This is a genomic window from Variovorax sp. P1_G12 (genome assembly GCF_056405555.1).
In genome coordinates this window covers 55,349-107,615 of sequence record NZ_JBFUBW010000029.1, presented here as the reverse complement: position 1 = coordinate 107,615, position 52,267 = coordinate 55,349, and the positions used below count along the sequence as shown (strand labels likewise).

Genomic DNA, 52,267 nt, shown 5'->3' with positions numbered 1-52,267 from the left:
CGGGCAACCTGGGGGCGAGCAACTCATGCAGTGCGGGCGGCGGCCTGCGCGATGCAGAAGTCGATCAGGCCGTCGATCTCGTTCGACTTGTCGAACACCGCATCGACGCCGAACTGGGCGCAGCGTTTGCGGATGTCGGGGGTGGCGTAGTTGCTGAGCACCACAACCTTCTGATTCGGCCGGCGCGCCAGACAGGTCTGCAGCACGCCAAGTCCGCTTCCCTGCTTCAGGAACAGATCGACGATGGCCAGTTCCCACTCGTCGGCATGATCGACGAGCCATTGGCTGGCCTCCGCCTCGGTCTCGGCATAACCGATGGCCGCGATGCACGTGAGCTCCTCCAAGGTACCGACGAGATTCTCTCGGATCGTGACGTTGTCTTCGACGATGTAGGTTTTCAATCTTGGGTCCATGAGAACCGCTGCCCCTGGTGCGCCCTTCGGAGCCAGGCTTACCCCTAGGGAAGCAGGCCTTCGCGATGCTAGTGAAGATCTGCCTGCATCATGAAGGCTTGCGCGATCGGACGCTGTAGGCTGGTTCTTACGACCGAGTACGAGACCCCCGTAGGCCGCGCCCCACAGCGATATCGGCCGGTGGCCGACTCCGTCGGGCGGACGGTTGTTCTAAGCTGTGGCACGGCTGCGGGGCACTCGCCCGCGCAGTTCTTTTTTCGGTGATTTGTCCGTCCATCCGCAAGGTGCAGCATGAACATCGTCTGGAGCTATGTCGCCGCATCGATCCTTGCCCTCGTCGCCGGATTCGTGATCGCGGGCGGCGAGCCGGCTGTGGCTGAACTGCGGCTGGCCGAGGCTGCCACGACCGCGGCTGCCGCCGGCGTGTCCGTCGTCTGCCTGCTCGCCAAGCCGGCCGGGAACGGGGTGTCGGCGCGCGCAGCCGCTCCGATCGAGTGAAGGGCGCGGGTGCAGACTGCGACCGCCGCAATCTCGTCGCGCCGCCGGATGGGGATCAAGCTCGGCGCCGTCGTGCTGAGCTTGCTCGCGGCGCTGTGGCTGGCGCTCAGCTTTTTCCCGTGGGACCAGTTGCGCGAGCCTCTCAATCGCTATGTCAGCGAGCGCACCGGGCGCAAGTTCGAGATCGTTCGGCGGCTCGACGTCGACCTGGGCTGGCGGGTTGCCACGGTCAGGCTCGACGGCATCGAGTTCGCCAATCCCCGCTGGGCGCGCGACCCCTACCTGGTCCGTGCCGAGCGGGCTGAATTCGACATCCGCTTCTGGCAGCTCCTGGCAGGCCGTATCGTGCTGCCGCGGCTGGCGTTGAGCTCGCCATCGCTCGGACTGCAGGTGGAGGAGGACGGCCGCCGCACCTGGGCCCTGGGCAAGGACGGTTCGGACGCCGGCACGGTGCCGAGCATCGGACGGATCGAGGTCGATGGCGGCACGATCGATTTCCGCGCGACCTCGCTCGACCTGGATCTGCATGCCGCGTTCAGCTTCGACAGCCGCCGCGGCGAGATGCCGTTGAGCTATGAGCTCGAGGGTCGCTACCGGAGCGAGCCGCTCACCGCCTCGGGTCGCACCGGCAACGTCTTGCAGCTCGATGCCGTGGGGCGGCCGCCATTTCCGATCGAGATCGATCTGAAGACCGGCCAGACCCGGCTCCAGGCGCGTGGCACGGTGGTCGCGCTGGCCGACCTCGACGGTCTCGACGCCGAGGTCGAGATGAGAGGCCAGAACCTGGGCCGCCTCTACCCGGTCCTGGGCATCGCACTGCCCCAGACCCCGCCCTACGTGTTGAGCGGCAACTTGCGCAAGAAGGCCTCTCTTTGGGAGGTGCGCGGCCTGAAGGGCCGACTGGGTCTCTCGGACATCCACGGGGACATGCAGTTCGACAAGTCACAGAAACGTCCTCACCTGAGCGGCACCCTGCGCTCGCGCGTGCTGGACATGGACGACCTCGGCCCGTTCATCGGTCTGCCGCCCACCGCGCGGTCGGCCAACGCGGTCGAAGGCGTGGCACCGCCGCCCGCGATCCTGCACGCCGGCAAGGGCAAGCCGGTCGACCCCGGACGCAAGGTGCTGCCGGACGCGACGCTGGACTTCGAGCGCCTTCAAGCCATGAATGCCGACGTCTCGTACACCGCGGATCGGATCCAGAACGTGCGCGAGCTGCCGATGGACAAGGGCAGCGTGCAGGTGGCACTCAAGGACGGCGTGCTGACGCTCGACCCGCTCGACCTCGGCGTGGCCAGCGGCAGGATCGCCGGGTCGATCCGCATCGACGCGACCCAGAACCCGGCCGACATCAGGGCGTCACTGGACATCCGCGCGATGCAGCTCAACCGGCTGATCCCCAAGATCGAGACCCTGAAGACGAGCTTCGGCAGGCTCGATGGGCGGATCAATTTGTCCGGCCGCGGCAACTCGATGGCGCATTGGCTGGCCGGCGCCTCGGGCGATGTCGCGGCCATCACGGGGCGCGGCCAGTTCAGCAACCTGCTGCTGGAATTCCTCGGGCTCGACGGCGGCGAGATCATCAAGTTCATGCTCGAGGGCGATCGCGCCGTCGAACTCCGCTGTGGCGCCATGGCCTTCGATGTCGACAAGGGCGTGATGAACGGTCGCAGCCTGGTCCTCGACACGTCCGACACGGTGTTCCACGGCAGCGGCTACATCAACCTGGCCAGCGAAAGCATCGATCTCGTGGTGAAGCCGCAGCCCAAGGACAAGAGCATCCTGGCCGCGCGCTCGCCGCTGCGGATGCATGGCAGCTTCGCGGCGCCGAAGGCGGGTGTCCAGGTCGGTCCGCTGGCGGCGCGCGGTGCCGCGGCGATCGCACTGGCCGCGATCAATCCCCTGCTGGCGTTGGCCGCGACCGTGGAAACGGGGCCGGGAAAGGACGCGGACTGCACGCAGGTGCTGGCCGAGGCGAAGAAGCCGTCCTCGCGCGCTGCAGCGGCCGGCGCGGCCAGAGCCAGGCAGCGTCCGTCCGGCGGAGGCTAGGGCGGGCGGTGCCCGCACACGCCGCAGGCCGGATCGCGCGCGACACCGAGCGTGTCAAACGCGCTGCGGCGGCCATCGAACATCAGCAGGCGGCCGGCCAGCGAGGGCTCGATCCCGGCGAGCAGCTTCAGGGCTTCACTGGCCTGCAGGGTGCCGATGGTGCCGACCACCGGTGCGAAGACGCCGAGCACGGCGCAGCGCGTTTCCTCGAATTCGGCCTCCGGCGGAAAGAGGCAGGCGTAGCAGGGCGAGGCCGCATCGCGTGTGTCGTAGACGCTCAGCTGGCCGTCGAAGCGGATCGCCGCACCCGCCACCAGGGGCCTGGCATGGGCGACGCAGGCGCGGTTCACCGAATGGCGCGTCGCGAAGTTGTCGCTGCAGTCGAGCACCACGTCGGCGGTCGACACCAGCCTGTCGAGCAATTCGTCGTCGGCCCGCAGGCGGTGAGTCTCGATGGTGATGTCCGGGTTGATCGCCTGCATCGCGGCGGCCGCGGACTCGACCTTGGGCATGCCGACGCGCGCCGTGGTGTGGGCGATCTGGCGTTGGAGATTGGTGAGGTCGAGGTCGTCGTCATCGACCAGCGTGATGCGGCCGACGCCGGCCGCGGCCAGGTAGAGCAGGGCGGGCGAGCCGAGCCCGCCGGCGCCGATCACGAGCGCGTGCGCGGCACTCACGCGCGCCTGTCCGTCGATGCCGAATTCCTCCAGCAGGATGTGGCGCGAGTAGCGCAGCAGGTCCTGGTCTTCCATGCGCCGCGCCTGTCGCCGGGGCGTGGCTCCCGCGGGAGCCGCCCGGGGATCAGTTGTCCTTTTTCTCTTCCTTGTTGTCGATGATGACCTGCGTCTTGCTCACGAGCACCGGCTGGCCCTTCAGGCTCTTGACGGCCTGCGCCAGAGCGAAGTCGTCGGTCGCGCCGAATTCGGGCACCTTGCGGTCCTGCGGCGGCTTCTTGGCTTCTTCCTCGAGGCGCTTGCGGGCTTCGTCGCGGGCCTTCTCGCGCTCGGGGTCCTTGCTTTCGGGGCCCTGGCCGCTGGCCAGGTGCTTCTCGAGGTCGGCCTCGCGCATGCGCAGCGCGGCGAAGGGGCTGCCCTCGGCGCTTTCGTCGACCAGCACGTTGGGCACGATGCCCTTGGCCTGGATCGACGTGCCGCTGGGCGTGTAGTAGCGCGCGGTCGTGATCTTGAGGCCGGTGTCGGGGCCGAGCGGGCGCACGGTCTGCACCGAGCCCTTGCCGAAGGTCTGGCTGCCCATGATGGTGGCGCGCTTGTGATCCTGCAGGGCGCCGGCGACGATTTCGCTGGCCGAGGCCGAGCCTTCGTTGACGAGCACCACCAGCGGCACGGTCTTGAGCCCCGCCGGGAGGTTGCGCAGCGGATCGCTGCCGGCACGGCGCTGGTAGAACTCGGGCGCGGCCTTGTAGATCGACTTGCTCTCGGCCAGCTGGCCGTCGGTCGACACCACCGTGACGTTCTCGGGCAGGAAGGCCGCCGAGATCGCCACCGCGGCGTCGAGCAGGCCGCCCGGATCGTTGCGCAGGTCGAGCACCAGGCCCTTGAGGTTGGGGTCCTGCTTGTAGATCTCTTCGACCTTCTTGACGAAGTCGTCGACGGTGCGCTCCTGGAACTGCGACAGGCGGATCCAGGCGTAGCCGGGCTCCATGACCTTGCCGCGGACCGACTGCGTGCGGATTTCCTCGCGCGTGATCGTGACCGGGAAGGTGCGGTTCTCGTCCTTGCGGAAGATCGTCAACAGCACCTTGGTGTTGGCCTCGCCGCGCATGCGCTTGACGGCCTCGTTGAGCGACAGGCCGCGCACGGCCGTGTCGTCGATCTTGGTGATCAGGTCGTTCGGCTTGAGGCCGGCGCGAAACGCCGGCGAACCCTCGATCGGCGACACCACCTTGATCAGCCCGTCTTCCTGGGAGATCTCGATGCCGACGCCGACGAAGCGGCCGGTGGTGCCTTCGCGGAATTCCTTGAAGGACTTCTTGTCGAAGTACTGCGAGTGCGGATCGAGCCCGGCAACCATGCCCGAGATCGCATCGGAAATCAGCTTCTTTTCGTCGACCGGCTCGACGTAATCGCTCTTGACCATGCCGAAAACCGCAGCCAGCTGCTGCAGTTCCTCGAGGGGCAGGGGGGCCAAGGAGCCTCGTGCGACGGTCTGCAACGAGACGGTGGTCAGTACGCCGGCGAAGGCGCCTGCGGCGACCCAGCCGGTGATCTTCATTTTCTGGCCCATGTAATAGTGTCCTTGTCGCCTGTCAAACCAATATACACAGCTTGGAAGCAAGTTGTCTGCCGGGGTTCCGCGACCCTTTGAACAAATTAAGAATTTTTGTTACGCCTTGCCTTGCGCGGCGACTGCGGCTAGGGCCTTCTCGGCCGCGTCGGCGTCACCGAGATAGTAGTGGCGCAGCGGCTTGAGCTCGTCGTCGAGTTCGTAGACCAGCGGGATTCCATTGGGAATGTTCAGGCTCACGATGGCGTCGTCGGAAATGCCGTCGAGGTACTTCACCAGCGCGCGGATCGAATTGCCGTGCGCCGCCACTACCAGCCGGCGGCCGGCGCGGATCGCGGGTGCCATCGATTCGTTCCAGAACGGCAGCACGCGGGCCACGGTGTCCTTCAGGCATTCGGTCAAAGGCACCTGCTCGGGCGCCAGCTTGGCGTAGCGGACGTCGCCGCGCTCGCTGCGCGGGTCGTTCGGCTCCAGCGGCGGCGGCGGCGTGCCGTAGCTGCGGCGCCAGACCAGTACCTGCTCGTCGCCGTATTTCCTGGCGGTTTCGGCCTTGTTCAGGCCCTGCAGGCCCCCATAGTGGCGTTCGTTGAGGCGCCAGGAGTGGACCACCGGCAGCCAGGTGCGGTCGAGTTCGTCGAGCGTGTGCCAGAGCGTGCGGGTGGCGCGCTTGAGCACGCTGGTGTAGGCGACGTCGAAGTCGTAGCCTTCGGCCTTCAGCAGCCGGCCGGCCAGCTTGGCTTGCTCGACGCCGGTCGGCGTCAGGTCGACATCGGTCCAGCCGGTGAAGCGGTTTTCGAGATTCCAGGTCGATTCGCCGTGGCGGATCAGTACCAGTTTGTGCATGGGAGAGGCCTTTGGGAACGCGTGCGGAAAGCCGACATTCTAAAATCCGGGGTTTGCCACTCAAGGAACACCGTGAAATTCATTGTCGACAACTGGATGCTGATCCTGATTGCGCTCAGCTCGGGCGGCATGCTGGCCTGGCCGATGGTGCGCGGCGCGAACACCGGCTCGCTCACGGCCCAGGGCGCGGTGCAGTTGATCAACCGCGAGCGCGCGGTGGTGGTCGATGTGCGCGAGCCGGAAGAATTCGCGACCGGCCATGTCACGGGTGCCAAGAACGTGCCGCTCAACCAGCTCGAGCAGAAACTGCCGACCGCGGTCAAGAACAAGTCGTTGCCATTGTTGCTGGTCTGTGCGAGCGGGTCGCGCGCTCAGCGTGCCGTGGCCACGGCCAAGAAGCTCGGGTATGAGCAAGCCCAAGCGGTTGCGGGCGGACTCAAGTCGTGGAAAGACGCTAATCTGCCGCTTGAAAAGGCCTGAAACTCCACGAAATAGTCCCGATGCAAGCCGTCAAGATGTACACCACCGCCGTCTGCCCCTACTGCATTCGCGCGAAGCAAATCCTCAAGTCCAAGGGTGTCGAGCAGATCGAGGAGATCCGCATCGACAGCGATCCCCAGGCACGAGCCACGATGATGGACCTCACGCGCCGGCGCACCGTGCCGCAGATCTTCATCGGCGAGACCCATGTCGGCGGCTGCGACGACCTGGTCGCGCTCGATGGGCGCGGCGGCCTGATGCCGTTGCTGCAGGGCGCCTGAGCCCCCGTCCGGCGGGCGATAATCACCGGTTACTTCCAGCAGCCCGCTCCGGGAGACCCCGGGCGGGCATCGTTTTGATTCTCGAAAGTTAGAGCCATGGCCGACCAGCAAGCACAAGATCCCGTTTTCCAGATCCAGCGCGTCTACCTGAAAGACCTGTCGCTGGAGCAACCCAATTCGCCGGCCATCCTGCTCGAGCAGGAACAGCCCACCGTGGACATCCAGCTCGGCGTCGACGCCCAGCCCGTGACCGACGGCATCTTCGAGATCACCGTGTCGGCCACCGTGCAGACCAAGATCAACGACAAGACCGTGTTCCTGGTCGAGGCCAAGCAGGCCGGCATCTTCGAGATCCGCAACCTGCCCGAAGACCAGATGGGCCCGATCCTCGGCATCGCCTGCCCGCAGATCGTCTACCCCTACCTGCGCGGCAACGTGGCCGACGTGATCCAGCGCGGCGGCTTCCCGCCGGTGCACCTGGCCGAGATCAACTTCCAGGCGATGTTCGAGCAGCAGCAGGCCCAGGCCGCCGGCCAGGCTTCGCCGATCGTCACGCAGTAATCGCCGCCCAGCGCCTGCCGCCGATGAAGATCTGCGTGCTCGGCGCCGGCGCCTGGGGCACGGCGCTGGCGATCAATGCCTCCGGCCGGCACGCGGTCACGCTCTGGGCGCGCGACGCCGAGCAGGTCCGCGCGATGTCGCAGGCGCGCGAGAACGCGCGCTACCTGCCTGGCTTTGCCTTCCCTCCCTCGCTGACCCTCCAGGCCGGCGCGGCGCTGTCGGCATTGGCAGGCGCCGACCTGGCGATCGTGGCGACGCCGATGGCGGCGCTGCGCGGCCAGCTCGGCCAGCTGCGCGATGCGACCTGCCCGGTGGCCTGGCTCTCGAAGGGCGTCGAGCCGGCCGAGGCCGGCTCCGGCGAGCTCGGCCTGCTGGCCCACGAGATCCAGGCCCGGGTGGCGCCCGGGCTGCTGGCCGGCGTGCTCAGCGGCCCGAGCTTCGCGCAGGAGGTGGCGCAGGCCCGGCCCACCGCGCTGGTGGCCGCCAGTCCGCATGCCCGCGTGCGCGAGGCGCTGGTCGAGGCCTTCCACGGCCCGGCGCTGCGGGTCTATGCCAATGACGACATCGTCGGCGTCGAGGTCGGAGGTGCGGTCAAGAACGTGCTCGCGATCGCCACCGGACTGGCCGACGGCCTCGACCTCGGGCTCAATGCTCGGGCCGCACTGATCACGCGCGGCCTGGCCGAAATGACCCGCTTCGGCGTCGCTCTCGGCGCCCGGGCCGACACCTTCATGGGGCTGTCCGGCCTCGGCGACCTGGTGCTCACGGCCACCGGCGACCTGTCGCGCAACCGCAAGGTCGGATTGCTGCTGGCGCAAGGCCGGTCGCTGTCGCAGGCGGTGGATTCGCTCGGGCACGTGGCAGAGGGCGTCTACTGCGCGAGGGCGGTGGTGCAGCGTGCGCGCCATATGGGCGTCGAGATGCCGATTTCCGACAGCGTGGTGGCCGTGCTGGACGGCCGCGTACAGGCTGCGCAGGCCGTTTCGGATTTGATGGGGCGGGAGCCGGGCGTCGAGTCGGCCTGAACCGCCGGCTTCGTCGAGCCGGCCTTGGCGCTCAAGCGCGCGGCGCCAGCTCCAGCACGCATTCGTCGCCCAGTGCCTCGCGCCAGACCCGCACGCGCGAGGGCGCCGGCTGCATGTCGGCGAGGGCGTCGGCGATGAACACGCAGAGGTTTTCCAGCGTCGGCGCTCCCAGTCCGGGCACTTCGTCGAGCAGGTGGTGGTCGAGCCGTTCGCGCAGTGCGTCCAGTCGCCGGCGCAGTAGGCCGAGGTCGACGACCATGCCGGTCCGGGCATCGCGCGGGCCGCTGACCGCGACTTCCGCGCGGTAGGTGTGGCCGTGGATGCGGCGGCTGGCTTCGGTCTCGATGGCGCGCTCGAGCGTGTGGGCGGCGTCGAAGAAGAAGCGCTGGCTGACGGTGAATCGTCGAGGGTTCATCGCGAGGGTCGTCATGTTCAGAGATCAGCGGATGCCGGTCAGCTTGTGAGTCTGCAGGCTCAGGCGCCAGCCGGGGCGGCGCATGCAGGTGTCGATACACAGCGCGATGTGGTCGGCCTGCGCCGGGCCGTCCATCGGCTGCAGGAAGCGGTGTGCGAAGTGGCCGCCGGCCTGCAGCGCGTCGAGGTCCAGGCCGGGCTGCGGCCATACCACCTTGAGCTCCTGGCCCGAGCGCTGCAGCCAGGGCGCGCCCGCCTTCGGGCTGATGCAAAGCCAGTCGATGCCCTCGGGTGCCGCCACGGTGCCGTTGCTTTCCACCGCGATGCGGAAGCTGCGCGCATGCAGTGCGGCGATCAGTGCGGCATCGACCTGCAGCAGCGGCTCGCCGCCGGTCAGCACGACCAGCCGATGCGCGGTGTCATCGGCCGGCCATTGCGCGGCGATGGTGTCGGCCAGCGACTCGGCGCTCGCGAACTTGCCGCCCAGCGTGCCGTCGGTGCCGACGAAATCGGTGTCGCAGAAGCGGCAGACGGCGCCGGCGCGATCGCTCTCGCGGCCGCTCCACAGGTTGCAGCCGGCAAAGCGGCAGAACACGGCCGGCATGCCGGCCTGGCCGCCTTCGCCTTGCAGGGTGTAGAAGATTTCCTTGACGCTGTAGCTCATCGGGTTCAGGTGTCGATTTCGAGGTTGTCGATCAGCCGTGCTGCCGAGCCGGGAACTTCATCGGCGTCCGGTTGCTCCGCGCGACGGCGGGACGCGTGGGGCTCAGGCCGGCGTGTACGCCAGCCGCACGTAGATAGGTGCGAAGGCTTCGGCCTGCGTGATGTCGATCAGGGTTTCCTTGGCCAGCTCGAGCATCGCGATGAAGGTGACGATCAGCACCGGCGTGCCGCGCGTGACGTCGAACAGCTTCTCGAACTCAACGAACTGCCGCCCCTGCAGGTGCCGCAGCACGATGCTCATGTGCTCGCGCACGCTGAGCTCCTCGCGCGAGATCTTGTGGTGCTGCACGAGCTTGGCGCGCTTCAGGATGTCGGCCCAGGCGTCGCGCAGGTCGACGACGTTCATGTCCGGGAAGCGCGGCTTGAGAGACTGCTCGATGTAGACCTGCGCCTTCCAGAAGTCGCGTCCGGCGTGCGGCATGGCGCTCAGCGAGGCGGCCTGCAGCTTGGTCTGTTCGTACTCGAGCAGGCGGCGGACCAGCTCGGCGCGCGGGTCCTCGGCTTCCTCGCCCTCGGCCGACTTTTTGGGCGGCAGCAGCATGCGCGACTTGATCTCGATCAGCATCGCCGCCATCAGCAGGTACTCGGCGGCGAGCTCGAGGTTGGTCTGGCGGATCTCGTCGACGTAGCTCAGGTACTGCCGCGTCAGCCCGGCCATCGGGATGTCGAGGATGTTGAAGTTCTGCTTGCGGATCAGGTAGAGCAGCAGGTCGAGCGGGCCCTCGAAGGCCTCGAGGAAGACCTGCAGCGCCTCGGGCGGGATGTAGAGGTCATTCGGCAGCGCGAACAGCGGCTCGCCATAGAGCCGCGCCAGCGCGACCTGGTCGATGACGTCGGGCATCGCGGCGACCACGACGGCGCCGTCGTCCGCGATGACCTCGTCCGGCGCCGAACGGACGCCTTTGCCCGACGCGCCGCCCTCGCCCTGGCGGCGGGCGCCGGAACCCGGAACGGCGCGGATGGTCACTTACTTGACGCGGGTCTGGTAGACGTAGGGCTGCTGCGGCACATTGGCCTCGCTGTACTCCTCGAGCAGGCCGCGGTCGAGGTGCTTGTCCCACAGCAGGGCACGGCCGGCGCGCTGTTCGGCCTCCAGCGTCGGCTTCCGCTCCTTCATCTGTTCGATGAAGTTGGTGATTTCGGACGTGTAGTGGGGGCGGGCGAAGATGGACATTGCATTGGGACCTTTGGCGCGGATTTTACCGGGTGGAATCCGCCTTGAAGCCGTTGTCGGCATGCGCTAGCGTGGCGGCTCCGATCCCAAACCCAGGAGAAACGCTTATGAAGCGCCGATATTCGATGGTTCTCGCCGCGACCGCAGCCGCCGCCTTGCTGGTGGGGGCCTGCAGCAGCAGCGGGCCCGCCACGCCGCAGAGCAAGATGAGCTTCTTCGTCACCAGCGTGAATCCGGGCAAGGGTGCCGACTTCGGCGGCCTGGCGGGTGCCGACCGCTACTGCCAGAGCCTGGCAGCCAGTGTCGGCGCCGGCGGGCGCACCTGGCGCGCCTACCTCAGCAGCACCGCGACGGGGACCAGCCCGGCCGTGAATGCGCGCGACCGGATCGGCAGCGGGCCCTGGTACAACGTCAAGGGCGAACCGATCGCCAGCAACATCGAAGAACTGCATGGCGACAACAAGATCAACAAGCAGACGGCGCTGACCGAAAAAGGCGAAGTCGTCAGTGCGAGCGGAGACCCCGTCAACCAGCATGACATCCTGACCGGCTCGTCGCCCGACGGCCGCGCGGCGAGCGATGGCAAGGACACGACCTGCGGCAACTGGACCCAGAGCGGCGACGGCTCGGCCATCGTCGGCCATCACAACCGCATGGGCACGAACGCCCCTCCGGCGTCGACGTCGTGGAACTCCTCGCATGCGACCCGGGGCTGCAGCCTGGATGCGCTCAAGAGCACCGGCGGCGCAGGCCTGCTCTACTGCTTCGCGCAGAACTGAGCGGTGCGGCGACGAAACCGGGCGCGGATCGCAGTGGGCTGGCTGGCCGCGGTGCTGTCCCTCGTGGGCTGCGACCCGCAGCGCATCGCGGAGCTGGAGGAGGGCGTGGCGACCGAGGCCGACGTGCGCGCACGCTTCGGCCAGCCCGAGAACATCTGGGATGCGCCCGAGGGCCGGGTGTTCGAGTACAACCGCCAGCCGCAGGGTCAGAAGAACTACATGATCACGATCGGGCCCGAAGGCCGGATGACGGCCTTGCGCCAGGTGCTCACGCCCGCGAACTTCGCCAAGGTGAAGCCGGGCATGGCGATGGAAGACCTGCGCCGGTTGCTGGGCAAGCCGGCCAGGCGCACACCCTATCCGCTCAAGAACGAGACCGCCTGGGAATGGCGCTGGATGCAGCCGCCGAATTCGCCGATGGTGTTCACCGCCACGCTGGATGACGACCAGCGTGTGAGCAGCGCGGGCTCTTCGCCGGACCGCGACACCGAAGTGCCTTGAGCGTTCAGTTGCCGGGCTGGGCCGCAAGGTCCGCCGCAAATCCCGAGCGCTCGAACGCCTCGAGCGGCTGCGCCTGCAGCGATTCGACCCGCAGCACACCGCCGCGCTCCCGCACCGCCTTGTGCAGTTGCCGCAACGCGTCGAGCCCGGTGGCGTCGATCAAGAACAGTTGCATCGCATCGAGCACCACCGTCATGCCGCGCGGTGCACGCTCGACCGCGGTCACGGCGGGATCGAGCTTGGCGGCGGCGCCGAAGAACAGCGCGCCCTGCAGCTTGAAGGTCAGCACGGGCGGCTCGAGCGCCACCAGTTCGACGCTGAAAAGCTGGCTCATGCGCGTCACGAACAGTGCGCACGCCAGCACGATGCCCGCCTGCACCGCGACCGTGAGGTCGAACACCACCGTGAGGAAGAAGGTGCCCAGCATCAGCAGCCGGTAGTGGCGGCTGAAGAGGCGCAGCCTGTGCGGGGAGAACTCGCGCCACTCGCCCATGTTCCAGGCCACGAAGACCAGGATGCCCGCCAGCACCGCCAGCGGTACGTGCCGGGCCAGCGGCGCCCCCAGCAGCACCACGACCAGCAGCGTCAACGCATGCACGATGCCGGCGATCGGCGAGTTGGCGCCGGCGCGCAGGTTGGTCACGGTGCGGGCAATGGTGCCGGTGGCCGGCATGCCGCCGAAGAAGGGGGCGACGGCATTGGCGATGCCCTGCGCCATCAGCTCCTGGTTGGGATCGTGGCGCGGCAGCCCGCCGATCTGGTCGGCCACGCGGGCGCACAGCAGCGATTCGATGGCGCCCAGCGCGGCGATGGTGAGGGTCGGGGTCACGAGCTGTTTGACCGTCTCCCACGAGAACGTGGGCAGCGCGAAGGCGGGCAGGCCGCCGGGGATGCCGCCGAAGCGCGTGCCGATGGTCTCCACCGGCAGGCTGAAGCCCCAGGACACCAGCGTCAGCGTGACCAGCGCGACGATCGGCCCCGGCATGCGCGAGCCGGCCTGCGCGGCGCGCGACCGCGCCGCGCGGCCCAGCACCCGATGCACCGCCCGGCCGACCCAGGTGCCGGCGAGCAGCAGCTGCGGCCAGGCGGCCAGGCCGAGCAGGCAGGCCAGGCCGAGTGCGAAGGCATGCGGATTGAAGCTGCCGAGGTGGGTGGCCAGCGTGTGGATCTGCGAGAACATGTCGGCCGGCATCTTGGCGATCGAGAGTCCCAGCCAGTCCTTCAGCTGCGAGACCAGGATCAGCGCCGCGATGCCGTTGGTGAAGCCCACCACGATCGACAGCGGCACGTAGCGCACCAGCGTGCCGAGGCGGAACAGTCCCATCAGGAACAGCAGCACGCCGGCGCAGGCGGTGGCGATCAGCAGGTTCGCCACGCCGTAGCGGTCGACGATGCCGTAGACGATCACGATGTAGGCGCCGGCCGGCCCGCCGATCTGCACCGCCGAGCCGCCGAGGGCCGAGATCAGGAAGCCGGCGATGATCGCGGTCCAGATGCCGGCCTCGGGCTTGAGGCCGGAGGCGATCGCGAAGGCCATCGCCAGCGGCAGCGCGACGATGCCCACCGTGACGCCGGCGCCGACGTCCTTGAGGAAGCGGTCCTTGTCGTAGCCCGCCAGCGCGTCGATCAGTCGGGGCCGGAAGGCCGCGAGCTTCAGGTGCGAAGTCATGGCGTCATTGTGGACGCCGGATCGGTCGGTCAGTCGGAGTCGCCGGGCAGCACCGCGTCGGCGGCGGCGCCGACTGCCTTGCCCGTGATGCGCACCGTGCCGATGGCGGCGTCGGCCGCGAGGCCCACGGCACCGGCGCCGACGCTCACGGCGGTGCTCGCGACGCTCACCACCGCGCAGCCCGGGAGCAAGGGGACGGCGGCCAGGACCAGGGCCGCGAGCCGGCGGCGAGAAAGGAAGGCGATCTGCATGCGCGCATTGTCCACTTGCGCGCAAGCAGGGTGACCGGGTCTCAGCGCGGCAACGCCGAGAGAATGGCGTCGCGGTCCTGATCCAGCCGCGGCGGCTGCCGGGTCAGCGGCGTGCGGTGCGCCCCGACGTGCACCGGATTGCCCGCCACGGTGACCGATCGTCCGCCTTGCGTGCGCAGCTTTACCAGCATCTCGCGCGCCAGGATCTGCGGATCGTTCACCACCGCCGCGACGTCGTTGTAGGCGCCGGTGGGAATGCTGTGGCGCATCAGCAGGTCCTGCCAGTGGGCGCAGGGGGCCGAGGCCAGCCTTTCCTCGAGCATCGTCTTGAGGCACTCGTGGTTCAGGCACCGATCGGGATTGGTGGCGAAGCGCGGGTCATCGCGCAGCGCGGGCAGGTCCAGGACCACGCAGAGCCGCTGGAAGAGCGTGTCGTTGCCGGCGGCGATCACGAACCAGCCATCGGACGCGCGGAAGACATCGAAAGGCGTGATGGAGGGATGGCGCGAACCGATCGGCCCCGGGGCTCGGCCATCGGCGTCCAGGCGGGAGATCGCGTTTTCGAGCAGCGCCACCTGGCAGTCCAGCATCGCCACGTCCACGCGCTCGCCGCGGCCGGTGCGGGCGCGCTGCAGCAGGGCCGCCTGCGTGCCGATGGCCGCATAGAGCCCGGCGCCGAGGTCTCCGATCGAGACGCCCACGCGCGTGGGCGGCGAACCCGGATGGCCGGTGAGACTCATGATGCCGCCCATGGCCTGCACCACCATGTCGTAGGCCGGACGTTTGCTGTACGGCCCTGTCTGGCCGAAGCCCGAGATCGATGTGAACACCAGTTTAGGAAAGCGCGCGTGAAGAGCCTCCCAGCCATAGCCCAGCTTTTCCATCGTGCCGGGCCTGAAGTTCTCGACCAGCACGTCGGCGCTCGCGAGCAGCGACTCGAAAACCGCGCGGTCGGCGCTCGCCTTCAGGTCCAGCGCGATCGATTCCTTGTTCCGGTTGACCGACATGAAGTAGGCGGATTCGCCTTCCACGAAAGGCCCGATCTGGCGCGCGTCGTCGCCGCTGCCGGGCTGCTCGACCTTGATCACGCGCGCGCCGAGGTCGGCGAGCAGCAGCGTGCAGTAGGGCCCCGCGAGCACGCGGGTCAGGTCGATCACGGTGAAGCCCTGGAGCGGGCCGCCGCTGGCGGGGGTGTCGTGCGTCATTCGTTGGTCGCGCCCGAGCGCTCCGTCAGTTCTTTCGATTTCGCGCCTTCGGCCAGGGCCCATTCACGGAACTCGGCGAGCGATCTGGAGGGCGCCGCTTCGTTGCCGGACTTTTCCATCCGCGCCTTGACCTCCGGGTCGCTCAGCACGGCCGTGCTGGCGTCGAACAGCCTCTTCGCCACTTCGGGCGGCAGGCCGGCCGGTCCGAACAGGCCGAACCAGAACGTGAAGTCGTAGTCCTTGACGCCGGCCTCGGACATGCTCGGGATCTCCGGGAAGAGCGGCGAGCGCTGCGCCGAAGTGACCGCGAGCACGCGCAGCTTCCCACCCTGGGCCATCGGCAGAACCGAGGGCGGGGTGCCGAAGGTCAACTGCACGTCGCCGCTGGCCACCGCCTGCAGCGAGGGCGCGCCGCCCTTGAACGGCACGTGCAGCATGTTCACCCCGGCCGCCTTCTCGAAGGACAGCGCGGCCAGGTGCGTGACGACGCCGCTGCCCGATGACGAATAGGCGAACTTGCCGGGATTCTGCCGCGCCTCGGCGATCAGTTCCTGCACGGTCCTGGCGCTCACGTCCTTGTGGACCGCCAGCAGCATCGGCGCCGAACTCCAGCGGGAGATCGGCGTGAAGCTTCGGCCACCGTCGTACTTCACGCCCTTGTAGAGCAGCTTGTCGCTGCCATAGAGATTGCTGCTGCCGAGCAGCAGCGTGTAGCCGTCCGATGCCGCGCGCGCCACGAAGTCCGAGGCGATCGTCGTGCCCGCACCGGGCTTGTTGTCGATGATGACGGCCTGGCCGAGGACCTTGCCCAGCTTGTCGGACACGATGCGCGCCACCGTGTCGGCGCCGCCCCCGGCGGGAAAGCCCACCACCAAGGTGATCGGTCTGGCGGGATAGTCCGCGGCATGGGCGGCGGACAGGGGGGCCGCCAGCCATGCGGCGGCGGCCATCGAGATCAGACGGCGTCGGTTCATGGGATGTCTCCAGTCTTTTTGTGAGTTGTCGGGTCAGCGGCCGTTGAAGGCCGGCTGGCGCTTCTCTTTCCAGGCGCGGCCGCCTTCGGCGAGGTCTTCCGACGCGACCGAACGCTGCACCTCGTCGCGGATCGAGGCCGCATCGGCCCGGCCCTGGGCAATCCGGTTCAGGTGCTTCTTCATGCCGAGCAGCGGAATCGGTGCCATCGCGGTCAGCGTGGCGCGCAGACGGTCGACCTCCGCGGCGATGGATTCGCCCTCGGCCCAGTGCGTCAGGAAGCCGCAGTCGCGCATCGCCTCGCCGTCCAGCTTCTCTGCGGTCAGGAAGAGCCGCTTGGCGGTGTCCAGTCCCAGCCGCGAGACGTAGCGCTCGAGGCCGCTCTGGTAGTAGTGAAGGCCCAGGCGCGCCGCCGGCATGAACATTTCCGATCGCTTGCCGCCGACGCGGAAGTCGCAGGCCAGGGCCAGGTCGGTGGCGCCCCCGAACACGCCGCCGTGGATGGCGGCGAGGGTGACGGCGCGGCAGTTTTCCAGTGCGTCCACCATCGCACCGAAACTGCGGCCCTCGGTCTGGCTGCTGGCGGCCACCTCTGATATATCGTAGCCACTGCAAAAATGCTTTCCTTCGGCGCGAAGAATCAGCACCAACACCTGTTCGCTGCGGTTGACGATGTCGAAGTGACGCAGAAGTTCAGGCAAATCGGGTGGAGTGAGCTTGTTTGCGACCTCCGGACGGCGCAGCGTCAGAGTGGCGACCTGGCCGTCGATGTCGAGGGAGGGCAGCATTGATGTATGAAATAGACTTGTTGATATATCTGTTAGGTTAACTAATATTGTGATTGCCATGCAACCCTCGAAAACCCTCGAAAGCGGCAGCCTCCAGGACCAGATCCGGAGTCGACTCGAGCGGGATATCCATGAAGGAACGCTCTCGCCGGGCATGCCCATCGATGAAAAGGCGCTCGCCCTGAGCTTCAACACCTCGCGCACGCCGGTTCGCGAGGCCTTGCTGTTGCTGAGTGCCCGCGGCCTGGTCGACATCGTTCCGCGGTCCGGCATCTACGTGCATCAACTGCGAGCGAGCGAGCTGGTCGCGATGATGGAAGCGCTCGGCGAACTGGAAGGGGTGCTGGCGCGGCTGGCCGCGCTGCGCATCGGGCCGGCGCTAAGGGAAGAACTGCAGGGGGCGCTGGAAGGAACGGCCGCGGCCGCGGCCGCGCAGGACGCAGGCGCCTACCAGGCGGCCAATGCCGTGCTGCACGACGTGATCTATCGGGCCAGCGGCAATCCCTTCATCGTCGAGCAGGCGCAGACGGTTCGATTGCGGATCGCCGCCTACCGGGGGCGCCTGTTCGAGAAGCCGGGACGCCTGGCCACCTCGCAACGAGAGCACGAGCGGGTCGTGGAATGGATCCTTCAGGGCCATGCGGACCAGGCCGCGGAAGCCATGCGGGAGCACATCTCGGTCGGCGGCAAGGTGTTCGCCGACCTCGTGCTGGTCAACAACCTGCGTTAGGGCCTGTTCACCTAGGGCCTGTTCACCCTATTTCCGGGGTCGCGAAGGCATGCCAGGACGGGCCAATCAAGGCGCGCGACGCGGCATGTGCGTTGGCACATGCAAGGAGTGCAACGCCGAGTGGCTCGTCCTGGCATGCCTTCCCTTCGGGTTGCCGCGCGAAGGGGCCGTCTGCGGCGTTGCCCGCGCTTGCAAGGCGAAAGCCTTGCTGCGCGCAGGCGCCTTGCATCCAGCCCCTTCGCGTGGCAACGCGATCCCCGGAAATAGGGTGAACAGGCCCTAGCGCACCCGCATCCCGGGCGTCGCACCCGGCCACGGTTCCAGCACGTGGATGCCCGGGTTCGCCTTCTCGTCGGCGTGGCTGGCGGCCAGCACCATGCCCTCGGAGATGCCGAACTTCATCTTGCGCGGCGCCAGGTTGGCGACCAGCACCGTGAGCTTGCCGACCAGCTGCTCGGGCTGGTAGACCGAGGCGATGCCGGAGAACACATTGCGGGTGCGGCCTTCGCCGGCGTCCAGCGTCAGGTGCAACAGCTTGGTCGAGCCCTCGACCTTCTGGCAGGCCACGATCTTCGCGATCCGCAGGTCGATCTTCGCGAAGTCGTCGATGGTGATGGTGGGCGCGATGCCTTCGCCGCCGGGCAGCAGGGGAGCCGCTTCGGGCGCGGCCGCCACCTCGGACACAGGCGGCTCGAACAGCTGGTCGAGCTGCTTGACGTCGACCCGCTGCATCAGGTGCTTGTAGTCCCTGATCGCATGGCCGGCGCCGAGCAGCCGGCCGGCATCGGCGAACAGCAGCGGCTCGCTCGCAAGGAAGGCCTCGACTTCGGCGGCGAGCGCCGGCAGCACCGGCTTGAGGTAGATGGTCAGCAGCCGGAAGGCCTCGATGCAGGCCGTGCAGACATCGTGCAGGCGGGCTTCCATGCCTTCCTTCTTGGCGAGTTCCCAGGGCTTGTTCTGGTCGACGTACTCGTTGACCTTGTCGGCCAGGAGCATGATCTCGCGCAGCGCGCGCGCGAAGTCGCGGCTGTCGTAGAGCGCCTGCATCGGCGCCGCTGCGGCCTGCAGCGTGGCCAGCAGGGCGGCGCCGTCGGCCGACACCGTGCCCAATTGGCCAGCGAAGCGCTTGGCGACGAAGCCCGCGGCGCGGCTCGCGATGTTGATGTACTTGCCGATCAGGTCGGCGTTCACGCGAGCCATGAAGTCCTCGGCCGTGAAGTCGACATCCTCCACCTTGGCATTGAGCTTGGCCGCGATGTAGTAGCGCAGCCATTCGGGGTTCATGCCGATCGACAGGTACTTCAGCGGGTCGATGCCGGTGCCGCGGCTCTTGCTCATCTTCTCGCCCGAGACCGTGATGAAGCCGTGCACGTTGACCTGGCTCGGCGTCTTGCGGCCGCTGAACTGCAGCATCGCGGGCCAGAACAGCGTGTGGAAGTAGACGATGTCCTTGCCGATGAAGTGCACCTGCTCCACCGCCGGGTCGGCGACGAAGTCCTCGAAGCTCTGCGCGGTGCGCGAGGCCTCGTGCCAGTGGTTCGCCGCCTGGCCCTTGTCGAAGTGGTTCTTCAGGCTCGCCAGGTAGCCCACCGGCGCGTCGAGCCAGACGTAGAAGTACTTGCCCGGCGCGTCGGGAATCTCGATGCCGAAATACGGCGCTTCCCGCGAGATGTCCCAGTCGGCCATGCCGGCCTCGAACCACTCGCTGGCCTTCTTCGCCATCTCGGGCTGCAGCTTGCCGTCCTGGGTCCAGGACTTGAGGAAGTCGACCACCTTCGGGTCGGACAGCTTGAAGAAGAAATGCTCGGAGCTGCGCAGCTCGGGCGTGGCGCCGGTGAGCGTCGAGTAGGGGTTGATCAGCTCGGTCGGCGAATAGACGCTGCTGCACACCTCGCAGGCGTCGCCGTACTGGTCCTTCGCGTGGCACACCGCGCACTCGCCCTTGATGTAGCGGTCGGGCAGGAACATGCCCTTGACGGGGTCGTAGAACTGCTCGATGGTGCGCGTGGCGACCATGCCGCCGGCCTTCAGCTTGCGGTAGATGCCTTGCGCGAGTTCGGTGTTCTCGCTGCTGTCTGTGGAGTGCCAGTTGTCGAAGCGGATGTGGAAGCCGTCGAGGTATTCCTTGCGGCCGGCGGCGATCTCGCCGACGAATTCCTGCGGCGTCTTGCCGGCCTTTTCGGCCGCGATCATGATCGGCGCGCCGTGCGCGTCGTCGGCACCCACGAAATGCACCATGTGGCCCTGCATGCGCTGGAAGCGCACCCAGATGTCGGCCTGGATGTATTCCATGATGTGGCCGACGTGGAACTTGCCGTTGGCGTAGGGCAGGGCGGTGGTGACGAACAGTTTGCGCTGGGACATCGCGGGGGCGCTTTCGGGACGAGGGAGAAACGGGCTGGAACGGACTGCGGCCGGCGGCTGGGCCAGCGGGGGACCCGGCATTTTAGGTGGCGGGGCTATAGTCGTCCCGCCAACCCGAGTTCCCCGTGATCGCCGCCTACGAAATCTCCCTGGCCCGGGCGTCCGACGCGCCGGCGATCGCGGCGTTGTCGCGGGACGCCATCGAGCGCGGCCTCTCGTGGCGCTGGACCGAGCGGCGCGTGCTGCGCGCCATCCGGGACCCGGCCACCAACGTGGCGGTGGCCCGGCGCGAAGGCGTGCTCATCGGCTTCGCGATCATGCAGTACGGGGACGACGAGGCCCACATCGTGCTCTTCGCGGTCGACGCCTCGCAACGCCGGGCCGGCCTGGGCGCCGCCCTGCTGGCATGGCTCGAAGCCACCGCCGTCGTCGCCGGCATGCGCGCCATACGGCTCGAGGCCAGGGCCGGGAATGCCCCGGCGAAATCCTTCTATCGCCGGCACGGCTTCGTGGAGTACGGGTCGAGCCCCGGCTACTACGAAGACGTGGAGGACGCGGTTCGCATGGTGAAGCGGCTGGACGATGCGGCCTGACGGCGAAGCGTCGAGGTCGTCCCGGCCTTCAGGCGGTGCGGCGCCAGCCCAGGAAGCTGCACACCGCGTCGCGCTGATTGAAGGTGTCATGCCGCCCCAGTGCCATCAGCTCGCGCGTGAAGGCCGACTCGAACAGCAGGTAGCTGGCGAGCGCCGAACCCTTCAGGGCGGCCGTCTCGGCCGGCACCGCCGGTTGGCCCAGCAGGCCGCGGACGGCGGCCGGCAGCGCCTGGGCATGGCGCGCGGCGATCAGGTCGATGCGCTGCGACGGCGCGATCAGCAGCAGGTCCACATGCTTCAGCGAGGTGGCGCCGCGCGCTTCCGGCGGGACCAGCGCCAGCGTCTGGTTGATGCGGCGCAGGCGCTCCACGTCGGCGGTCAGCGAGTCGAGGAAGATGCTCGACAGCGCGTGGCCGGCGATCTGCGCCAGCGACGGGTAGCCGCTCAGCGCATTGGGTGCCAGCGCGTAGGCCGGTTCCTGCATGCGACCGGCGCCGACAGCGAGGATGCGCCTGGCGCCCAGGTGGATGGCGGCGGCCAGCGGCGCGGATTGGCGCATGGAGCCGTCGCCGAAGTATTCGACGTGGCCGTCGACGTCCAGCGGCGTGGCCGGAAAGACGAACGGAATCGCCGACGACGCCAGCAGATGCTCGTGCGCGATGCGCACGGGCGCGGCGCGTCGATGGGACCGGACCCACGGCTGCTGCTGCGGACCTGCCTGATAGAAGGTCACGTGCTCGCCCGAACCGTAGCTCGATGCCGTGACCGCCAGCGCATCGAGGTGGCCCTGCGACATCAGTCCGGCGAGCCGGTCCAGCGGCACCATCTGCGCGAGCAGCGCGCGCAGCGGTTCGTTGTCGAGAAACGAACGCAGGCCGCTGCGCCGCCAGCGTGCGACCAGCCAGCCGGCCGACAGCAGTCGCGCCCACGGCGCATCGCTGCGCAGCGCCGTCAAGGCGTCGGCGCGGTAGACCCGCCCGGGCTCGATCCCGGACCACGCCTGCGCGATCCTGCGCACCGTGGCATCGAAGTCGTCGGTGCCGCAGGCCAGAGCGGCCGCGTTGATCGCGCCGGCCGAGGTGCCGGTGATGATCCGGAACGGATTGCCCTTGGCCCGGGCCCCGGCCGCGCGGCGCAGCCTGGCCAGGGCCTGGAGCACACCGACCTGGTAGGCGGCACGCGCGCCGCCGCCGGTCAGCACCAGGCCGGTGGCGGGGATGGGAGCGGGACGGGGCGACGGCATGGCCGTCGAGCGTACCCGTCCTGCCGCGGCGAGGTGCCGAACCGGTCGCGCTGGAAGGGTCAAGGGCGTGCGGCCTTCGGCTTTCCTGGCGCCGCACTAGACTACCCGCCATTCAGGAGTGATCAATGGCAGTTACGAAAGAGGCGCTCGCGGAGGCCCTCAAGGCCGTCCTCGACCCCAACACCGGCAAGGATTTCATCAGCACCCGGGCGCTGAAGAACCTGCAGATCCACGAGGGCGAGGTCTCGTTCGACATCGAGCTGGGCTACCCGGCCAAGAGCCAGATGCCCGCCATGCGGCGTGCGCTGGTGGCCGCCGCCAAGACGGTGCCGGGGGTGGAGAACGTCTCGGTCAACATCGCGACCAAGGTCATCAGCCACGCGGTGCAGCGCGGCGTGCAGTTGATGCCCAACGTCAAGAACATCATCGCGGTGGCCTCGGGCAAGGGCGGCGTCGGCAAGAGCACGACCGCGGCCAACCTGGCGCTGGCGCTGGCCGCCGAGGGCGCCAGCGTCGGCCTGCTCGACGCCGACATCTACGGCCCGAGCCAGCCCATGATGCTGGGCATCCAGGGCCGTCCCGAGAGCGACGACGGCAAGACCATGGAGCCGCTTTCGAACCACGGCGTGCAGGTGATGTCGATCGGCTTCCTGGTCGACCCCGACGAGGCCATGATCTGGCGCGGCCCGATGGCCACCCAGGCGCTGGAGCAGCTGCTGCGCCAGACCAACTGGAAGGACCTGGACTACCTGATCGTCGACATGCCGCCGGGCACCGGCGACATCCAGCTGACGCTGTCGCAGCGGGTGCCGATGACCGGCGCCGTGATCGTCACCACGCCGCAGGACATCGCGCTGCTCGATGCCCGCAAGGGCATCAAGATGTTCGAGAAGGTCGGCGTGCCGATCCTCGGCATCGTCGAGAACATGGCGGTGCACGTGTGTTCGAACTGCGGCCACGTGGAGCACATCTTTGGCGCCGATGGCGGCCGCAAGATGGCCGAGCAGTACCAGATGGACTACCTCGGCGCGCTGCCGCTGGACATCAACATCCGGCTCCAGGCCGACAGCGGCAAGCCCACCGTGGTGGCCGACCCCGACGGCGAGGTGGCCGGCATCTACAAGACGGTCGCGCGCCGGGTGGCGGTGGGCATCGCCGAGAAGGCCAAGGACTTCTCGGCCAAGTTCCCGACCATCACCGTCAGTAAGAACACATAGATGTCGGGGGCGACCAGGCCGGCGCCGGGCCGTCAGCGCGGCGAAGTCCGCGCTTCGCACGGACGGGCGGCCTGCAGCTACCCCCTTGGGGGGCAGCGAGGACACGCAGTGCCGAGCGTGGGGGCGACCAGGCCGGCGCCGGGCCGCCCCAAGGCGGCCTGCGGCCCCCTCGGGGGGCAGCGAGGACACGCAGTGCCGAGCGTGGGGGCCCCATGAATTTGCTCGCCTCGATGCGCTACCTGGTCGCGCTCGAGGAGCACCGTCATTTCGGCCGCGCGGCCCAGGCCTGCCACATCACGCAGCCGGCACTGTCCAACGCGCTGCGTGCGCTCGAGGCGGAGTTCGGCGTCGTGGTGGTCAAGCGCGGCCGCACCTACGCCGGGCTCACGCACGAGGGTGAGGCGGTGCTGGCGGCGGCGCACCGGATGCTGCACGAGAACGAGGTCCTGCAGCAACTGCTGAAGAGCGAGGAAGGCTTTCCGCGCGGCAGCCTGCGAATGGCGGCCGTGCCCACCGCCATCCCGCTGCTGGCCCGTTTCGCGGCCCAGCTGCAGGCGCGCCATCCCGGCATCGTGCCGACCGTCCTGTCGATGAGTTCGCTCGAGCTCGAGACGGGGCTGGAGAACCTGTCGCTCGACATGGCGCTGGGCTACACCGAGCGCATGCATCCGCGCGAAGTCAAGCTCACGGCCTGGCCGCAGAGCGTCGAGCACTACTTCCTGTTGCGCCGCGCCGAGCGCAGCGGCGCCGAGGCGTTGCAGATCGGCGAACCGATCGGGTGGGCCCGGGCAGCCGAGCTGCCGCTGTGCCTGCTGACGCCGGAAATGCACAACCGCTCGATCGTCGACCAGGCCTTCAAGGCGGCCGGCGCGGCCGTGTCGCCCGCCATCGAGACCAACTCGGTGCTGACCCTGGCGCTGAGTGTCCTGTCCGGCCGGGTCTGCGCCGTGCTGCCGGGCGCGATGGTGGATGCGGTGAGGGGCCAGGGCCATTTCGAGGCGCTGCCGCTGGTGGCGCCCGAGGTGCTGACGCCGATCGGCTTCATGACGCAGACGGCGGTACGGCCCTCGCGCGCGCTGGAGGCGGCGCTGGCGCTGCTCCAGAGTCCGGACTGGGAGCGCGAAGTCGGGGCCCACAGCGGCGCCTTGCGCGGCTGATCCTGGGGGGCGGCGGACCGTCCGGCGTTTCATTTCTTTATTGAATCACTCCATGTGCGGATTCAATTTGCCAAGCGCGCCCGGGCGGCCGACAGTCGGGGAGGCCGCCGATTCGCGCGGCACGACATCCCCATGAGACCGCCGAGGCAATGAATCACCCAGGCACCCAGAACAAGATCGAGGCCATCCCGCTCGCCACGCCCGACCAGTTGCGCGAGCGCATCCGCCGCAAGAGCAAGCTCAAGGGGCGGCAGCCCGAGGAGAACGCACTGGCCGAGGTGCGCGCGCTGATCGGCCCGCGCCCGCTGGCCGGCTACCGGCGCGACCTGCTGATCGAGCAGTTGCACCTGCTCAATGACGCCCACGGCTGCCTGCACGACCATCACCTGGTGGCCCTCGCCTCGCTGACCGGCATCCCGATGGCCGAGGTGTACGAGGTCGCGACCTTCTACCACCACTTCGAGATCGTGCGCGGCGACGCGCAGGCGCCCGGGCTCACGGTGCGCGTGTGCGACGGCCTGGCCTGCGAGCTGGCCGGCGCGCAATCGCTGATCGAGCGCCTGCCCGCCCTGCTGGGCGCGGCCGGCCGCGACGACGTCCGCGTGATCGCGGCGCCCTGCATCGGCCGCTGCGAGCAGGCGCCGGCCGTGGCGGTGCACCAGCAGGCGGTGCCGCTGGCGAGCGTCGAGAAGGTGCTGCAGGCGGTGGCCTCCGGGCCCGGGCCGGCCACTGCGCGCCACACCCATTTCGTCCCCGCCGATCTGGCGGAGAAGAGCATCTCTGCGCCGTCCGAGGCGGTCGAGGCCCGGCCGCCCTTCACCGACTACCGGACCTACCGGGCGCACGGCGGCTATGCGCTGGCGGCCGCGCTGGCCAACGGCGAGCAAGACGCCGAAGCGGTGCTCCAGGCGCTCGAGGATTCGGGCCTGCGCGGCCTCGGCGGCGCCGGCTTCCCGGCCGGCCGCAAATGGCGCATCGTGCGCGACCAGCCCGCCCCCCGGCTCATGGCGGTGAACCTCGACGAGGGCGAGCCCGGCACCTTCAAGGACCGCTGCTATCTCGAACGCGATCCGCACCGCTTCCTCGAAGGCCTGCTGGTGGCGGCACAGATCACCGGCGTCGAGGCCTGCTACATCTACCTGCGGGACGAATACCACGACTGCCGCGCGCTGCTCCAGGCCGAGCTCGCCGCGCTGCGCGCCGATCCGCCCTGCGAGCTGCCGCGCATCGAACTGCGGCGCGGCGCCGGCGCCTACATCTGCGGCGAGGAGTCCGCGATGATCGAGAGCATCGAGGGCAAGCGCGGCGAACCGCGCATGCGGCCGCCCTATATCGCGCAGGTTGGCCTGTTCGGCCGGCCGACGCTGGAACACAACTTCGAGACCCTCTACTGGGTGCGCGACATCGTCGAGCGCGGCCCGCAATGGTGGACCGGCTTCGGCCGCCATGGGCGCCGTGGGCTGCGCAGCTTCAGCGTCAGCGGGCGCGTGAAGCACCCGGGCGTCAAGCTCGCGCCGGCGGGCATCACGGTGCGGGAGCTGATCGACGAATACTGCGGCGGGATGCTCGACGGCCATACGCTGCACGCCTACCTGCCGGGCGGCGCATCGGGCGGCATCCTGCCGGCCCGCATGGACGATATCCCGCTCGACTTCGACACCCTCCAGCCGCACGGCTGCTTCATCGGCTCGGCGGCCGTGATGGTGCTGAGCCAGCACGACCGCGCGCGCGACGCGGCGCTCAACGTGATGCGCTTCTTCCAGCACGAGAGCTGCGGCCAGTGCACGCCGTGCCGCGTGGGCACCGCCAAGGCGGCGGCGCTGATGCAGGCGCCGGCCTGGGACAACGCCACCCTCGAAGACCTGGCGCAGGTGATGGGCGATGCGTCGATCTGCGGCCTCGGCCAGGCGGCGCCGAATCCGATCCGCAGCATCCAGAACTACTTCCCGCAGGAGATCGCATGAACGCGCCTTCGAAGCTCGCCGAACTGATGCCGCAGACGGTGGCGTTCACGCTCGACGGCCGCGCCATCGAGGCCTTCGAGGGCGAGACCATCTTCAAGGCCGCCGAACGTCACGGCGTCGAGATTCCGCATCTCTGCTACACCGACGGCCTGCGCCCCGACGGCAACTGCCGCGCCTGCGTGGTCGAGGTCGAGGGCGAGCGCACGCTGGCGCCGAGCTGCTGCCGCAGCGTGACCGCCGGCATGAAGGTGCAGGCCACCAGCGAGCGGGCGCTGAAGAGTCAGAAGATGGTGGTCGAGATGCTGCTGTCCGACATGCCCGACGAAGGCTACAAGTGGATCGGCGACGATGCCGCCCGCCCGCACGGCGAGCTGAGCGAATGGGCGGCCCGGCTCGATGTCGCCGTGCGCCCTAAGCTCAAGGCCCTGCGCCGCGAACAGCCCGCGACCGACGTCTCGCATCCCGCGATGGCGGTCAACCTCGACGCCTGCATCCAGTGCAACCGCTGCGTGCGCGCCTGCCGCGAGGAGCAGGTCAACGACGTCATCGGCTACGCGATGCGCGGCGAGCATTCGAAGATCGTCTTCGACCTTGACGATCCGATGGGCGACAGCACCTGCGTGGCCTGCGGCGAATGCGTTCAGGCCTGCCCGACCGGCGCCCTGATGCCCAAGAGCCACATCGGCTCGCAGCAGGTCGACCGCAAGGTCGATTCGGTGTGCCCGTTCTGCGGCGTCGGCTGCCTGCTCACCTACAACGTCAAGGACGAGAAGATTGTCAGCGTCGACGGCCGCGATGGCCCCGCCAACCATGGCCGCCTGTGCGTCAAGGGCCGTTTCGGCTTCGACTACGCGCACCATCCGCAGCGCCTGACGAAGCCGCTGATCCGCAAGCCCGGCGTGCCCAAGCACTTCGACGAGGCACCGCGGCCCGGCGACTGGAGCGAGGCCTTCCGCGAGGCCAGCTGGGAGGAGGCGCTTGCCTTCACGGCCGGCAAGCTCAAGAGCCTGCGCGACACGCACGGCAAGAAGGCCCTGGCCGGTTTCGGCTCCGCCAAGGGCAGCAACGAGGAGGCCTACCTGTTCCAGAAACTGGTGCGCACCGGATTCGGAAGCAACAACGTCGACCACTGCACGCGGCTGTGCCATGCGTCGAGCGTGGCGGCGCTGCTGGAAGGCGTGGGCTCCGGTGCGGTGAGCAACCCCGTCTACGACGTCGAGCATGCGGAGCTGATCTTCGTCATCGGCTCCAACCCGACCGCGAACCACCCGGTGGCCGCGACCTGGATGAAGAATGCCGCCAAGCGCGGGGCGAAGATCGTGCTGGCCGATCCGCGCCGCACCGACCTCGGCAAGCATGCCTGGCGCACGCTGCAGTTCAAGGCCGACACCGATGTCGCGATGCTCAATGCGCTGATCCATGCGGTGATCGACGAAGGCCTGGTGGACCAGGAATTCATCCGTACCCGCGTCAGCAATTTCGAGGCCCTGCGCGAGAACGTCAAGGGCTACAGCCCGGAGGCGATGGCGCCGATCTGCGGCGTGCCGGCCGAGACGCTGCGCGAAGTCGCGCGCGCCTTCGCCAGCGCCAAGGGCGCGATGGTGCTGTGGGGCATGGGGGTGAGCCAGCACGTGCACGGCACCGACAATGCGCGCTGCCTGATCGCGCTGGTCAGCGTCACCGGCCAGATCGGCAAGCCCGGCTCCGGCCTGCATCCGCTGCGCGGCCAGAACAACGTGCAGGGCGCGAGCGACGCGGGGCTGATCCCGATGATGTTCCCCAACTACCAGCGGGTCGACAACGCGGCCGCGCATGCGTGGTTCGAGGACTTCTGGGGCCAGCCGCTCGATGCGGCGCCGGGCTACACGGTGGTCGAGATCATGCACAAGGCGCTGGCGCCCGACGATGACCCGCACAAGATTCGCGGCATGTACATCATGGGCGAGAACCCGGCCATGAGCGACCCCGACCTGAACCATGCGCGGCATGCGCTGGCGAGCCTGGAACACCTGGTGGTGCAGGACATCTTCATGACCGAGACCGCCTGGCTGGCCGACGTCGTGCTGCCGGCCAGTGCCTGGCCCGAGAAGACCGGCACCGTGAGCAACACCGACCGCATGGTCCAGCTCGGCCAGCGGGCGCTGAACCCGCCCGGCGATGCAATGCCCGACCTCTGGATCATCCAGCAGATCGCGCAGCGCATGGACCTGGATTGGCGCTACGAAGGCGAGGAATCCGGCGTTGCCGCCGTCTACGAGGAAATGCGCCAGGCGATGCATGCCGCCATCAGCGGCATCAGCTGGGAGCGGCTGCAGCGCGAGTCGAGCGTGACCTATCCCTGCCTCGACGCCGACGATCCGGGCCAGCCGATCGTGTTTGTCGACAGCTTTCCGACCGCGGACGGCCGGGTCAAGCTGGTGCCGGCGGACATCATTCCGGCCGCCGAGCGGCCCGATGCCGACTATCCCTTCGTGCTGATCACCGGGCGCCAGCTGGAGCACTGGCACACCGGCAGCATGACCCGCCGCGCCAGCGTGCTCGACGCGCTGGAGCCGATGGCCACGGCCTCGATGAACCAGGGCGACCTGCAGGCGCTGGGCCTGGTGCCCGGCGACGTGATCACCGTGCGCTCGCGCCGCGGCGAGGTCGCGATCCACGTGCGGCGCGACGACGGCACGCCGAGCGGCGCGGTGTTCGTGCCCTTCGCCTACTACGAGGCGGCGGCCAACCTGATGACCAATGCGGCGCTCGATCCGTTCGGGAAGATCCCGGAGTTCAAGTATTGCGCGGTGCAGATCCGGCGCGGCGGCGCACCGATGGCGGCGGCCGGCTACGGCACCGGCGCGACAGGCGACAATGCGCGCCTGCCATGGACAGTCTCGACCTGATCAGAACCTTCCGCGAGGTCGCCACGTACGGCAGCTTCTCGCGTGCCGCGACCAAGCTCGACGTCTCGAAGGCGACGGTGAGCAAGTACATCGCCGAACTCGAGACGCGGCTCGGCGTGCGGCTGCTCAACCGCTCCACGCGCGCGGTCAGCCTCACCGATGCCGGCGCGCTGCTGCTCGAACGCAGCAAGCCGATGATGGAGATGTTCGAGCTCACCCAGGCCGAGGTGCAGGAGCACGCCAACCATCCCACGGGGCGGCTGCGCATCTCGGCGCCGCTGGGCTCCGGCCAGGGCGACCTGCCGAAGCTGCTGGGCCAGTTCATGGGCCACTACCCCGACGTCAGCATCAGCCTGCAGCTGACCAACCGCGCGATCGACATGGCCGAGGACGCGATCGACGTGGCGCTGCACTTCGGTCCGATCGAGGACGAGAACCTGATCGTGCGCAAGCTGGTGCGCGGCCATCTGGTGGTGTGCGCCTCGCCGGTCTACTGGAAGAAGCACGGCAAGCCGACCCATCCGCGCGAGCTCGCCGACCACGATGCGCTGACCCAGTCGCGGCTGGGCGCCCACCCGGAATGGCGCTTCGAGGTGGACGGCAAGCCCTTCGACGTCGAGGTCAAGAGCCGGATGGACGCCACCGAGAGCGCGCCGCTGATCCAGATCGCGCTGCAGGGATTCGGCGTGATCTACATGCCCAACATGCTGGTGCAGCCGCACGTCGAGCAGGGCGAGTTGGTGCCGGTGCTGCAGGACTACGTGCGCAGCGACATGTGGCTGTCGGCCGCCTACCTGCAGCGGCGCCACAACAGCGCGGCGCTGCGCGCCTTGCTCGATTTCCTTGAATCGCGCTTCAGCGTGCGGAACAAGGCCAGGGGCTGAACGATCGGCGTCGCGGCGCTTTCCCCCTGCCGCGCGCCCCGCGGCGTGCTCTATGCCGGTAGCGGACCAGGATGCCAAGAATTGAAGTCGGCGTAACGAACAAGAATGGATTAACCCTTCTGTTTCCTTCTTTCCAGTTTGGCCTGTGGTCCTAAGCTTCAACCCAGTTCAATGAACCACAGGAACGGGGTATGGCAAGACTGATCATCCTGGCGCGGCACAGCAGCGTGCGGCAGGTCAACATCGCGGGCCCGATCACCACCATCGGGCGGTCCGGCAGCAACAGCGTGTGCATCGACAGCGAGCGGGTGAGCCGGCATCACGCCGCCATCGAGTGGACCGGCGACCGCTTCCTGCTCACCGACATGGGCAGCCGCAACGGCACCTACGTCAACAACGAGAAGGTGAGGGCGCACGCGCTGTCCAACGGCGACGCGATCGTGGTCGGCGACTGCCAGCTGCGCTTTCTCTACAGCCAGCCTCTGCCGCCGGCCGATGCGCTGCGGCTCATGACCCTGCCGGACCATCTCATGGCGATCGATGCGCAGATGGCGCGCAGCGCCAGCCGGCGCGTGCCTGAACGCCGCGTGTTCGCGCGCTGAGCTCAGGCCGGCGCCGGGCCGCGACCCACACGCAGTGGGGGAGCGTGGGGGCTTCAGGCGTACCGCGCTGCCATCGGCCGGCCGCGCGGCGGAACCGGCATCGCCGGCATCGCGCTCTGCTGGCTGCGCTCGGCGATCAGCCGGGCGGCCAGCTGCGCGGCCATCTCGAGCTTCTTCAAGTCGCGTGCCTCCAGCGACGGATCGGGCGTGAAGCTGAAGGAATACAAGGTGCCGTAGATCGTGCCGTTGCCGAGCACGACCGGCGCGCTGAGGTAGCAGCCTGCGGGCACCTTGGCGCTCAGTACCTGCTTGCAGAAGGCGAGTTCGAGCGGCTCGGCCTGCTCGTCGACGAACTGCGCGCGCCCGGAGGGCTGCCGCCGGTGGGACACCTGCCGGCCGTCGACGAACTCGCAGGCGAAGGCGGCCTCCATGCCGTGCTGTTCGCGCAGCAGCTTGAGGACCTGGTGCACCGAGGGGTCCAGCAGCGGATCGCTCATGTCCGGCGTCGCCATCAGCAGTTCGGACACGGTCACCTCGACGGCTGCGAGTGCGGGATCGTGTGCGTAGTAGCTCATGGTGGGGTCTCCGGTGGAATGGGTCGATTGGAGCGCACAAACTCCCCTGATCTCAAAAAACGAGAACTAAGGTTTCCTTTTGTGGCGACCTTTGTCACAGAAATGCAATCGAAATGCTTCAAAACGTGAGCGCCGCCATACACCCGACAAGGCCGTGGGCGTTCCGGCATCGGCTATCGTCGGCCCCATGGTGAACCCTGAAACCTCTTCTGCCGCGCCCCGCCCGACGCTCGACGTCGCCGTGGTGATGCGGCGCGAACGGCTTCACGGCCCGTCCAGCCACTGGCAGCCCTGGCGCTGGACGCTCGATGCGGTCGTGCCCGACGAGCCCGGCTTCGGCACCGGGCCCCGGCTGCTGCGCGACGACCAGGGCGAGCAGTTCTGGCTGCATCCCGGTTTCAAGGTCGAGCTGTTCCGCGACGAGGCCGAGGGCTATCACCTCAACGCGACCACGCCGGCGCCTTGCTGGTTCGTGCTCTGGCGCATGGACGAGGAAGCGACCCTGGGCCCGGAGCCGATTCCCCGCCCGGTGGTCGTGACCCTGAGCTACTACGAGGCGGGCCGCTGGCTGGACGCGCAGGAAACCGTCGAGCAGGTGCCGGCCCCGCCCGAGGTGCTGGAATGGCTGCGCACCTTCGTGCAGGAGCACTACGTGGCCGAGCCCAAGAAGCGCAAGCGGCCCGAGAGCTTCCGGCCGCTGGTGGACCGCTTCGGCAACGCGGCGAGCGTGTCGACCGAGAAGAAGCGGGGCAGGGGAGCCGGCGATGTCTGAACGGCCCCCACGCTCCCCCACTTCGTGTGGGTCGCTGCCCCCCGAGGGGGCCGCAGGCCCGCTTGGGGCGGCCCCGCGCGAGCCTGAAGGCTTCTTTGATCGCTGGTCGCGACGCAAGCAGCAGGTGCGCGCGGGCGAAGTGCCCGAGGAGCCGGCGATCGAGGCCGAAGACGAGGTGCGTGAAGCCGCCGCCCCGACCGGGCCGGCGCCTTCGGTGCTGCCGGCCGCGGAGGCCCCGCCGCCGCTCACGCTGGCCGATGTGCAGGCGCTGGACATCGATTCGGACTTCAAGCCCTTCGTCGCCGAGGGCGTGGCCCCGGAGGTCAAGAACGCCGCCTTCAGGAAGCTCTTTGCCGATCCGCACTTCAACGTGATGGACGGGCTCGACACCTACATCGACGACTACGCCAAGCCTTCGCCCTTGCCCGACAGCGTGCTGCGCCAGATGGCGAGCGCCAAGTTCCTGAAGCTCTTCGAGGAAGAGCCCGAAGAAACTCCCGGGAACGATGGATTGCCCGACGTGGCACAGTCCGATCCGGGAGACTCCCCCAGCCCGCCGGTTGCCGTTGCGCAACCCGCCAGCCAACCGACCGATGACCACCACGCTGATCTGCGACTGCAACCAGACGATGCCCCTCGAGCCGAAGATGCTCGGGACGGCACTGGCTGAAACCCTGCCCCTCCATTCCTCGCTGTGCCGCCGCGAAGCGGCGTCCTTCCAGCGCGCCATCCAGTCCGGTGACGAGGTGGTGGTCGCCTGCACGCAGGAGAAGCGCCTCTTCGGCGAACTCGCCGGGCAGACGCCCGAGGCCACCTCGCCGATCCGTTTCGTCAACATCCGCGAGACCGGCGGCTGGAGCCGCGATGCCCGCAGCGCGATGCCGAAGATCGCCGCGTTGCTGGCCGCCGCCGGCCTGCCCGAGCCGGACCCGGTGGCGACCGTGAGCTATGCGAGCCAGGGCCGGCTGCTGATCATCGGCGCCCTCGACGAAGCGGAGCAGGCCGCGGCGCTGCTCGGCGACAGCCTCGAGGTCACGATCCTCTCCCAGGGCCCCGGCCTGCTCGGCGGTGCCCAGGAGCGGCGCTGGCCGGTGCTCGCGGGCCGGCTCGAGTCGCTGACCGGCTGGCTCGGCGCCTTCCAGCTGCAATGGACGCGCGACAACCCGATCGACCTCGACCTGTGCACCCGCTGCAATGCCTGCGTGGCGGCCTGTCCCGAGCAGGCCATCGGGCTGGACTACCAGATCGACCTGGGCAAGTGCACCTCGCACCGCGATTGCGAGCGCGCCTGCAGCGTCGCCGGCGCGATCCGCTTCGATCGTGCGCCCGAGCGCCTGGACGGCGCCTTCGACCTGGTGCTCGACCTCGGCGCCTCGCCGGTCATCGACTGGCACGCGCCGCCGCAGGGCTACTTCCATCTGCCCGGCGGCGTGGCGCATGCGCGCGGCCTGCAGACGCTGCTGCGCCTGCGCGAACTCGTCGGCGAGTTCGAGAAGCCGAAGTTCTTCGACTACAAGCAGAAGCTCTGCGCCCACAGCCGCAACGAGGTCGTCGGCTGCAACGCCTGCATCGAGGTCTGCTCGGCGCACGCGGTCAGCAGCGACAAGGAGCGCCAGCGCATCGTCGTCAATCCGAACCTCTGCGTCGGCTGCGGCGCCTGCACCACGGTGTGCCCGACCGGCGCACTGGGCTACACCTACCCGCGCACGCCCCATCAGGGACTCAAGCTGCGCACGCTGCTCGCCACCTATGCGGGCGCGGGCGGCCGCGATGCCGCGCTGCTGCTGCACAGCCAGGAAGGCGGCCAGGCCCTGGTCGAGCAACTGGGTCGCCAGGCTCAGCTCGGCCGCGCCCACGGCGTGCCGGCGAATGTGATTCCGGTCGGGCTCTTCCATGCGGCGAGCACCGGCATCGACTTGTGGCTGACCGCCGTGGCCTTCGGCGCCTCGCAGGTGCTGGTGCTGGCGACCGGCGAGGAGGCGCCGACCTACCTGGCCGCGCTCGGCAAGCAGATGGACATCGCGCAATCGCTGCTGCGCGGGCTGGGCTACACGGGCACGCATTTCCGGCTGATCGAGGCCGCGACACCCGAGGCGCTCGACGCCGCGCTCGCGGGCCTGGGCGCGAGCCGCCGGCAGCTGCCGGCGAAGCCGGCCCGCTTCGCGGTCGGCGCCGAGAAGCGCAGCACGCTCGAACTGGCGCTCGACCACCTCCTGGACGAATCGCCGGCGCTGCGCAACCCGGCCGCCGACGCGCCGCTCGCGATTGCGCTGCCCGCGGGCGCGCCCTTCGGCGGCATCGCGGTGAACAAGGACGCCTGCACCCTGTGCCTGGCCTGCGTCAGCGCCTGCCCCGCCGGCGCGCTGCAGGACAACCCGAACGCGCCGCAACTGCGCTTCATCGAGAAGAACTGCGTGCAGTGCGGCCTGTGCGAGACCACCTGCCCCGAGCACGCGATCTCGCTGGTGCCGCGACTGCTCGCGGCGCCGGAACGCAAGCAGCCGGTGGTGCTCAACGAGGCCAGGCCGTGGGCCTGCATCCGCTGCAGCAAGCCCTTCGGAACGCAGAAGGCGATCGAGGCCATGCTGGGCAAGCTGGCCGGTCATGCGATGTTCCAGGGCGAGGCGCTGGAGCGCCTCAAGATGTGCAGCGACTGCCGCGTCATCGACCTCTACAGCGCGCAGAACGAAATGAAGATCACGCCGCTATGAACATGAACGAGCGAATTCCCGTCACTTCCGCGCTCGACGAAGAGGTCGCCCGTGCCGAGCTCTACGGCCTGCTGGCGCGCCTCTGGTATGCGGCACCCGATGCCGAACTGCTCGAGGCCTTCCAGGTGGCGCCGACCGAGGCACCCGCCGCCGGCGCCTTTCTGGAGGAACCGTGGCGCCAGCTGGTCGGCCTGGCGCGAGACACCGGCCTGGCCGAATTGCGCGCCGAATACGACGCGCTGTTCGGCGGCATCGGCAAGCCCGAGGTCTACCTGTTCGGCTCGCACTACCTGAGCGGCTTCCTGAACGACAAGCCGCTGGCCCAGTTGCGCAACGACCTCGACCGCCTCGGGCTGGCGCGCGAGGAGTCGGTGTCCGAGTCCGAGGACCACGTCGCCTGCCTGTTCGAGGTCATGCGCTACCTGATCGCGGGCGACGACGTGGAAGTTGCCAATTTAACGCAACAAAAAGTATTCTTCTCTACTCATTTGCAACCTTGGTTGCCGGCGATGTGCGAGGCGATCTCGGTGCACCCCCGGGCCCGCTTCTATGCCGCGCTGGCCGGTCTGACCCGCGCGTTTTCGGAGGTGGAGTCCCAGGGCTTCGACATGTCGCACTGAGACTGAGGGATATCTCCGATCTCGGTCCTCAGGGTCTGGACTAGTATCCAAGGATATGTAACTCGTTTCATATCTCGTTCAGTCAGCCACTCCTGGAGACGTTATGCAGGACAGCCCATCCGCCGGCCCCCGACCGGCCTCCCGCCGGGGATTCTTTGTCGGCGCCGCCACCGTCGGCGCAGCCGCAGCCGCTGTCACCGTGCTGCCCAAGGTCGTCGAGGCGCCTGGCGCCGCGGCCGCTGCTTCCGCGCTCCCACCCGCGCCCGAGAACGGCGGCGGCTATTCGCTGAGCGAGCACGTCAAGCGCTACTACAAGACCGCGTCTGCCTGAGCACGAAAGCCCACGATGCTATTGACCAAGAAAGCGCCCGCCGCCGCGCGTGACGGCGTCGACGCCCGTTCCTCCTCTTCCTCCTCGCCCTTCGTCCACAGCCTGCGGCGCGGCCTGTCGAACGCGCTGCCGACCATGGACCGCCGCGCCTTCCTGCGCCGCTCCGGTCTCGGCGTGGGCGTCGGCCTCGCGGCCGGACAGCTCACGCTGATCAAGAAGGCCGACGCCATGCCGGGCCAGGCGAGCGCCATCGGCGCCGGCAAGATCGAAGTCCGGCGAACCGTCTGCTCCCATTGCTCGGTCGGCTGCGCCTCCGATGCGGTGGTCGAGAACGGCGTCTGGGTGCGCCAGGAGCCGGTGTTCGATTCGCCGATCAACCTCGGCGCGCACTGCGCCAAGGGCGCGGCCCTGCGCGAGCACGGCCATGGCGAATACCGGCTGCGCTACCCGATGAAGCTGGTCAACGGCAAGTACGAGCGCATCAGCTGGGACACGGCGCTGACCGAGATCACCGCCAGGCTGGTGGAACTGCGCAAGGCCAGCGGACCCGATTCGATCTACTGGATCGGTTCCAGCAAGCACAGCAACGAGCAGGCCTACCTGATGCGCAAGTTCGTGAGCTTCTTCGGCAGCAACAACTGCGACCACCAGGCGCGCATCTGCCACTCGACCACGGTCGCGGGCGTGGCGAACACATGGGGCTACGGCGCCATGACGAATTCGTACAACGACATGCGCAACGCCAAGGTCGCGATGTACATCGGCTCGAACGCGGCCGAGGCGCATCCGGTGAGCATGCTGCACATGCTGCATGCGAAGGAAAACGGCTGCAAGATGATCGTGGTCGACCCGCGATTCACCCGCACCGCGGCCAAGGCCGACGAGTACGTACGCATCCGCTCGGGCTCCGACATTCCCTTCCTGTTCGGCCTGCTGTATCACATCTTCAAGAACGGCTGGGAGGACAAGAAGTACCTCAACGACCGCGTCTTCGGCATGGAGGACGTGCGCGCCGAGGTGATGGCCAAGTGGACGCCCGACAAGGTCGAGGAAGCCTGCGGCGTGAAGGAGGCGCAGGTCCTGAAGGTCGCGACTTGGCTCAACGAGAACCGGCCCGGCACCGTCGTCTGGTGCATGGGCCAGACGCAGCACACGATCGGCAACGCGATCGTGCGCGCCTCGTGCATCCTGCAGCTGGCGCTGGGCAACGTGGGCACCTCGGGCGGCGGCACCAACATCTTCCGTGGCCACGACAACGTGCAGGGCGCCACCGACGTCGGCCCGAACCCCGATTCGCTGCCGGGCTACTACGGGCTGGTCGAGGGCTCCTGGAGGCATTTCGCGGCGACCTGGGGCGTCGATTTCGACTGGATCAAGGGCCGCTTTGCTTCGCCCGCGATGATGACCAAGCCCGGCATCACGGTGTCGCGCTGGATCGACGGCGTGCTCGAGAAAAACGAGCTGATCGACCAGGACTCGAACCTGCGCGGCGTCTTCTACTGGGGCCATGCGCCGAACTCCCAGACCCGCGGCCTCGAGATGAAGCGGGCCATGGACAAGCTCGACCTGCTGGTGGTGGTCGACCCGTACCCGTCGGCGACCGCGGCGATGGCCGCGATGCCGGGCCGCGCGGAAGACCTGAACCCCAACCGCGCGGTCTACCTGCTGCCGGCCTGCACCCAGTTCGAGACCAGCGGCTCCGTCACGGCGTCGAACCGCTCGCTCCAGTGGCGCGAGAAGGTCATCGAGCCGCTCTGGGAGAGCCGCAGCGACCACATGATCATGCAGCAGTTCGCCGACCGGCTCGGCTTCGGCAAGGAGCTCAGCAAGAACTACAAGATGCAGAAGGTCAAGGGCATGGACGAGCCCGTGCCCGACGACATCCTGCGCGAGATCAACAAGTGCTGCTGGGCGGTCGGCTACACCGGCCAGAGCCCCGAGCGTCTGCAGGCCCACATGCGCAACATGGCCGCCTTCGATGTCCGTACGCTGCGGGCCAAGGGCTCGGTCAAGGACAAGGTCAACGGCTACGACATCGCCGGCGACTACTTCGGCCTGCCGTGGCCCTGCTACGGCACGCCCGAGCTCAAGCACCCGGGCTCGCCGAACCTGTACGACACCTCGAAGCACGTGATGGACGGCGGCGGCAACTTCCGCGCCAATTTCGGTGTCGAGCGCAACGGCAAGAACCTGCTGGCCGAGGACGGATCGCATTCGCTGGGCGCGGCGATCACCACGGGCTACCCCGAGCTCGACCACCTGCTGCTCAAGAAGCTGGGCTGGTGGGACGAACTCACCGAGGTCGAGAAGACCAAGGCCGAGGGCAAGAACTGGAAGACCGACAGTTCGGGCGGCATGATCCGCGTGTTCATGAAGAACCACGGCTGCCATCCCTTCGGCAATGCCAAGGCGCGCGCCGTGGTGTGGAACTTCCCGGATGCGATCCCGCAGCACCGCGAGCCGCTGTACGGCAACCGGCCCGACCTGATGGTGAAGTACCCGACGCACGACGACAAGATGGCGTTCTGGCGTCTGCCCACGCTCTACAAGACGATCCAGCAGAAGAACATCGCCGACAAGATCGCCGAGAAGTTCCCCTATGTGATGACTTCCGGCCGCCTGGTCGAGTACGAGGGCGGCGGCGAGGAGACCCGCTCCAACCCCTGGCTGGCCGAGCTGCAGCAGCAGATGTTCATCGAGATCAACCCGAAGGTGGCGGCCGAGAAGGGCATCCGCAACGGCGAGCGGGCCTGGGTCCACACGCCGACGGGCGCCCGGCTCAACGTGCAGGCCCTGGTGACCGAGCGGGTCGGGCCCGACACGGTGTTCATGCCCTTCCACTTCTCGGGCCACTGGCAGGGCAAGGACATGCTCGCCTACTACCCGGCGGGCGCGCACCCGATCGTGCGCGGGGAGGCGATCAACACCGCCACCACCTACGGCTACGACAGCGTCACGATGATGCAAGAGACCAAGACGACGGTCTGCAACGTCGAAAAGGCATAAGAAAACATGGACCCCCACACTCATCACTTCGTGTATTCGCTGCCCCCCGAGGGGGCGCATGCCTCCTTTGAGGCGGCTCGGCAGGAGGCATAGCATGGCAAGAATGAAGTTCGTCTGCGATTCCGAGCGCTGCATCGAGTGCAACGGCTGCGTCACGGCCTGCAAGAACGAGAACGAGGTGCCATGGGGCGTGAACCGCCGCCGCGTGGTCACGCTCAATGACGGCGTGCCGGGCGAGCGCTCGATCTCGGTGGCCTGCATGCATTGCTCCGATGCGCCCTGCATGGCGGTGTGCCCGGTGCAGTGCTTCTACCGCACCGAGGAAGGCGTGGTGCTGCACGACAAGGACGTCTGCATCGGCTGCGGCTACTGCTCCTACGCCTGCCCCTTCGGCGCGCCGCAGTTCCCGGCCCAGGGCACCTTCGGTGCCCGCGGCAAGATGGACAAGTGCACCTTCTGCGCCGGCGGCCCCGAGGCCAACGGCTCCGAGGCCGAGTTCGAGAAGTACGGCCGCAACCGCCTGGCCGAAGGGAAGCTGCCGGCCTGCGCCGAGATGTGCTCGACCAAGGCCCTGCTGGCCGGCGACGGCGACGTCGTGGCCGACATCTTCCGCACCCGCGTGGTGGCACGCGGCAAGGGGGCCGAGGTCTGGGGCTGGGGCACCGCCTACGGCTCGCAGCAAGCCGGCACGCCGGGCAACGGAGGCACGAAATGAAGCGCCTGTGGACTTCCGCGGCGCTGCTCGCCGCCGCGCTGCTGCTGGGCGCCTGCTCCGAGAAGCCGCAGACCAATGCGCACGGTGTCCGGCTGGACGCCGCGCCCTGGACCGGCACCGGCGTGCAGGCCAACACCGGCACCGCCTTCACCTCGCCGGGCTGGCAGGTCGGTGATCGCGCCTCCTGGCAGGAGCACCTGAAGCAACGCGCGATCAACGGCCAGAACGAATACACGCGGATCAACTGAAGCGGAGGCCGCATGAGACAAGTCCTTCACGCCCTCGTCCTGGCCGCAGTGCTCGGTGGCGGCGCCGCGGCGATGGCCCAGGGCGCCAATCCGGTGGCCTCCGGCGCGGTCGCCGAGGCGCCGGCCGCGACGAGCCCGCCACCGGCTGCGACTGTCGCGGCGCCGGCGCCGGCCACGGGCGGCATCCGCAGCCAGAACATCTTCGAGGTCAAGCCCGAGGCCAGCGCCGACCCGAACTACCTGAACCAGACCAACGGCGAGCGCCAGCGCGTGCAGCCGGGCAACAACGCGCCGATGTGGCGCCAGGTGAGCGGCGGCGTGACCGGCTTCAGCAGCCTGCCGGCCAGCGAGGCGCCCGAGGCGGGCAACCTGATCCAGGGCTTCGTCAAGTATCCGGGTTCGCTCTACACCAACGCCGGCGAGGCCTGGCGCCAGGTGCGCAACAACTGGATCATTCCGTACGGCGCTGCGCTGCTCTTCGTGACGCTGCTGGCGATCGCGATCTTCTATTTCACGCGTGGGCCGATCGGCCTGCACGGCCAGGAGACCGGCCGCAAGATCGAGCGCTTCACGCCCTTCGAGCGCGCCACGCACTGGTCGAACGCGATCGCCTTCGTGACGCTGGCGATCTCGGGCCTCGTGATGGCCTTCGGCAAGTTCTTCCTGCTGCCGGTGCTGGGCGGTTCGCTGTTCGGCTATCTGGCCTACGCGCTGAAGACCGTGCACAACTTCGTCGGGCCGCTGTTCGTGGTGACGATGCTGTTCATGATCTTCACCTTCATCCGCAGCAACTGGCCACGCAAGAACGACCTGGACTGGCTCAGGAAAGGCGGCGGACTGTTCGGCGGCGAGGAGCCGCCATCGGACCGCTTCAATGCCGGCGAGAAGGTGGTGTTCTGGGGTGGCGTGCTGTTCCTCGGCAGCATCGTGATCGGCTCCGGCCTGTTCCTCGACAAGCTGCTGCCCGGCTTCGTCTACACGCGCGGCGAGATGCAGATCGCGCACATGATCCATGCGGTCGCCACGCTGTGCATGATGGCGCTGATCATGGGCCACATCTACATCGGTACGCTGGGCATGAAGGGCGCCTACAAGGCGATGCGCACCGGCTATGTCGACGAGACCTGGGCCCGGGAGCACCATGCGCTCTGGTACAACGACATCGCCGCCGGCAAGATTCCGGCCGAGCGCAGCGCCGAGGCGCGTGCCGCCGCGCCGGCGTCCGGCATTCGGATCGAAGGACATCCCTCATGAAGAAGCTGCTCACCCATGGCGCCCTGGCCGTCGGCCTGGCGACCGGCCTGGCTGCTGCGCCGGCCGCTTTCGCCAAGCTGCCCGCCCCGACCCTGACACCGGAAGCCAAGGCCAAGGCGGCCGAAGCCGCGGCCAAGACGGCGTGGAGCGCCAAGGTCGACAGCTTCCAGCTGTGCCAGGCGCAGACCCGCGTGGCGACCCGCTACCGCGAGACGGCGGCCGCGGCCGGCCTGCAGCTCGCGCCGGCCACGCCGACGCCAGCATGCACCGACCCCGGTCCGTTCGCCTTCGCCCCGCCGGCCGAGGCGGCGAAGCCGATCGAGGCCTCGGGCGCGCATTCGCCGGCGCCCACCGCGGCCTCGCCGCCGAGCTCGAACCAGACCTCGGCCGAGATCAATCCCGCGCCCAAGAAGTGACGCTGCCGCGGCTGACCCAGGCCCGGGCACCGCTCACGCGCGAGGTCGAGGTCGTCGACGAGCATGGCGAGTCGGGCCGGGTCTCGATCCCCGCCGAACGCGACCTCACGATCTACGTCGATCGCCGCGAACTGGTCACGCTGATGACCCTGGGCGCGCAGCCCGAGCTGCTGGTGCTGGGCTACCTGCTGAACCAGCGGCTGATCGAATCGGCGACGGACGTCGAATCGATCACGGTCGACTGGGAGGTCGGCGCCGCGGCGGTCCGCACCCATGCCGGCATCGATCGCATCGAAGAGCGCACCGCCAAGAAGGTGGTCACCACCGGCTGCGGCCAGGGCAGCGTGTTCGGCGAACTGATGGCCGGCATCGATCGCCTGCAGTTGCCCGACACCCGCATGACGCAGGCGCAGCTCTATGCGCTGGTCAACGCGATCCGCCTGCAGGAGAGCACCTACAAATCGGCCGGCTCGGTGCATGGCTGCGCGCTGTTCACGCTCGAGGCCGACGACGAGATCCGCATGCAGTGCTTCGTCGAGGACGTGGGCCGCCACAACGCGATCGACACCATCGCCGGCTGGATCGCGATGCAGTCGCCGTCGCAGCTCGGCGGTGCGCGGGTGTTCTACACCACCGGCCGCCTGACCAGCGAGATGGTGATCAAGTCGGCCCAGATGGGCGTGGCGATCGTGGTCTCGCGCAGCGGCATCACGCAGATGGGGCACGAGGTCGCGGCGCGGGTCGGGCTGTGTGCGATCGGCCGGGCGACGAACCGTCGCTTTCTCTGCTTCTCCGGGGCCGGGCGGCTGGTGCTGCAGCCGGAGCTGGCCGGCGCCAAGGTCGCAGGCACGGTCTAAATCCTTCGATTTCGCGGGAGCCGGCGGCTCGGCTATCGTCGGCCCATGAATGCTTTTCTTCGCCTCGGCTGGCGCACGCTCTGGCGCGACCTTCGCGCCGGCGAACTCCGTCTCCTGATCGTTGCCGTGCTGCTGGCGGTGGCCGCCCTGACCGCGGTCGGCTTCTTCGCCGACCGTCTCAACGGCGGGCTGCAGCGCGATGCGCGCCAGCTGCTGGGCGGCGACGCGGTGCTGGCCAGCGACAACCCGACGCCACTGGCCTTCGTCGAGCGCGCGCGGGCCCTGGGCCTGCAGGGCGCCAGCACCTACGGCTTCCCGACCATGGCGCGTGCCAGCGAGGCGCAGGGCGGCGCCACCAAGCTGGTGGCGCTGAAGGCGGTCGCGCCCGGCTACCCGCTGCGCGGCAGCGTGCAGGTGGCGCTCGGCACCGAAGGCCCCGGCCAGGCGACGCGCGAGGTGCCGGCGCCCGGAGAGGCTTGGGTCGACGGGTCGCTGCTGGAATCGCTCGCGCTCCAGGTCGGCGACACCCTGCTGCTCGGGGACGCCGGCCTGCGCATCGCGCGCGTGATCACCCTGGAGCCCGATCGCGGCGCCGGCTTCATGAGCTTTGCGCCGCGCGTGATGCTGAACCAGGGCGACATCGCCCGCACCGGGCTCGTGCAGCCGGCCAGCCGCGTGAGCTACCGCTTCGCCGTGGCGGGCGAGGCCGCCGCCGTGAAGCGCTTCAGCGACGCCGCCGATGCGGCGATCAAGAAAGGCGAGCTGCGCGGCGCCCGGCTCGAATCCTTCGAGAGCGGTCGCCCCGAGATGCGCCAGACACTCGACCGGGCCGAGAAATTCCTGAACCTGGTCGCGCTGCTGGCCGCGCTGCTTTCGGCCGTCGCCGTGGCCCTGGCGGCGCGCGGCTTCGCGGCCAGCCACCTCGACGACTGCGCCATGCTGCGCGTGCTGGGCCAGAGCCAGCGCACCATCGCGGCCGCCTACGCCTTCGAGTTCGCCGCGATCGGCCTGATCGCCAGCGCGATCGGCGTGGCGATCGGCTATGGCGTGCACTACATCTTCGTGCTGCTGCTGGCCGGCCTGGTCGAGAGTGCGCTGCCGGCGCCGACCCTGTGGCCGGTCGCCTTCGGGCTGGGCGTGGGGCTCACGCTGCTGTTCGCCTTCGGGCTGCCGCCGGTGCTGCAGCTGGCCCGGGTGCCGCCCTTGCGCGTGATCCGGCGCGACGTCGGCAACCTGAAGCCCGCCTCGATCGCGGTGCTCGGACTCGGCGTGGCCGGCTTCGCGGCGCTGCTGGTCGCGGCCAGCAGCGACCTCAAGCTTGGGCTGATCGCGGTCGGCGGCTTCGCCGCGGCGGTGGCGGTGTTCGCGCTCCTCAGCTGGGTGGCGGTGTGGGTGCTGCGCCGCAGCGTCAACGAGACCACCGCGCCGCGCTGGCTGGTGCTGGCGACGCGGCAGATTTCGGCGCGGCCCGCGTACGCGGTGGTCCAGGTGAGTGCGCTGGCGGTCGGCCTGCTGGCGCTGATCCTGCTGGTGCTGCTGCGCACCGACCTGGTGGCGAGCTGGCGCAAGGCCACGCCGCCCGATGCGCCGAACCGCTTCGTGATCAACGTGATGCCCGACCAGAGCGAGGCCTTCCAGAAAAGCCTGCGCGCGAGCGGCGTGCAGAAGTTCGACTGGTACCCGATGATTCGCGGCCGGCTGGTGGCGGTCAACGGCAAGCCGGTCTCGCCCGACGACTACAGCGATGACCGCGCCAAGCGGCTGGTCGACCGCGAGTTCAACCTCAGCAACAGCGCCAAGGCGCCGCAGCACAACCAGATCACCGCGGGGGCCTGGAAGCCGGATGCCGCGGGCGAACTCAGCGTCGAGGCGGGGCTGGCCGAGACGCTGGGACTGAAGCTCGGCGACCGCCTGCGCTTCGACATCGGCGGCCAGCAGAACGAGGCCCGCATCACCTCGCTGCGCAAGGTCGACTGGGGCTCGATGCACGCCAACTTCTTCGTCATGTACACGGTCGCGGCGCTGGCCGACGTGCCCGTCACCTACATGGGCGCCTTCCGCGCGCCCGAGGTCAAGGGTTTCGACAACGCGCTGGTGCGCAGCTACCCGAATGTCACCAACGTCGACATGAGCGCCACCATCGGGCAGGTGCAGCGCGTGCTCGACCAGGTGATCCGGGCGGTGGAGTTCCTGTTCGGCTTCACGCTGGCGGCCGGGCTGGTGGTGCTGTTCGCGGCCGTGACCGCGACGCGCGAGGAGCGTGCGCGCGAGTTCGCGGTGATGCGCGCCGTGGGTGCGCGCGCCAGCCTGCTGCGGCAGGTGCAGCGCGCCGAACTCGTGGGCGTGGGGCTGCTGGCCGGCTTCCTGGCCAGCATCGTCGCCTCCGTGATCGGCTGGGCGCTGGCGCGCTTCGTGTTCGACTTCACCTGGACCGCCTCGCCGCTGGTGCCGATCGCCGGCGCGCTTGCGGGCGCGGTGCTGGCGCTCGCGGCCGGCTGGTGGGGATTGCGCGAGGTGCTGCGGCGGCCGGTGGTGGCCACGCTGCGGCAGGCGGCGGAATAGGGCACACCCCGGTATGGCGGAATGCATCGAGTTCGACACCGAGCGGCTTCACCTGCGGCAGTGGCGGGTGGCCGACCGCGAAGCCTTCGCGGCACTCAACGCGGATCCGCGGGTGATGCGGTTCTTTCCGGCGCCGCTCTCGCGCGAGGAAAGCGACGCGATGGCCGAGCGCTGTGCCGAGGGCATCGCCCAGAGAGGCTGGGGCTTCTGGGCGGCCGAAGAGCGCGCCAGCCGGGCGCTGGTCGGCTTCGTCGGCCTCAACGTGCCGAGGCCGGACCTGCCGTTCTCGCCCTGCGTCGAGATCGGCTGGCGGCTCGCGCATGCCTTCTGGGGCCGGGGCTATGCGAGCGAGGCGGCGCGCGCCGCGCTGCGGGTGGGTTTCGAGCGCCTCGAGCTGCCCGGGATCGTGGCCTTCACCGCCGTGCCGAACCTGCCCTCGGAGGCGGTCATGCAGCGGCTCGGCATGCGGCCCGACGGCGTCTTCGAGCATCCGGCGCTGCCGCTGGGCCACGCGCTGCGTGCGCACAAGCTCTACCGGCTGCAGCGCGCCGCCTGGCTACAGGACCTCGTCGCGTAGCTGCGGAAAGACCTTCGACACCTTGGCGAGCAGGTAGTCGCCATAGCGGCCGTTGAAGGCGTGCACGTTGGCGCGATCCCAGCGCCGGGCGCTGTCGTCCTCGGCGGCGGCGCCCGCCAGGCCCTCGATGCGCTGCACCCGGGCCTCGAAATTCGGGTCGAAGAAGAGCGGAAACGACAGCCGGTCGCGGCCCGAGGTGTTGCGCGTCACGCGGTGCGGGGTCGACTTGTAGAGTCCGCCCGTCATGCGGTCGAGCATGTCGCCGATGTTGCAGACGAACGATTGCGCGATCGGCGGTGCCTCGATCCAGCCGTCCGGCGTGCGCACCTGCAGGCCGCCCACCGTGTCCTGGCGCAGGATCGTGAGCAGCCCGTAGTCGGTGTGCTCGCCGACGCCCCACGGCACGTCCATGCCCTCGGGCACCGCCTGGGTCGGATAGTTGAAGATGCGAAACAGGATCAGCGGGTCGGCCGTGTAGCGTTCGGCGAAGTAGCGGGCGGGCAGGCCCAGGCTCAGCGCGATGCCTTCCATCAGCCGGTGGCCGAGCTGCGTGACCGCATCGATGTAGGCCAGCACGGTGTCGCGCAGGCCCTCGGTGTCCGGAAACAGGTTGGGGCCGTGCACCGGCGTGCCGGCGCGCACCCGCGGATGGTCGGCGGACAGCTCGGTGCCCAGGTAGAGGCCTTCCTTCCAGTCGGGCCGGCCCGAGGTCAGTTCGCCCCCGAGCGGAAAGTAGCCGCGCCAGGCGCGGCCGCCAAGGGCCATGCGCCAGCGCATCTTGGTCGGCTCGTCCTGGGCGAAGAAGCGGCGGCTCAAGTCCTCGAGGCGCTGCACGAGCGCCTCGTCGACGCCGTGGCCCGTGATGTAGAAAAAGCCGTGGGCCCGGCAGGCGGCGCCGATCCGTGCGGCCACGCGCTCGCGTCCCGGGCCGCCGGCGATCAGGGCCGACACATCGATGACCGGCAGCGCGCCGGCGGCGGCAGGGGAGGGCGAATCACGCATGCCCCGATGGTGCCGCAAGTCTTGGCCCGGCGCCGGGCCGCCCCAAGCCGGCCTGCGGCCCCCTCGGGGGGCAGCGACCCACACGAAGTGGGGGAGCGTGGGGGCCAGCGAGGGACAATGGAGCCCATGCAAATCCAGGACAAACCGCCTTTCGACACCCCGTTCGAATGGATCGGCGGAGAACCCGCGGTCCACGCGCTGGTCGAACGCTTCTACGATCTCATGGACCTCGAGCCGGCCTACGCGCAGCTGCGTGCGGTGCACGGCAGCTCGCTCGACAACGCACGCCAGCGCCTGTTCTGGTTCCTCTGCGGCTGGCTCGGCGGCCCGCAGCACTACACCGACCGCTTCGGCCATCCGATGCTGCGCGCGCGCCACCTGCCGCAGAGCATCGGCGGCCACAGCATCGGCATCCGCGAGCGCGACGAGTGGCTGGCCTGCATGGACCAGGCAATGGGCGAGACCGGGGTGCCCGAGGCGCTGCGCGAGCGCCTGCGCGGGTCTTTCTTCCAGACTGCCGACTGGATGCGGAACAAGGGCGGATAGTCCGCCCCCCGCATCAGCGCCGCGACGGCGCCAGCAGCACCACCAGCGCGCCGCCGCCGCCCTCGGACGGCTTGGCTTGCACGAAGGCCAGCGTTTCGTTCTTCTGGATCAGCCAGCGCTGCACCTTGGCCTTGAGCACGGGTTGCTTGCCCGGCGAGCCCAGGCCCTTGCCGTGCACCACGCGCACGCAGCGCACGCCCTGTTTCCAGGCCTCGCGGATGAAGCCGCCGAGCGCCTCGCGGGCCTCGTCGCTGCGCATGCCGTGGAGGTCGATCTCGCGCTGGATCGACCATTCGCCGGCGCGCAGCTTGCGCGTGACGTCGGTGTGGATGCCCGGCCGCCGGAAGCTCATCGCATCGTCGGCGTCGAGCAGGGTGCTGACGTCGAACTCGTCGGACAGCGATTCGCGCAGCACGCGCTGATCGTCGAGCTGCTGCTGGATCGGAATCGGCGCCGGCGGCTCGGGCGCCAAGGGCACCGCGGCGGCCTTGCGCAGCGGCTGGGTGGCTCCGATGGCGCGCGCGAACAGGTCCTGCTCGGCCAGCCGTCGTTTCCGCGCGGCGGCCAGCGCGGCGGCTTCGGCGGCCGCGCGCTCGCGCTGCTCGGCGAGCGCGCGCTGCACCTGCTTGAGGTCGGCGAGGCTCTTGAGGCTGTGGGGTTTGGCGGGCATGGGGTGGTCGACGGAATCGGGCTCAGGCGGTGACCGCGGAATCGATGGGGCAGCGCAACGCCAGCGTGGTTCCCGAGGCGCTGGAACGAATCTCGAGGCTGCCATCCAGGCGGGCGGCACGCGTTCGCATGTTCTGCAGGCCCATGCTGCCGGCCGGATGCGATGCGGCATCGGCTGCGAAGCCCTTGCCATTGTCGTGGATCGCGAGCCGCAGCTGCCCGTCGGCGGTTTCGATGCGCACGTCGACCCGGCTGGCGTCGCTGTGCTTGAGCACGTTGGCCAGGCCTTCCTGCAGCACGCGCAGGAAATCCAGGTTGCGCTTGCCGCCGAGCCGGCAGCTTTGGAGGCGTTCGAGCTGCCAGCTGCATTCGATGCCGGCGGCTTCCAGCAAGCGGGTGCTGCGGTGGCGCAGCGGCACCAGCCGCTCGGCCAGCTCGTCGGTGTCGTCGAAGGCCGAGCTCTCGATGATCAGGCGCAGATCGTCATTGACTTCCTTGAGCGCCCACAGTGCGATGCCGTCGTCGGCGGCGTCCCGGTTTCCCAGCGTATGGATGTGGCTGCTGAGGGTCATGCCGAGGCCGTCGTGCAGGTCGCGCACGAGGCTCAGGCGTTCGGTCAGCCGGGTCTGGACCAGTTCGGCCGCATGCTGGCGGCTGAGGCCGTCGGCCAGTCGCTGCGTGGCCTCGTCCACGCGCTGCCGCAGCTCGGCGTTGAAGTGCTCCACCAGCCGCATGCCCTTGACCATGCGCCAGGTCAGGGCGAACGAGATGCCCAGCAGGGTCGCGCTCGACGACAGTGCGGCGTAGTAGCGGGTGCCCGGCAGCCATTCGAGGAACACCAGCGTGTCGTGGACGCCGGCCGCCACCGGCAGCAGCAGGCACACCGCCAGCACCGCGACCTCGAGTCGCCGCGAGGCGAAGGCGTGCCTGACAATGATCGCGCAGCCGGCGAAATAGGCGCCCAGCACGGCCAGCACGGTGATGTCGCGCACCGGCTCGAGCATCGCCGAGGGCGCCAGCAGCTGCGTCGCCAGACCGGCGCCGGCAACCAGCAGGACCGCCCGTTGCCGCCGCGGCCGCGCGAGTTCGCAGAAATGCAGCGCGAACATGACGAAGCAGGCGATGCTGGCCAGCAGCGCGATGTGGTTGGCGCGCTGGAAAGCCTCGGTGCTGGCGAAGGGCCAGGTCGTGAGCGCCACGTAGTTGTACGCGTAGGGCACCCACAGCAGCGAGAAGAGGCTGAACCAGCCGTAGGAGCGCTCGCTGCGGCGCAGCAGCCAGAGCATGCCGTAGAACACGCCCATCACCAGCGTGAGCCCGAGGCCCAGCATCGACAGCGTGCGCCGCGTCAGGGTCGATTCGCGGAAGGCGGCCTTGAGCGGCCCCGTCGCGTCGAGCGTCACGGAGCCCAGGCCCGGCTGATAGGCGGCCAGGCCCGACACGCGCACCAGCAGCTCGTTGGGACCCGGCCGCAGCAGCGGGGCGTCGACCATCCAGTAGCGCGGCAGGTTCCAGGAGCGGGACAGGGGTTCGACGAGCTGGGTGTCGCCGCCGATCAGGCTGCCGTTGAGGTAGAAGGCGCCGGCCATGTTGACGTACTCGATCAGCAGGCCGAGCGGACGCAGCGCGAGCGGATCGGCGGCTTCGGACCAGCGCAGGCGATACCAGACGACGCCGTCGAACGCCGGCCAGCGCGCCGACCAGCTGTCAGGCAGGCTCGCCGGGGTCCAGCCGTCGACGGGCGGCGACTTGGCGTTCCAGTCGGTCCGCACGGCCTCGATGCCTTCGAAGCCGCGTGCCGCAACGCCGGTGCCATCGGCATGGGCGGTGCTGGCGAACCAGAGGCAGGCCAGCAGCAGCGCCGCTGCGCGGATCAGGGCAGCAAGCCCTGCACCCGCGCGTGGTAGACCGCGCCAGCGCGTGACCGCACCGCGAGCTTGCGGTAGATGTTCTTGGCGTGGCATTCGACCGTGTTGATGGACAGGGAGAGGCTGCGGGCGATCTCGCGATTGCTGTGGCCCTGCGCCACCAGCTGCAGCACTTCCATCTCGCGCGCGCTCAGCTCGGCAGGGGCCGAGGTCGCCGGCGCCGTGTGCATGTTAGCAAGTGGAGGCGCATCGGTTTGCGGCGCGGCCATCAGCTGCAGGATGCGCCGCGCGATCACCGGGTCGATGGGCGCGCCGCCTCGCTGCATGCTGCCCAGCGACAGCTCGAGCTCGACGTCGCTGCCATTCTTCAGCAGGTAGCCCACGGCGCCGCCGCGGATCGCCTGCAGCACGGTGGCATCGTCGCCGAGGCTGGAGACCACCACGGCGTCGACCGCCGGCGCATGGGCCTGCATCCAGGGCAACAGGTCGAGGCCGCTGCCGTCGGGCAGCCCGATGTCGAGCAGGGCCAGGTCGAAGCTGCCCTGCGCCAGCTGCTCTCGCGCCTCGGCCAGCGAGCCCGCCATGGCACAGCGAGCCTGGGGGGCGGCCTGGACGGCCACGCGTTCCAGGCGTTTTCGGACGGACGGGTCGTCGTCGACGATCAATATGTCTTCCACGGGCACCTTTGCATCTTTCGGTCTCGGCATTGTCGGCAGATCAGGCGATTTTTACATTTCGTTTCTGATTCGCGGATGAGAGAGAAGTTTTGCTCAGACCAGGCCGCGCTCCGCCATCGAGAGGGTGCTGCCCCGGGCCACGATCACGTGGTCGAGCACGCGCACGTCGACCAGCGCGAGCGCGGCCTTGAGCGTCTGGGTGAGCGACTGATCGGCGCGCGAGGGTTCTACCGAGCCGCTCGGGTGTTAGGTTGCATTCGAGAGTGTCAACACGGTTGCTTGATCTGACGAGTCGCTGAACACTGGGAACTGCCCGAGCAGCCCAAGCCTCTTTCAGAGGCGAGTAGCCCGGCGCGCCGCATTTTTTTCGGCAAGTCCTGTGGGGGTCGCGGTGATGGTAGCGCGCAGATCATTCAGTGCAGCCACGTTGACACGGCTTCGCGAGATGCCGGCCGGCGACGCCCTGGCGCTGCTGACGACGCACGCCAGGCTTGACCCGACGTATGTGCCTGTCAAGGACGACCACAGCCGTCGGTGGCACGTGTCCACCGCGCGCGGCGAGTTCGAGATCCTGACCACCGGAGCCAAGTGGTACGACACGCGAGTGCGGCTCGGCGGTGGCGGCGCCATCGACCTGGCGATGCACGTCCTCGGCCTGTCGTTCGTGGATGCGGTGAAGCACCTGACCAACGCGGCAGGCCGGCATGGTCCAGATCATCCGTAAGGCATCACTGCCGATCCCGTGCGAAGTGAGCGAGCGACTGCTGCCGGCTGCAACGCAGGCGCATTCCATCGGGCTGCGCGAGCCAAGGCCCGCGGGGTTTCCGCTGCTCTTCACGGCGCAGTGGCAACTCATCGAGCCGGCGGTGGCCTTCCTTCATGAGCACGGCGTGCAACGCGCGCACACGGCCGACACGCTCAGGACCTATGCCGAGATCCTCTACGACTGGTTCGAGACGCTCGAACAGAACGCCATCGGCTGGGCCGATGCCGATGCGGTGGACCTGGTGGCCTACCGCAACCGCATGATGCTGCAGCCCAGCGCTCACACAGGCCGGCCCTACCGCATCTCGACCATCAACCACCGCGTGCGCGGAGTGCTGAGGTTCTACGAGTGGGCCGTGCGGATGCATTGGCTGGCCGCCTCGCCCCTGGTGGGCAGGCCACGCAACTTCGCCGTGGCGAGACACCCGCAGCCGGCCCGCGCCGACACCACGCAGGCGACCGACCACAGTCTCTTCGTGCTGCGCCAGTTCGAGCCGCTGCCGCGTCCCCTCACATCCGCTCAGGCGCGCGAACTCCTGGCCACGCTGGCGCCGCCGTACGACTTGATGGCGCGCTGGCAGCTCTACACGGGCCTTCGGGTCAGTGAGCTGCTGCGGCTCAGCGTCAAGGACGTCACAAGGCATCAACCGTCAGCGGCGTCGCATCACACGATCGATGTGACGCGCAAGGGACGCAAGCCCGGCTACGTGATCGCACCGGCAAGTCTGCTCGACGAGACGGCAGGCTACCTCTGCGGTCACCGTCACGCCTGGCTGCAGCGCGCCCGGCGCAAGGGCCGGCCTGTCGAGCACACGGCGTTGTTCATCAACGCCCGCGGCGCACCCGCCGGCAAGAACGCGTATCAGCGCGTGATCAGCCAAGCTGGCCAGGCATGCGGGTTCAAGGCGACCACGCATCTGATGCGGGCGACCTTCGCCTGCATGCTGCTGGCTCGCCTCGAACGGCTCGCCAGCGAGGGCGCCGCGATCAACCCGCTGCTCGTGGTAAAGGTGCTGATGGGTCACGAACGCATCGAGACCACCGACCGGTATCTGCGCGCCATCGCTGTCGACGCCTGCGCACTCAAGGAGGTCCTGGACACCTTGTTGTCCGGGACGCAGTGATCATGGGCGCACGCCGTCAACCGATGCCTCGGGTGCTGCCGGGCAAGGCCACGGCCGCTGTACCCAAGGGGATGCAGCCCGTGCGGCACGACGCACCACGGCGGGTGCGCAACACTGTCGTCGACTTCACCTCGCTGTGCCTGCCCGAGGACGTGCGCCTCGCTCTGGCCGAGGCCTTCTGGAGCCACGTCGGTATCCAGTCCGAGCGCTGCATCCATACGCATTGGTTCCATATCAAGACCTTCGACCGGTTCGCCTGCGAGTCGGGTGCGCTCGCGGGACTGGCCGACCTGCATCGCGACCTGCTCGTGCGCTATGTCGAGTGGCTCAACGCGCAGCGCAGGCCGGGCGGCCAGCCCTGGGCCAAGTCGAGCCGGGCAGGCGCGTACACGGCGCTGCGCAAGCTGCTGCAATGGCTCGAACGCTGCCGCCCCGGAGTCATCGCCAGCATCGAGTACCC

53 protein-coding genes and 1 pseudogene (1 of these 54 only partly in view) are annotated in these 52,267 nt (G+C 68.9%); 33 read left to right on the top strand and 21 right to left on the bottom strand.

Annotated elements, in window-relative coordinates; genetic code table 11:
* Positions 1 to 23 precede the first annotated feature (23 nt).
* Positions 24 to 413, bottom strand: a complete 390-nt coding sequence (locus AC1D2O_RS28080) for a response regulator (RefSeq protein WP_478090807.1) — start codon at positions 411 to 413, stop codon at positions 24 to 26.
* Positions 414 to 704: 291 nt separating this feature from the next.
* On the opposite strand from AC1D2O_RS28080, the gene AC1D2O_RS28075 reads away from it, so the two are divergent.
* Positions 705 to 911, top strand: a complete 207-nt coding sequence (locus tag AC1D2O_RS28075) for a hypothetical protein (RefSeq protein WP_478090808.1) — start codon at positions 705 to 707, stop codon at positions 909 to 911.
* Positions 912 to 959: 48 nt separating this feature from the next.
* Positions 960 to 2,960 carry an AsmA family protein gene (locus AC1D2O_RS28070; protein ID WP_478090819.1) on the top strand — a complete coding sequence of 667 codons (2,001 nt, stop codon included), beginning with the start codon at positions 960 to 962 and terminating at the stop codon, positions 2,958 to 2,960.
* Here AC1D2O_RS28070 and AC1D2O_RS28065 read toward each other — a convergent pair.
* From AC1D2O_RS28065 to gpmA, 3 genes are all read right to left on the bottom strand, one after another.
* Complete coding sequence (locus AC1D2O_RS28065) at positions 2,957 to 3,712, bottom strand: HesA/MoeB/ThiF family protein (RefSeq protein ID WP_478090809.1); 756 nt, start codon at positions 3,710 to 3,712, stop codon at positions 2,957 to 2,959. The two genes, AC1D2O_RS28070 and AC1D2O_RS28065, sit on opposite strands and share 4 nt — an antisense overlap.
* Positions 3,713 to 3,761: 49 nt before the next feature.
* Entirely contained in the window at positions 3,762 to 5,204 is a 1,443-nt protein-coding gene (locus AC1D2O_RS28060) for a S41 family peptidase (protein WP_478090810.1), read from the bottom strand.
* A gap of 99 nt (positions 5,205 to 5,303) precedes the next feature.
* Positions 5,304 to 6,047, bottom strand: coding sequence for a 2,3-diphosphoglycerate-dependent phosphoglycerate mutase (gpmA, locus tag AC1D2O_RS28055; RefSeq protein WP_478090811.1), 744 nt, complete (start codon positions 6,045 to 6,047; stop codon positions 5,304 to 5,306).
* A 72-nt stretch (positions 6,048 to 6,119) separates the two neighbouring features.
* Between gpmA and AC1D2O_RS28050 the strand changes: the two genes are divergently transcribed.
* From AC1D2O_RS28050 to AC1D2O_RS28035, 4 genes are all read left to right on the top strand, one after another.
* Entirely contained in the window at positions 6,120 to 6,527 is a 408-nt protein-coding gene (locus AC1D2O_RS28050; RefSeq protein WP_478090812.1) for a rhodanese-like domain-containing protein, read from the top strand.
* 20 nt (positions 6,528 to 6,547) lie between these two features.
* Entirely contained in the window at positions 6,548 to 6,808 is a 261-nt protein-coding gene (gene grxC / locus AC1D2O_RS28045; RefSeq protein ID WP_478090813.1) for a glutaredoxin 3, read from the top strand.
* Between the two features lie 96 nt (positions 6,809 to 6,904).
* Positions 6,905 to 7,369: a protein-export chaperone SecB gene (secB, locus tag AC1D2O_RS28040; protein WP_478090814.1), complete on the top strand. Its 465-nt coding sequence runs from the start codon at positions 6,905 to 6,907 to the stop codon at positions 7,367 to 7,369.
* A gap of 23 nt (positions 7,370 to 7,392) precedes the next feature.
* Positions 7,393 to 8,394, top strand: a complete 1,002-nt coding sequence (locus AC1D2O_RS28035) for an NAD(P)H-dependent glycerol-3-phosphate dehydrogenase (RefSeq protein WP_478090815.1) — start codon at positions 7,393 to 7,395, stop codon at positions 8,392 to 8,394.
* 31 nt (positions 8,395 to 8,425) lie between these two features.
* On the opposite strand, the gene AC1D2O_RS28030 is transcribed toward AC1D2O_RS28035, so the two are convergent.
* The 4 genes from AC1D2O_RS28030 to AC1D2O_RS28015 all read right to left on the bottom strand — a co-directional run bounded on the left by AC1D2O_RS28030 (position 8,426) and on the right by AC1D2O_RS28015 (position 10,705).
* Positions 8,426 to 8,824 carry a 6-pyruvoyl trahydropterin synthase family protein gene (locus AC1D2O_RS28030; RefSeq protein WP_478090816.1) on the bottom strand — a complete coding sequence of 133 codons (399 nt, stop codon included), beginning with the start codon at positions 8,822 to 8,824 and terminating at the stop codon, positions 8,426 to 8,428.
* Positions 8,825 to 8,833: 9 nt separating this feature from the next.
* Positions 8,834 to 9,472, bottom strand: a complete 639-nt coding sequence (queE, locus tag AC1D2O_RS28025) for a 7-carboxy-7-deazaguanine synthase (protein WP_478090817.1) — start codon at positions 9,470 to 9,472, stop codon at positions 8,834 to 8,836.
* A 102-nt stretch (positions 9,473 to 9,574) separates the two neighbouring features.
* Positions 9,575 to 10,372, bottom strand: coding sequence for a segregation and condensation protein A (locus AC1D2O_RS28020; RefSeq protein WP_478158253.1), 798 nt, complete (start codon positions 10,370 to 10,372; stop codon positions 9,575 to 9,577).
* 126 nt (positions 10,373 to 10,498) lie between these two features.
* The gene (locus AC1D2O_RS28015) at positions 10,499 to 10,705 is read right to left on the bottom strand and encodes a DUF3460 family protein (RefSeq protein WP_442285461.1); all 207 of its coding nucleotides are present in this window, start codon (positions 10,703 to 10,705) and stop codon (positions 10,499 to 10,501) included.
* Between the two features lie 107 nt (positions 10,706 to 10,812).
* Here AC1D2O_RS28015 and AC1D2O_RS28010 point away from each other — a divergent pair, with 107 nt between their 5' ends.
* Together AC1D2O_RS28010 and AC1D2O_RS28005 are read left to right on the top strand one after the other, a co-directional pair.
* Positions 10,813 to 11,484 (top strand): hypothetical protein, encoded by a 672-nt coding sequence (locus AC1D2O_RS28010; protein ID WP_478094399.1) that lies wholly within the window; start codon positions 10,813 to 10,815, stop codon positions 11,482 to 11,484.
* A gap of 27 nt (positions 11,485 to 11,511) precedes the next feature.
* Entirely contained in the window at positions 11,512 to 11,985 is a 474-nt protein-coding gene (locus AC1D2O_RS28005; protein WP_478094403.1) for an outer membrane protein assembly factor BamE, read from the top strand.
* A 4-nt stretch (positions 11,986 to 11,989) separates the two neighbouring features.
* On the opposite strand, the gene AC1D2O_RS28000 is transcribed toward AC1D2O_RS28005, so the two are convergent.
* The 5 genes from AC1D2O_RS28000 to AC1D2O_RS27980 are packed head-to-tail and all read right to left on the bottom strand — an operon-like array spanning position 11,990 to position 16,870.
* The gene (locus AC1D2O_RS28000; RefSeq protein ID WP_478158250.1) at positions 11,990 to 13,654 is read right to left on the bottom strand and encodes a SulP family inorganic anion transporter; all 1,665 of its coding nucleotides are present in this window, start codon (positions 13,652 to 13,654) and stop codon (positions 11,990 to 11,992) included.
* Positions 13,655 to 13,683: 29 nt separating this feature from the next.
* Positions 13,684 to 13,905, bottom strand: a complete 222-nt coding sequence (locus AC1D2O_RS27995; RefSeq protein ID WP_478094996.1) for a hypothetical protein — start codon at positions 13,903 to 13,905, stop codon at positions 13,684 to 13,686.
* A 41-nt stretch (positions 13,906 to 13,946) separates the two neighbouring features.
* Entirely contained in the window at positions 13,947 to 15,110 is a 1,164-nt protein-coding gene (locus tag AC1D2O_RS27990; protein WP_478158249.1) for a CaiB/BaiF CoA transferase family protein, read from the bottom strand.
* Positions 15,107 to 16,060, bottom strand: a complete 954-nt coding sequence (locus tag AC1D2O_RS27985) for a Bug family tripartite tricarboxylate transporter substrate binding protein (protein ID WP_478158252.1) — start codon at positions 16,058 to 16,060, stop codon at positions 15,107 to 15,109. Before AC1D2O_RS27985 ends, AC1D2O_RS27990 begins: the two co-directional genes overlap by 4 nt.
* 57 nt (positions 16,061 to 16,117) lie before the next feature.
* Positions 16,118 to 16,870 carry an enoyl-CoA hydratase/isomerase family protein gene (locus AC1D2O_RS27980; protein ID WP_478089767.1) on the bottom strand — a complete coding sequence of 251 codons (753 nt, stop codon included), beginning with the start codon at positions 16,868 to 16,870 and terminating at the stop codon, positions 16,118 to 16,120.
* A 58-nt stretch (positions 16,871 to 16,928) separates the two neighbouring features.
* Here AC1D2O_RS27980 and AC1D2O_RS27975 point away from each other — a divergent pair, with 58 nt between their 5' ends.
* On the top strand, positions 16,929 to 17,600 hold the full coding sequence (locus AC1D2O_RS27975; RefSeq protein ID WP_478089758.1) for a GntR family transcriptional regulator: 672 nt from the start codon (positions 16,929 to 16,931) through the stop codon (positions 17,598 to 17,600).
* 279 nt (positions 17,601 to 17,879) lie between these two features.
* Here AC1D2O_RS27975 and metG read toward each other — a convergent pair whose 3' ends face one another.
* Positions 17,880 to 19,964: a methionine--tRNA ligase gene (gene metG, locus AC1D2O_RS27970; protein WP_478158248.1), complete on the bottom strand. Its 2,085-nt coding sequence runs from the start codon at positions 19,962 to 19,964 to the stop codon at positions 17,880 to 17,882.
* Positions 19,965 to 20,089: 125 nt separating this feature from the next.
* Here metG and AC1D2O_RS27965 point away from each other — a divergent pair, with 125 nt between their 5' ends.
* Positions 20,090 to 20,557 carry a GNAT family N-acetyltransferase gene (locus AC1D2O_RS27965; protein ID WP_478089760.1) on the top strand — a complete coding sequence of 156 codons (468 nt, stop codon included), beginning with the start codon at positions 20,090 to 20,092 and terminating at the stop codon, positions 20,555 to 20,557.
* A 28-nt stretch (positions 20,558 to 20,585) separates the two neighbouring features.
* Here the strand turns inward: AC1D2O_RS27965 and AC1D2O_RS27960 are convergent, their stop codons facing one another.
* Positions 20,586 to 21,800: a patatin-like phospholipase family protein gene (locus AC1D2O_RS27960; RefSeq protein ID WP_478089761.1), complete on the bottom strand. Its 1,215-nt coding sequence runs from the start codon at positions 21,798 to 21,800 to the stop codon at positions 20,586 to 20,588.
* 125 nt (positions 21,801 to 21,925) lie between these two features.
* Here AC1D2O_RS27960 and apbC point away from each other — a divergent pair, with 125 nt between their 5' ends.
* The 6 genes from apbC (at position 21,926) to AC1D2O_RS27930 (ending at position 30,512) form a co-directional block, all read left to right on the top strand.
* Positions 21,926 to 23,017, top strand: a complete 1,092-nt coding sequence (apbC, locus tag AC1D2O_RS27955; RefSeq protein WP_478089762.1) for an iron-sulfur cluster carrier protein ApbC — start codon at positions 21,926 to 21,928, stop codon at positions 23,015 to 23,017.
* 212 nt (positions 23,018 to 23,229) lie between these two features.
* Positions 23,230 to 24,174 (top strand): LysR substrate-binding domain-containing protein, encoded by a 945-nt coding sequence (locus AC1D2O_RS27950; protein ID WP_478089763.1) that lies wholly within the window; start codon positions 23,230 to 23,232, stop codon positions 24,172 to 24,174.
* 149 nt (positions 24,175 to 24,323) lie between these two features.
* Positions 24,324 to 26,138, top strand: a complete 1,815-nt coding sequence (locus AC1D2O_RS27945; protein ID WP_478158247.1) for an NADH-ubiquinone oxidoreductase-F iron-sulfur binding region domain-containing protein — start codon at positions 24,324 to 24,326, stop codon at positions 26,136 to 26,138.
* Positions 26,135 to 29,026: a formate dehydrogenase subunit alpha gene (gene fdhF / locus AC1D2O_RS27940; protein WP_478158246.1), complete on the top strand. Its 2,892-nt coding sequence runs from the start codon at positions 26,135 to 26,137 to the stop codon at positions 29,024 to 29,026. Before AC1D2O_RS27945 ends, fdhF begins: the two co-directional genes overlap by 4 nt.
* The gene (locus AC1D2O_RS27935; RefSeq protein WP_478088956.1) at positions 29,008 to 29,910 is read left to right on the top strand and encodes a LysR family transcriptional regulator; all 903 of its coding nucleotides are present in this window, start codon (positions 29,008 to 29,010) and stop codon (positions 29,908 to 29,910) included. The genes fdhF and AC1D2O_RS27935 overlap by 19 nt, the downstream gene beginning before the upstream one ends.
* A gap of 191 nt (positions 29,911 to 30,101) precedes the next feature.
* Entirely contained in the window at positions 30,102 to 30,512 is a 411-nt protein-coding gene (locus AC1D2O_RS27930) for an FHA domain-containing protein (protein ID WP_478088955.1), read from the top strand.
* 53 nt (positions 30,513 to 30,565) lie between these two features.
* Here the strand turns inward: AC1D2O_RS27930 and AC1D2O_RS27925 are convergent, their stop codons facing one another.
* Complete coding sequence (locus AC1D2O_RS27925) at positions 30,566 to 31,087, bottom strand: hypothetical protein (RefSeq protein ID WP_478088954.1); 522 nt, start codon at positions 31,085 to 31,087, stop codon at positions 30,566 to 30,568.
* Between the two features lie 187 nt (positions 31,088 to 31,274).
* On the opposite strand from AC1D2O_RS27925, the gene AC1D2O_RS27920 reads away from it, so the two are divergent.
* The 13 genes from AC1D2O_RS27920 (at position 31,275) to AC1D2O_RS27860 (ending at position 45,156) form a co-directional block, all read left to right on the top strand.
* Complete coding sequence (locus tag AC1D2O_RS27920) at positions 31,275 to 31,859, top strand: DUF3305 domain-containing protein (protein ID WP_478088953.1); 585 nt, start codon at positions 31,275 to 31,277, stop codon at positions 31,857 to 31,859.
* Positions 31,860 to 31,893: 34 nt separating this feature from the next.
* Complete coding sequence (locus AC1D2O_RS27915; RefSeq protein WP_478088958.1) at positions 31,894 to 32,529, top strand: DUF3306 domain-containing protein; 636 nt, start codon at positions 31,894 to 31,896, stop codon at positions 32,527 to 32,529.
* Entirely contained in the window at positions 32,453 to 34,570 is a 2,118-nt protein-coding gene (locus AC1D2O_RS27910; protein WP_478158245.1) for a 4Fe-4S binding protein, read from the top strand. The genes AC1D2O_RS27915 and AC1D2O_RS27910 overlap by 77 nt, the downstream gene beginning before the upstream one ends.
* A gap of 2 nt (positions 34,571 to 34,572) precedes the next feature.
* On the top strand, positions 34,573 to 35,190 hold the full coding sequence (locus AC1D2O_RS27905) for a TorD/DmsD family molecular chaperone (protein WP_478088951.1): 618 nt from the start codon (positions 34,573 to 34,575) through the stop codon (positions 35,188 to 35,190).
* Between the two features lie 103 nt (positions 35,191 to 35,293).
* Positions 35,294 to 35,521, top strand: coding sequence for a formate dehydrogenase (locus AC1D2O_RS27900; protein WP_478088950.1), 228 nt, complete (start codon positions 35,294 to 35,296; stop codon positions 35,519 to 35,521).
* A 15-nt stretch (positions 35,522 to 35,536) separates the two neighbouring features.
* Positions 35,537 to 38,527: a formate dehydrogenase subunit alpha gene (locus AC1D2O_RS27895; RefSeq protein WP_478158244.1), complete on the top strand. Its 2,991-nt coding sequence runs from the start codon at positions 35,537 to 35,539 to the stop codon at positions 38,525 to 38,527.
* A gap of 94 nt (positions 38,528 to 38,621) precedes the next feature.
* The gene (fdh3B, locus tag AC1D2O_RS27890) at positions 38,622 to 39,242 is read left to right on the top strand and encodes a formate dehydrogenase FDH3 subunit beta (protein ID WP_478088948.1); all 621 of its coding nucleotides are present in this window, start codon (positions 38,622 to 38,624) and stop codon (positions 39,240 to 39,242) included.
* Positions 39,239 to 39,490, top strand: a complete 252-nt coding sequence (locus AC1D2O_RS27885) for a hypothetical protein (protein WP_478088947.1) — start codon at positions 39,239 to 39,241, stop codon at positions 39,488 to 39,490. Before fdh3B ends, AC1D2O_RS27885 begins: the two co-directional genes overlap by 4 nt.
* 12 nt (positions 39,491 to 39,502) lie before the next feature.
* Entirely contained in the window at positions 39,503 to 40,744 is a 1,242-nt protein-coding gene (locus AC1D2O_RS27880) for a formate dehydrogenase subunit gamma (protein ID WP_478088946.1), read from the top strand.
* A complete protein-coding gene (locus AC1D2O_RS27875; RefSeq protein ID WP_478088945.1) occupies positions 40,741 to 41,160 on the top strand; it encodes a hypothetical protein in 420 nt (139 codons plus the stop codon). Before AC1D2O_RS27880 ends, AC1D2O_RS27875 begins: the two co-directional genes overlap by 4 nt.
* Complete coding sequence (locus AC1D2O_RS27870) at positions 41,157 to 42,017, top strand: formate dehydrogenase accessory sulfurtransferase FdhD (RefSeq protein ID WP_478088944.1); 861 nt, start codon at positions 41,157 to 41,159, stop codon at positions 42,015 to 42,017. Before AC1D2O_RS27875 ends, AC1D2O_RS27870 begins: the two co-directional genes overlap by 4 nt.
* Before the next feature lie 45 nt (positions 42,018 to 42,062).
* Positions 42,063 to 44,579 (top strand): ABC transporter permease, encoded by a 2,517-nt coding sequence (locus AC1D2O_RS27865; protein WP_478158243.1) that lies wholly within the window; start codon positions 42,063 to 42,065, stop codon positions 44,577 to 44,579.
* Positions 44,580 to 44,592: 13 nt separating this feature from the next.
* A complete protein-coding gene (locus AC1D2O_RS27860; RefSeq protein WP_478088942.1) occupies positions 44,593 to 45,156 on the top strand; it encodes a GNAT family N-acetyltransferase in 564 nt (187 codons plus the stop codon).
* Here the strand turns inward: AC1D2O_RS27860 and AC1D2O_RS27855 are convergent.
* Entirely contained in the window at positions 45,136 to 46,158 is a 1,023-nt protein-coding gene (locus tag AC1D2O_RS27855) for an isopenicillin N synthase family dioxygenase (protein ID WP_478158242.1), read from the bottom strand. The genes AC1D2O_RS27860 and AC1D2O_RS27855 overlap by 21 nt on opposite strands.
* A 126-nt stretch (positions 46,159 to 46,284) precedes the next feature.
* Between AC1D2O_RS27855 and AC1D2O_RS27850 the strand changes: the two genes are divergently transcribed.
* Complete coding sequence (locus tag AC1D2O_RS27850) at positions 46,285 to 46,704, top strand: group II truncated hemoglobin (protein ID WP_478088940.1); 420 nt, start codon at positions 46,285 to 46,287, stop codon at positions 46,702 to 46,704.
* A 13-nt stretch (positions 46,705 to 46,717) separates the two neighbouring features.
* Here the strand turns inward: AC1D2O_RS27850 and AC1D2O_RS27845 are convergent, their stop codons facing one another.
* The 4 genes and pseudogenes from AC1D2O_RS27845 to AC1D2O_RS27830 all read right to left on the bottom strand — a co-directional run.
* Positions 46,718 to 47,374 (bottom strand): Smr/MutS family protein, encoded by a 657-nt coding sequence (locus AC1D2O_RS27845; protein ID WP_478158241.1) that lies wholly within the window; start codon positions 47,372 to 47,374, stop codon positions 46,718 to 46,720.
* Positions 47,375 to 47,396: 22 nt separating this feature from the next.
* On the bottom strand, positions 47,397 to 49,337 hold the full coding sequence (locus tag AC1D2O_RS27840; protein WP_478090603.1) for a sensor histidine kinase: 1,941 nt from the start codon (positions 49,335 to 49,337) through the stop codon (positions 47,397 to 47,399).
* The gene (locus AC1D2O_RS27835) at positions 49,247 to 49,918 is read right to left on the bottom strand and encodes a response regulator transcription factor (protein ID WP_478090604.1); all 672 of its coding nucleotides are present in this window, start codon (positions 49,916 to 49,918) and stop codon (positions 49,247 to 49,249) included. The genes AC1D2O_RS27840 and AC1D2O_RS27835 overlap by 91 nt, the downstream gene beginning before the upstream one ends.
* A gap of 93 nt (positions 49,919 to 50,011) precedes the next feature.
* Positions 50,012 to 50,164 (bottom strand): annotated as a pseudogene (locus tag AC1D2O_RS27830) (JAB domain-containing protein); the annotation flags it as partial.
* 181 nt (positions 50,165 to 50,345) lie between these two features.
* Between AC1D2O_RS27830 and AC1D2O_RS27825 the strand changes: the two are divergent.
* The 3 genes in view from AC1D2O_RS27825 to AC1D2O_RS27815 are tightly spaced (at most 2 nt apart) and all read left to right on the top strand, a layout consistent with a single transcriptional unit that may run on beyond the window.
* Complete coding sequence (locus AC1D2O_RS27825; protein ID WP_478090605.1) at positions 50,346 to 50,642, top strand: hypothetical protein; 297 nt, start codon at positions 50,346 to 50,348, stop codon at positions 50,640 to 50,642.
* A complete protein-coding gene (locus tag AC1D2O_RS27820) occupies positions 50,623 to 51,807 on the top strand; it encodes a tyrosine-type recombinase/integrase (protein WP_478158240.1) in 1,185 nt (394 codons plus the stop codon). The genes AC1D2O_RS27825 and AC1D2O_RS27820 overlap by 20 nt, the downstream gene beginning before the upstream one ends.
* A gap of 2 nt (positions 51,808 to 51,809) precedes the next feature.
* Positions 51,810 to 52,267, top strand: the 5' end (the start) of a protein-coding gene (locus tag AC1D2O_RS27815) for a hypothetical protein (protein ID WP_478090607.1). 1,288 nt of this gene lie beyond the right edge of the window; only the first 458 of its 1,746 coding nucleotides appear in the window; its start codon is at positions 51,810 to 51,812; its stop codon lies off the right edge, out of view.

Coding starts and splice junctions, on each gene's coding strand:
- AC1D2O_RS28035 (WP_478090815.1), top strand. CDS start 7,393: ATGAAGATCTGCGTGCTCGGCGCCGGCGCCTGGGGCACGGCGCTGGCG.
- fdhF (WP_478158246.1), top strand. CDS start 26,135: ATGAACGCGCCTTCGAAGCTCGCCGAACTGATGCCGCAGACGGTGGCG.
- AC1D2O_RS27925 (WP_478088954.1), bottom strand. CDS start 31,087: ATGAGCTACTACGCACACGATCCCGCACTCGCAGCCGTCGAGGTGACC.
- AC1D2O_RS28030 (WP_478090816.1), bottom strand. CDS start 8,824: ATGACGACCCTCGCGATGAACCCTCGACGATTCACCGTCAGCCAGCGC.
- AC1D2O_RS27950 (WP_478089763.1), top strand. CDS start 23,230: ATGAATTTGCTCGCCTCGATGCGCTACCTGGTCGCGCTCGAGGAGCAC.
- AC1D2O_RS27920 (WP_478088953.1), top strand. CDS start 31,275: ATGGTGAACCCTGAAACCTCTTCTGCCGCGCCCCGCCCGACGCTCGAC.
- AC1D2O_RS27975 (WP_478089758.1), top strand. CDS start 16,929: ATGCAACCCTCGAAAACCCTCGAAAGCGGCAGCCTCCAGGACCAGATC.
- AC1D2O_RS27855 (WP_478158242.1), bottom strand. CDS start 46,158: ATGCGTGATTCGCCCTCCCCTGCCGCCGCCGGCGCGCTGCCGGTCATC.
- AC1D2O_RS28020 (WP_478158253.1), bottom strand. CDS start 10,372: ATGCCCGACGTCATCGACCAGGTCGCGCTGGCGCGGCTCTATGGCGAG.
- AC1D2O_RS27960 (WP_478089761.1), bottom strand. CDS start 21,800: ATGCCGTCGCCCCGTCCCGCTCCCATCCCCGCCACCGGCCTGGTGCTG.
- AC1D2O_RS27935 (WP_478088956.1), top strand. CDS start 29,008: ATGGACAGTCTCGACCTGATCAGAACCTTCCGCGAGGTCGCCACGTAC.
- AC1D2O_RS27905 (WP_478088951.1), top strand. CDS start 34,573: ATGAACGAGCGAATTCCCGTCACTTCCGCGCTCGACGAAGAGGTCGCC.
- AC1D2O_RS27995 (WP_478094996.1), bottom strand. CDS start 13,905: ATGCAGATCGCCTTCCTTTCTCGCCGCCGGCTCGCGGCCCTGGTCCTG.
- AC1D2O_RS28065 (WP_478090809.1), bottom strand. CDS start 3,712: ATGGAAGACCAGGACCTGCTGCGCTACTCGCGCCACATCCTGCTGGAG.
- gpmA (WP_478090811.1), bottom strand. CDS start 6,047: ATGCACAAACTGGTACTGATCCGCCACGGCGAATCGACCTGGAATCTC.
- AC1D2O_RS27860 (WP_478088942.1), top strand. CDS start 44,593: ATGGCGGAATGCATCGAGTTCGACACCGAGCGGCTTCACCTGCGGCAG.
- AC1D2O_RS27980 (WP_478089767.1), bottom strand. CDS start 16,870: ATGCTGCCCTCCCTCGACATCGACGGCCAGGTCGCCACTCTGACGCTG.
- AC1D2O_RS28070 (WP_478090819.1), top strand. CDS start 960: ATGGGGATCAAGCTCGGCGCCGTCGTGCTGAGCTTGCTCGCGGCGCTG.
- grxC (WP_478090813.1), top strand. CDS start 6,548: ATGCAAGCCGTCAAGATGTACACCACCGCCGTCTGCCCCTACTGCATT.
- AC1D2O_RS28075 (WP_478090808.1), top strand. CDS start 705: ATGAACATCGTCTGGAGCTATGTCGCCGCATCGATCCTTGCCCTCGTC.
- AC1D2O_RS27845 (WP_478158241.1), bottom strand. CDS start 47,374: ATGCCCGCCAAACCCCACAGCCTCAAGAGCCTCGCCGACCTCAAGCAG.
- AC1D2O_RS27880 (WP_478088946.1), top strand. CDS start 39,503: ATGAGACAAGTCCTTCACGCCCTCGTCCTGGCCGCAGTGCTCGGTGGC.
- AC1D2O_RS27840 (WP_478090603.1), bottom strand. CDS start 49,337: ATGCCACGCCAAGAACATCTACCGCAAGCTCGCGGTGCGGTCACGCGC.
- AC1D2O_RS27990 (WP_478158249.1), bottom strand. CDS start 15,110: ATGACGCACGACACCCCCGCCAGCGGCGGCCCGCTCCAGGGCTTCACC.
- AC1D2O_RS27885 (WP_478088947.1), top strand. CDS start 39,239: ATGAAGCGCCTGTGGACTTCCGCGGCGCTGCTCGCCGCCGCGCTGCTG.
- AC1D2O_RS28060 (WP_478090810.1), bottom strand. CDS start 5,204: ATGGGCCAGAAAATGAAGATCACCGGCTGGGTCGCCGCAGGCGCCTTC.
- AC1D2O_RS27820 (WP_478158240.1), top strand. CDS start 50,623: ATGGTCCAGATCATCCGTAAGGCATCACTGCCGATCCCGTGCGAAGTG.
- AC1D2O_RS27930 (WP_478088955.1), top strand. CDS start 30,102: ATGGCAAGACTGATCATCCTGGCGCGGCACAGCAGCGTGCGGCAGGTC.
- apbC (WP_478089762.1), top strand. CDS start 21,926: ATGGCAGTTACGAAAGAGGCGCTCGCGGAGGCCCTCAAGGCCGTCCTC.
- AC1D2O_RS27945 (WP_478158247.1), top strand. CDS start 24,324: ATGAATCACCCAGGCACCCAGAACAAGATCGAGGCCATCCCGCTCGCC.
- AC1D2O_RS28015 (WP_442285461.1), bottom strand. CDS start 10,705: ATGTCCATCTTCGCCCGCCCCCACTACACGTCCGAAATCACCAACTTC.
- AC1D2O_RS27985 (WP_478158252.1), bottom strand. CDS start 16,060: ATGGCCGCCGCCGCATGGCTGGCGGCCCCCCTGTCCGCCGCCCATGCC.
- AC1D2O_RS27875 (WP_478088945.1), top strand. CDS start 40,741: ATGAAGAAGCTGCTCACCCATGGCGCCCTGGCCGTCGGCCTGGCGACC.
- AC1D2O_RS27850 (WP_478088940.1), top strand. CDS start 46,285: ATGCAAATCCAGGACAAACCGCCTTTCGACACCCCGTTCGAATGGATC.
- metG (WP_478158248.1), bottom strand. CDS start 19,964: ATGTCCCAGCGCAAACTGTTCGTCACCACCGCCCTGCCCTACGCCAAC.
- AC1D2O_RS28010 (WP_478094399.1), top strand. CDS start 10,813: ATGAAGCGCCGATATTCGATGGTTCTCGCCGCGACCGCAGCCGCCGCC.
- AC1D2O_RS27865 (WP_478158243.1), top strand. CDS start 42,063: ATGAATGCTTTTCTTCGCCTCGGCTGGCGCACGCTCTGGCGCGACCTT.
- AC1D2O_RS27900 (WP_478088950.1), top strand. CDS start 35,294: ATGCAGGACAGCCCATCCGCCGGCCCCCGACCGGCCTCCCGCCGGGGA.
- AC1D2O_RS27895 (WP_478158244.1), top strand. CDS start 35,537: ATGCTATTGACCAAGAAAGCGCCCGCCGCCGCGCGTGACGGCGTCGAC.
- fdh3B (WP_478088948.1), top strand. CDS start 38,622: ATGGCAAGAATGAAGTTCGTCTGCGATTCCGAGCGCTGCATCGAGTGC.
- secB (WP_478090814.1), top strand. CDS start 6,905: ATGGCCGACCAGCAAGCACAAGATCCCGTTTTCCAGATCCAGCGCGTC.
- queE (WP_478090817.1), bottom strand. CDS start 9,472: ATGAGCTACAGCGTCAAGGAAATCTTCTACACCCTGCAAGGCGAAGGC.
- AC1D2O_RS28080 (WP_478090807.1), bottom strand. CDS start 413: ATGGACCCAAGATTGAAAACCTACATCGTCGAAGACAACGTCACGATC.
- AC1D2O_RS28000 (WP_478158250.1), bottom strand. CDS start 13,654: ATGACTTCGCACCTGAAGCTCGCGGCCTTCCGGCCCCGACTGATCGAC.
- AC1D2O_RS27910 (WP_478158245.1), top strand. CDS start 32,453: ATGACCACCACGCTGATCTGCGACTGCAACCAGACGATGCCCCTCGAG.